This window comes from Micromonospora sp. NPDC050795 (assembly GCF_044456785.1).
Classification (GTDB): domain Bacteria; phylum Actinomycetota; class Actinomycetes; order Mycobacteriales; family Micromonosporaceae; genus Micromonospora.
On sequence record NZ_JBITGE010000042.1, the window covers coordinates 1 to 50,527 of the forward strand.

The 50,527-nt window shown below is 72.2% G+C and carries 44 protein-coding genes and 1 pseudogene; 33 read left to right on the forward strand and 12 right to left on the reverse strand.

The features are described 5' to 3' along the window. Positions 1-484 precede the first annotated feature (484 nt). Positions 485-724: a GntR family transcriptional regulator gene (locus tag ACIBEF_RS28055; RefSeq protein ID WP_007463473.1), complete on the reverse strand. Its 240-nt coding sequence runs from the start codon at positions 722-724 to the stop codon at positions 485-487. Between the two features lie 631 nt (positions 725-1,355). Between ACIBEF_RS28055 and ACIBEF_RS28060 the strand changes: the two genes are divergently transcribed. Further along, entirely contained in the window at positions 1,356-1,529 is a 174-nt protein-coding gene (locus tag ACIBEF_RS28060; protein WP_279520213.1) for a hypothetical protein, read from the forward strand. A gap of 287 nt (positions 1,530-1,816) precedes the next feature. On the opposite strand, the gene ACIBEF_RS28065 is transcribed toward ACIBEF_RS28060, so the two are convergent. After that, positions 1,817-5,491: a hypothetical protein gene (locus ACIBEF_RS28065; protein WP_396796283.1), complete on the reverse strand. Its 3,675-nt coding sequence runs from the start codon at positions 5,489-5,491 to the stop codon at positions 1,817-1,819. 12 nt (positions 5,492-5,503) lie between these two features. Beyond that, positions 5,504-6,660: pseudogene (locus tag ACIBEF_RS28070) on the reverse strand (collagen-binding domain-containing protein); the annotation flags it as partial. A gap of 199 nt (positions 6,661-6,859) precedes the next feature. Here ACIBEF_RS28070 and ACIBEF_RS28075 point away from each other — a divergent pair. The 11 genes from ACIBEF_RS28075 to ACIBEF_RS28125 all read left to right on the forward strand — a co-directional run bounded on the left by ACIBEF_RS28075 (position 6,860) and on the right by ACIBEF_RS28125 (position 17,088). Further along, a complete protein-coding gene (locus ACIBEF_RS28075; protein ID WP_396796230.1) occupies positions 6,860-7,843 on the forward strand; it encodes a zinc-binding alcohol dehydrogenase in 984 nt (327 codons plus the stop codon). 2 nt (positions 7,844-7,845) lie between these two features. Next, positions 7,846-8,244 (forward strand): 6-carboxytetrahydropterin synthase, encoded by a 399-nt coding sequence (locus ACIBEF_RS28080; protein WP_357202916.1) that lies wholly within the window; start codon positions 7,846-7,848, stop codon positions 8,242-8,244. Continuing rightward, positions 8,241-9,287 carry a glycosyltransferase family 4 protein gene (locus ACIBEF_RS28085; RefSeq protein ID WP_396796231.1) on the forward strand — a complete coding sequence of 349 codons (1,047 nt, stop codon included), beginning with the start codon at positions 8,241-8,243 and terminating at the stop codon, positions 9,285-9,287. The genes ACIBEF_RS28080 and ACIBEF_RS28085 overlap by 4 nt, the downstream gene beginning before the upstream one ends. After that, positions 9,284-10,102 (forward strand): class I SAM-dependent methyltransferase, encoded by an 819-nt coding sequence (locus ACIBEF_RS28090; RefSeq protein WP_396796233.1) that lies wholly within the window; start codon positions 9,284-9,286, stop codon positions 10,100-10,102. The genes ACIBEF_RS28085 and ACIBEF_RS28090 overlap by 4 nt, the downstream gene beginning before the upstream one ends. Positions 10,103-10,169: 67 nt before the next feature. Beyond that, complete coding sequence (locus tag ACIBEF_RS28095) at positions 10,170-11,108, forward strand: YbhN family protein (RefSeq protein ID WP_396796234.1); 939 nt, start codon at positions 10,170-10,172, stop codon at positions 11,106-11,108. A gap of 58 nt (positions 11,109-11,166) precedes the next feature. Continuing rightward, positions 11,167-11,859 (forward strand): GTP cyclohydrolase II, encoded by a 693-nt coding sequence (gene ribA, locus ACIBEF_RS28100; RefSeq protein WP_396796236.1) that lies wholly within the window; start codon positions 11,167-11,169, stop codon positions 11,857-11,859. Further along, on the forward strand, positions 11,856-12,581 hold the full coding sequence (locus tag ACIBEF_RS28105; RefSeq protein ID WP_396796238.1) for a RibD family protein: 726 nt from the start codon (positions 11,856-11,858) through the stop codon (positions 12,579-12,581). Before ribA ends, ACIBEF_RS28105 begins: the two co-directional genes overlap by 4 nt. Before the next feature lie 116 nt (positions 12,582-12,697). Further along, positions 12,698-13,510 (forward strand): TetR/AcrR family transcriptional regulator, encoded by an 813-nt coding sequence (locus ACIBEF_RS28110; protein ID WP_396796239.1) that lies wholly within the window; start codon positions 12,698-12,700, stop codon positions 13,508-13,510. A gap of 10 nt (positions 13,511-13,520) precedes the next feature. Beyond that, positions 13,521-13,649 carry a hypothetical protein gene (locus ACIBEF_RS28115; protein ID WP_396796240.1) on the forward strand — a complete coding sequence of 43 codons (129 nt, stop codon included), beginning with the start codon at positions 13,521-13,523 and terminating at the stop codon, positions 13,647-13,649. 102 nt (positions 13,650-13,751) lie between these two features. Next, on the forward strand, positions 13,752-16,478 hold the full coding sequence (locus tag ACIBEF_RS28120) for an Hsp70 family protein (protein ID WP_396796241.1): 2,727 nt from the start codon (positions 13,752-13,754) through the stop codon (positions 16,476-16,478). 37 nt (positions 16,479-16,515) lie between these two features. Then, positions 16,516-17,088, forward strand: coding sequence for a nucleosidase (locus ACIBEF_RS28125; RefSeq protein ID WP_387349534.1), 573 nt, complete (start codon positions 16,516-16,518; stop codon positions 17,086-17,088). 10 nt (positions 17,089-17,098) lie between these two features. Here the strand turns inward: ACIBEF_RS28125 and ACIBEF_RS28130 are convergent, their stop codons facing one another. After that, complete coding sequence (locus tag ACIBEF_RS28130; protein WP_396796242.1) at positions 17,099-18,277, reverse strand: low temperature requirement protein A; 1,179 nt, start codon at positions 18,275-18,277, stop codon at positions 17,099-17,101. A gap of 171 nt (positions 18,278-18,448) precedes the next feature. Here ACIBEF_RS28130 and ACIBEF_RS28135 point away from each other — a divergent pair, with 171 nt between their 5' ends. The 4 genes from ACIBEF_RS28135 to ACIBEF_RS28150 all read left to right on the forward strand — a co-directional run bounded on the left by ACIBEF_RS28135 (position 18,449) and on the right by ACIBEF_RS28150 (position 25,140). Continuing rightward, positions 18,449-19,312: a S1 family peptidase gene (locus ACIBEF_RS28135; RefSeq protein WP_396796243.1), complete on the forward strand. Its 864-nt coding sequence runs from the start codon at positions 18,449-18,451 to the stop codon at positions 19,310-19,312. An 84-nt stretch (positions 19,313-19,396) separates the two neighbouring features. After that, the gene (locus ACIBEF_RS28140; RefSeq protein WP_396796244.1) at positions 19,397-20,422 is read left to right on the forward strand and encodes a sugar kinase; all 1,026 of its coding nucleotides are present in this window, start codon (positions 19,397-19,399) and stop codon (positions 20,420-20,422) included. A 67-nt stretch (positions 20,423-20,489) separates the two neighbouring features. Further along, entirely contained in the window at positions 20,490-21,095 is a 606-nt protein-coding gene (locus tag ACIBEF_RS28145; protein WP_396796245.1) for a bifunctional 4-hydroxy-2-oxoglutarate aldolase/2-dehydro-3-deoxy-phosphogluconate aldolase, read from the forward strand. Between the two features lie 331 nt (positions 21,096-21,426). Further along, a complete protein-coding gene (locus ACIBEF_RS28150) occupies positions 21,427-25,140 on the forward strand; it encodes a S8 family serine peptidase (RefSeq protein ID WP_396796246.1) in 3,714 nt (1,237 codons plus the stop codon). A 61-nt stretch (positions 25,141-25,201) separates the two neighbouring features. On the opposite strand, the gene ACIBEF_RS28155 is transcribed toward ACIBEF_RS28150, so the two are convergent. Genes ACIBEF_RS28155 through ACIBEF_RS28170 form a run of 4 tightly spaced genes read right to left on the reverse strand, consistent with a single transcriptional unit; the run spans position 25,202 to position 30,235 of the window. Next, on the reverse strand, positions 25,202-27,250 hold the full coding sequence (locus ACIBEF_RS28155) for a penicillin acylase family protein (RefSeq protein WP_396796248.1): 2,049 nt from the start codon (positions 27,248-27,250) through the stop codon (positions 25,202-25,204). Continuing rightward, positions 27,247-28,071: an ABC transporter ATP-binding protein gene (locus ACIBEF_RS28160; RefSeq protein ID WP_396796249.1), complete on the reverse strand. Its 825-nt coding sequence runs from the start codon at positions 28,069-28,071 to the stop codon at positions 27,247-27,249. The genes ACIBEF_RS28155 and ACIBEF_RS28160 overlap by 4 nt, the downstream gene beginning before the upstream one ends. A 29-nt stretch (positions 28,072-28,100) precedes the next feature. Next, positions 28,101-29,126 carry a FecCD family ABC transporter permease gene (locus tag ACIBEF_RS28165; protein WP_396796251.1) on the reverse strand — a complete coding sequence of 342 codons (1,026 nt, stop codon included), beginning with the start codon at positions 29,124-29,126 and terminating at the stop codon, positions 28,101-28,103. Beyond that, on the reverse strand, positions 29,123-30,235 hold the full coding sequence (locus tag ACIBEF_RS28170; RefSeq protein ID WP_396796253.1) for a FecCD family ABC transporter permease: 1,113 nt from the start codon (positions 30,233-30,235) through the stop codon (positions 29,123-29,125). The genes ACIBEF_RS28165 and ACIBEF_RS28170 overlap by 4 nt, the downstream gene beginning before the upstream one ends. A gap of 73 nt (positions 30,236-30,308) precedes the next feature. Between ACIBEF_RS28170 and ACIBEF_RS28175 the strand changes: the two genes are divergently transcribed. From ACIBEF_RS28175 to ACIBEF_RS28200, 6 genes are all read left to right on the forward strand, one after another. Further along, on the forward strand, positions 30,309-31,340 hold the full coding sequence (locus ACIBEF_RS28175) for an ABC transporter substrate-binding protein (protein WP_396796254.1): 1,032 nt from the start codon (positions 30,309-30,311) through the stop codon (positions 31,338-31,340). A gap of 80 nt (positions 31,341-31,420) precedes the next feature. Beyond that, positions 31,421-32,959 carry a pyridoxal phosphate-dependent decarboxylase family protein gene (locus ACIBEF_RS28180; protein WP_396796256.1) on the forward strand — a complete coding sequence of 513 codons (1,539 nt, stop codon included), beginning with the start codon at positions 31,421-31,423 and terminating at the stop codon, positions 32,957-32,959. A gap of 62 nt (positions 32,960-33,021) precedes the next feature. Continuing rightward, the gene (locus ACIBEF_RS28185; protein WP_396796284.1) at positions 33,022-34,299 is read left to right on the forward strand and encodes a lysine N(6)-hydroxylase/L-ornithine N(5)-oxygenase family protein; all 1,278 of its coding nucleotides are present in this window, start codon (positions 33,022-33,024) and stop codon (positions 34,297-34,299) included. Continuing rightward, positions 34,296-34,889 (forward strand): GNAT family N-acetyltransferase, encoded by a 594-nt coding sequence (locus ACIBEF_RS28190; RefSeq protein WP_396796257.1) that lies wholly within the window; start codon positions 34,296-34,298, stop codon positions 34,887-34,889. The genes ACIBEF_RS28185 and ACIBEF_RS28190 overlap by 4 nt, the downstream gene beginning before the upstream one ends. Then, positions 34,886-36,733, forward strand: coding sequence for an IucA/IucC family protein (locus tag ACIBEF_RS28195; protein ID WP_396796259.1), 1,848 nt, complete (start codon positions 34,886-34,888; stop codon positions 36,731-36,733). Before ACIBEF_RS28190 ends, ACIBEF_RS28195 begins: the two co-directional genes overlap by 4 nt. A 48-nt stretch (positions 36,734-36,781) precedes the next feature. Then, complete coding sequence (locus tag ACIBEF_RS28200; protein ID WP_396796261.1) at positions 36,782-37,282, forward strand: DUF1772 domain-containing protein; 501 nt, start codon at positions 36,782-36,784, stop codon at positions 37,280-37,282. A 34-nt stretch (positions 37,283-37,316) separates the two neighbouring features. Here ACIBEF_RS28200 and ACIBEF_RS28205 read toward each other — a convergent pair whose 3' ends face one another. Beyond that, entirely contained in the window at positions 37,317-37,790 is a 474-nt protein-coding gene (locus ACIBEF_RS28205) for a MarR family winged helix-turn-helix transcriptional regulator (protein WP_396796262.1), read from the reverse strand. Positions 37,791-37,927: 137 nt separating this feature from the next. Here ACIBEF_RS28205 and ACIBEF_RS28210 point away from each other — a divergent pair, with 137 nt between their 5' ends. Continuing rightward, positions 37,928-38,488, forward strand: coding sequence for an NADPH-dependent FMN reductase (locus ACIBEF_RS28210; protein ID WP_112672976.1), 561 nt, complete (start codon positions 37,928-37,930; stop codon positions 38,486-38,488). A 103-nt stretch (positions 38,489-38,591) separates the two neighbouring features. Here the strand turns inward: ACIBEF_RS28210 and ACIBEF_RS28215 are convergent, their stop codons facing one another. Then, positions 38,592-39,047 (reverse strand): GNAT family N-acetyltransferase, encoded by a 456-nt coding sequence (locus ACIBEF_RS28215; protein ID WP_396796265.1) that lies wholly within the window; start codon positions 39,045-39,047, stop codon positions 38,592-38,594. Between the two features lie 134 nt (positions 39,048-39,181). Here ACIBEF_RS28215 and ACIBEF_RS28220 point away from each other — a divergent pair, with 134 nt between their 5' ends. Next, positions 39,182-39,844 carry a fasciclin domain-containing protein gene (locus tag ACIBEF_RS28220; protein WP_355006748.1) on the forward strand — a complete coding sequence of 221 codons (663 nt, stop codon included), beginning with the start codon at positions 39,182-39,184 and terminating at the stop codon, positions 39,842-39,844. Between the two features lie 52 nt (positions 39,845-39,896). Here the strand turns inward: ACIBEF_RS28220 and ACIBEF_RS28225 are convergent, their stop codons facing one another. Together ACIBEF_RS28225 and ACIBEF_RS28230 are read right to left on the reverse strand one after the other, a co-directional pair. After that, positions 39,897-40,754: a phosphotransferase family protein gene (locus tag ACIBEF_RS28225; protein WP_396796267.1), complete on the reverse strand. Its 858-nt coding sequence runs from the start codon at positions 40,752-40,754 to the stop codon at positions 39,897-39,899. A gap of 157 nt (positions 40,755-40,911) precedes the next feature. After that, positions 40,912-41,985 (reverse strand): LacI family DNA-binding transcriptional regulator, encoded by a 1,074-nt coding sequence (locus ACIBEF_RS28230; protein ID WP_396796269.1) that lies wholly within the window; start codon positions 41,983-41,985, stop codon positions 40,912-40,914. Positions 41,986-42,078: 93 nt separating this feature from the next. Between ACIBEF_RS28230 and ACIBEF_RS28235 the strand changes: the two genes are divergently transcribed. The 9 genes from ACIBEF_RS28235 (at position 42,079) to ACIBEF_RS28275 (ending at position 50,436) form a co-directional block, all read left to right on the forward strand. After that, on the forward strand, positions 42,079-42,423 hold the full coding sequence (locus ACIBEF_RS28235; protein ID WP_396796271.1) for a cupin domain-containing protein: 345 nt from the start codon (positions 42,079-42,081) through the stop codon (positions 42,421-42,423). Further along, positions 42,416-43,132, forward strand: coding sequence for a cupin domain-containing protein (locus tag ACIBEF_RS28240; RefSeq protein WP_396796272.1), 717 nt, complete (start codon positions 42,416-42,418; stop codon positions 43,130-43,132). Before ACIBEF_RS28235 ends, ACIBEF_RS28240 begins: the two co-directional genes overlap by 8 nt. Before the next feature lie 166 nt (positions 43,133-43,298). Continuing rightward, positions 43,299-44,270 (forward strand): ABC transporter permease, encoded by a 972-nt coding sequence (locus ACIBEF_RS28245; protein ID WP_396796273.1) that lies wholly within the window; start codon positions 43,299-43,301, stop codon positions 44,268-44,270. Between the two features lie 23 nt (positions 44,271-44,293). Next, the gene (locus tag ACIBEF_RS28250) at positions 44,294-45,298 is read left to right on the forward strand and encodes an ABC transporter substrate-binding protein (protein WP_396796275.1); all 1,005 of its coding nucleotides are present in this window, start codon (positions 44,294-44,296) and stop codon (positions 45,296-45,298) included. Positions 45,299-45,341: 43 nt separating this feature from the next. Further along, positions 45,342-46,097 (forward strand): ABC transporter ATP-binding protein, encoded by a 756-nt coding sequence (locus ACIBEF_RS28255; protein WP_387350869.1) that lies wholly within the window; start codon positions 45,342-45,344, stop codon positions 46,095-46,097. Between the two features lie 38 nt (positions 46,098-46,135). After that, positions 46,136-47,287, forward strand: coding sequence for a Gfo/Idh/MocA family protein (locus ACIBEF_RS28260; RefSeq protein ID WP_396796276.1), 1,152 nt, complete (start codon positions 46,136-46,138; stop codon positions 47,285-47,287). Beyond that, the gene (locus tag ACIBEF_RS28265) at positions 47,284-48,435 is read left to right on the forward strand and encodes a dihydrodipicolinate synthase family protein (RefSeq protein ID WP_396796278.1); all 1,152 of its coding nucleotides are present in this window, start codon (positions 47,284-47,286) and stop codon (positions 48,433-48,435) included. The genes ACIBEF_RS28260 and ACIBEF_RS28265 overlap by 4 nt, the downstream gene beginning before the upstream one ends. Then, positions 48,432-49,280, forward strand: coding sequence for a sugar phosphate isomerase/epimerase family protein (locus ACIBEF_RS28270; RefSeq protein WP_396796280.1), 849 nt, complete (start codon positions 48,432-48,434; stop codon positions 49,278-49,280). The genes ACIBEF_RS28265 and ACIBEF_RS28270 overlap by 4 nt, the downstream gene beginning before the upstream one ends. Beyond that, positions 49,273-50,436 (forward strand): hypothetical protein, encoded by a 1,164-nt coding sequence (locus ACIBEF_RS28275; protein ID WP_396796282.1) that lies wholly within the window; start codon positions 49,273-49,275, stop codon positions 50,434-50,436. The genes ACIBEF_RS28270 and ACIBEF_RS28275 overlap by 8 nt, the downstream gene beginning before the upstream one ends. Positions 50,437-50,527 lie beyond the last annotated feature (91 nt).

Below are 50,527 nucleotides of genomic sequence, written 5' to 3' on the forward strand. Positions count from 1 at the left end.
GTCGCTAACCCACTTACCGGAGACCTCTTCAGTTATCGATCACCGCCACGCCGTGACCTCACCCGGCCCACGCCCACTTACGAAACACGGCCTAGCCCGCCCGCGTCTGTGACGCCAGTCACCAGATTTGGACGCGATGGGGCCCCAGCTCGATGCTTAAATGCATCGGACTCATCCAGCGCGACAAGTTCTAATAACCCTTGCTCGCCCAGCTTGAGGTAGCCGCGCTCTGGCTCACGCTTAAGCGACCTCGCTCGCTGCGCCCCAGGCCAATACCAGCCAATCACTCCGGAATGCACCTTCGGTACTTTTTCGCCCAAGTTTTGCTCCTGGCGGCTCCGTTTGAATCACCAGCTTAGATAGATCGGCGGTAGTCCGAAGCTCGGCGCGCCTGGCCGACGCGACATATGAACTGCCGCCGTGCCCGCTGCGTGCTCTCGCAGCCGCGAGGTCGTGGCTGCGGCTGCTGGCTCTCCGGAGGGATTTACTCGGCGACGAAGACGCCAACGCCGGGAAGGGTTTCGGTCATTCCTTTGATCCGTAGTACCTGCATGGCGCGGTCGATCACCGGCTCGGTGACCCCGTAGTGCTCGATCAACTCTCGCCGACTGGGCAGCTTGGAGCCGGGCTGGAACTCACCTGACGCGATGCGCTCGGCGAGGTCGTCGGCAATCTGCTCGTAGCGGTAACGCGGCGGCACGTGGCTCTCCTCGGTTGGCAACACGAGTAGACCACCTACGTCAGCCCTTGACTACCCAACGGTACCTATGGGAGGTTGCCGAGGAGGTCGATTCCCTCGGTTGGCGCTGTGGGCCGTCCTCGCTGGCGTGGATGTTCGGCGCGTCCCCCGCGCTCGGGCATCCACGCCCCCAGATCGCTCCGGCAAAAGGAGACGGCAAATGCTCCCATCGACATGGGCTGGGCAAGCCTTGGCGCGAGAGGGCAAGGCGAGCCCGTGAAGCGAGTCTCGTACGACGAGTACGTGCTGGCGGTGGCGCTGACGATGGCCCGCCGTCACCAGCCGGTGTGGTCCTGGCGACACTGGCGGCGTATTTGCCGCTGCGGAAGCGATCTGCCATGCCGATGCCGCCACCGCATCCCGATCAACCGTGGCCACTGGCCCAGCCAGGACGGCCCGGGATGACTACTCACCACCCGATCAAGCCGGCCTGGACCTGCGGCGGCTGTGCGGGGCAGTGGCCATGCCAGACCCGGCGCCAAGAGCTGCGAGCCGAGTACGACAGAGCACCGGTGTCACTAGCCCTCTACCTGGCCGCCCATCTCGTCGACGCCGCACAGGACCTGGCCCACGTCCCCGCCGGACACCTGCACTACCGATTCCTCGGCTGGACCCGATGAGCATCCTGCGCTCAGGCGACGAGAAGTTCCACTACAGCGACGGCTCGCACAAGTGGATCCCACCGGACCCGGACTACGACCAAGAGGTCTGGGACGAACAGGTCCGCCAGCACAAGCACGGCCACCTCAGGAACGAGCGCCCGAAGGTCCGCATCCAGCGCCTCGTCTGACGCCAGCAGTGCAGCCGTGAAAGACAGCAACCCGGCCAGCCGAACCGAGCCGAGAAGCGCGCCAACAGGCCGTGCGGCCTCGCATCAAGCCCGGTCCAACCGGCTCGCCGAAAGTTCACTCGAAGAAATCGCTGGCTGTTGTCCAAGCAGTCATCGCCATCGACGTTCGCCATGCGGAGGCGTCGGGTCATCTCGTGTATGGAGCGGATCGCCTGCCACCGTGGGGTGACGTGCCGCGAGGGCCGGACCGGTTCCCCTCCGGTCCGACCTCCGCGATCAGGTCCGCGTCAGGCGCGGAGTCTGCGCTGCCGGACGACCAGCAGCAGGGCCGCGCCGAGGAGCACCGCCAGCACGCCGGCACCCATCCAGAGTCCGGCCGGGAACGAGGTTCCGGTAACCGGGAGCTTGCCCTTCACCGGAATGGTGATCGTGGACTCGGGTGAGATCGGCGCCGGTCCGTCCGGCGGAGTGCCGGTCGCCGTCGCGGTGTTGCGCAGCGACCCGTGGTGGTAGTCAGCCTTGCTGACCGTGTACGTCGCCGTGCAGGTCACGGCCGCGCCAGCGGCAAGGGTGACGGCGCCGTTCGGCGTCCGCTCCGGACCGCAGGTGATCGGGCCGAGGTCGGCCGCCGAGGCCGGTGCGGTCAGGGCGTCGGTGATCGTCACGCCGGTCAGCGGCACCTGACCGGTGTTGGTCACCACGAACTGGAACGGCACCTGCTGCCCCGGCCGGACGATCTTGTCGGTGCTGCTCGACTTCACCACCGTGATCGCTGCGCCCCGGGTGGCCGTGACCTCGGCTGAGGCTGGCGCGGAGCGTACCGGTGCGGGTGGCTCCTGACCGGGAATGGTCGGGGGCGTGCCGGCCGCGACCGCGGTGTTGGTGATTCGGCCGGTCTCGATGTCCGCGGCGGTGACCGCGTAGGTCGACGTGCAGGTGGTGCTTTCCCCGGCGGCCAGGGTGACCGTGCCGTTGGCGACCGGCGGCGTGCCGCAGGTGATGGCCCCGGGCGTCCCGGTGCCGGAGAAGTCCGTCTCGTCGACCGTCACCGCGCTGAGCGACGTGGTGCCGGTGTTGCTCACCACGAACCGGTACGTGACCACGTCCCCGGCCGCGGACACCACCGTGGGCGTCACCGACTTGGTGATGGCGATCGCCGGGTGGGGGATCGGGATGTCCACCGGCGACGGTGGGGAGACCGGCGGCGGCCCGAACGGCGGCGTACCGGTGGCAGTGGCGACGTTGCGCAGCGACGAGCCGGTGAAGTCCTCCGCGGTCACCGTGTAGGTCGTCCGGCACTGGATGGAGGCGCCCGGCGACAACGTCACCGCGCCGTTCGGGATGTTGTCTGGACCGCAGGTGATCGGCCCGAGCACACCGCGCACGGACGGCGGCAGCACCGTGTCGTTGACTGTCACGTCGGTGAGGGTGAGGCCGCCGGTGTTGACGACCAGGAAGGTGTACGGCACCTGCTGACCCGGCGCGGTGATCGCCACCGTGGTGGTCGACTTGATCACCTCGATGATGGCGACGAGCCCGGACTGCGGGATGGTCAGTGACGACGGCGGCGAGTCGACAGGCGTACCCCCGCCCGGCGGTGTGCCGTGCGCGGTGGCGACGTTCGTGACGCCGTCGTTGTCGAGGTCGGCCTGGGTGACCGTGTAGGTGGCGGTGCAGGTGGTGCTCGCCCCAGGGGCGAGGGTGGTGGCGGCGCAGGTGATCGGGCCGAGGTCGGCGTTCGACGACGGCGGGGTCTGCACGTCTGTCACGTTGACGTTGGTCAGCGTCAGCCCACCGTTGTTGACCACGTGGAACCGGTACGGGACCTGTTGTCCGACCGCGTTGATCAACACCGTGGTGGAGGACTTCACCACCTGGATGCTGGCGACGATCCCCGCGTCCGGAATGGTCAGCGTCGCCGGCGCCGAGTTGATGGGCGTCTCACTGCCGGGCGGTGTGCCGTGTGCGGTGGCGACGTCGGTGACCCCGTTGTTGTCGAGGTCGGCCTGGGTGACGGTGTAGGTGGCGGTGCAGGTGGTGTTCGCGCCCGGAGCGAGGGTGGTGGCGGCGCAGGTGATCGGCCCCAGGTCGGCGTTCGACGACGGCGGGGTCTGCACGTCTGTCACGTTCACGTTGGACAGCGTCACGGTGCCGGTGTTGGCCACCAGGAAGCGGTAGGGCACCTGCTGCCCGACCGTGGTGATCGAGACGGTGGTGGACGACTTCAGCAGCGAGATCGACTGGATCAGGTCAGCCGCCGGGATGGTCAGCGTCGATGGTGCCGAGTCGATCGGGTTGTCACTGCCGGCCGGTGTGCCGTGTGCGGTGGCGACGTTGGTGACCTCGTCGTTGTCGAGGTCGGCCTGGGTGACGGTGTAGGTGGCGGTGCAGGTGGTGTTCGCGCCCGGTGCCAGTGTGGTGGCGGCGCAGGTGATGGGGCCGAGGTTGGCGTTCGACGACGGCGGGGTCTGCACGTCTGTCACGTTCACGCCGTTGAGCGTCACGCCACCGGTGTTGGCGACCAGGAACCGGTAGGGCACCTGCTGGCCGACGCTGCTGATCTGCGTGGTGGTGGACGACTTGACCAGTGAGATGCCGGGGACGACCACGTCGCTCGGAATCGTCAGCGTCGCGGGCGGCGACTGCACGGGCGGCCGACCGCCGGGCGGTGTTCCCTGCGCTGTCGCGCTGTCCCGGACCGAGCCGAAGTCCAGGTCGGCCTGGGTGACGGTGTAGGTGGCGGTGCAGGTGGTGGTGGCGCCGGGCGCGAGGGTGGTGGCGGCGCAGGTGATGGGGCCGAGGTTGGCGTTCGACGATGGCGGGGTCTGCACGTCGGTCACGGTCACGCCGGTGAGGGTGAACCCGCCGGTGTTGACCACGTCGAACCGGTACGGGACCTGCTGCCCGACAGTGGTGATCGACGTGGTGGTGGACGACTTCAGGATCGCGATGGAGGCGACCAGACCGCTCTCCGGAATGGTGAGCGTCGCTGGCGTCGAGTCGACAGGGGCGCCGCTGGGCGGGGTGCCGTGCGCGGTGGCGACGTTGGTGACGCCGTCGTTGTCCAGGTCGGCCTGGGTGACGGTGTAGGTGGCCGTGCACAGGGTCTGCGCGCCCGGAGCGAGGGTGGCGGCGGCGCAGGTGATCGGGCCGAGGTTGACGTTCGACGACGGCGGTGTCTGCACGTCGGTCACGTTCACGCCGGTGAGGGTGAACCCACCGGTGTTCAGCACGTGGAACTGGTACGGCACCTGTTGGCCGACAGCAGTGATCGACGTGGTGGTCGAGGTCTTCATGATGGCGATCGACGCGAGCAGGCCGGCCTCGGGGATGGTCAGCGTCGAGGGCGGCGACGTGACCGGCGTACCGCCGCCGGGCGGGGTGCCCCGCGCGGTGGCGACGTTGGTGACCCCGTTGTTGTCGAGGTCGGCCTGGGTGACGGTGTAGGTGGCGGTGCAGGTGGTGCTCGCGCCGGGGGCGAGGGTGGTGACCGGGCAGGTGATGGGGCCGAGGTTGGCGTTCGACGACGGCGGGGTCTGCACGTCGGTGACGGCGACGTTGGTCAGGGTCAGGCCCCCGGCGTTGGCGACCAGGAACCGGTAGGGCACCTGCTGCCCGACCGTGGTGATCGACGTGGTGGTGGACGACTTCACCACGGTGACGGCGGCAGTGAGCGCCTGCGCCGGGATGGTCAGGGAGTTCGGGTCGGAGACGACCGGTGGACCGGTGGGTGGGCTGCCCTGTGCGGTGGCGACGTTGGTGACCCCGTTGTTGTCGAGGTCGGCCTGGGTGACGGTGTAGGTCGCCGTGCAGGCGGTCTGCGCTCCGGGCGCCAGGGTGGTGGCGGCGCAGGTGATCGGGCCGAGATTGGCGTTCGACGACGGTGGGGTCTGCACGTCGGTGACGGAGATGCTGGTCAGCGGGACGCCGCCGGTGTTGACCACGTGGAACGAGTACGGCACCTGCTGGCCGACGCTGGTGATCAGCGTGGTGGTCGACGACTTGATCAGGGCGATGTCGGCCGGGGTGGCGCCCTCGCAGGCGAGCGTGGTGCTGAACGGGAAGTAGTGGATCTCGCCGCCGCGGTGGTCCAGCGTACGGGTGATGACGCTGCCCTCGGTGTTGCTGGAGGAGAGGTCGGTGAGGCTGGCGTTGGGGGCGTAGATGGTGCCTTCGACAGTGGCGGCGTTCGGGTGAGGGTGAGCGCGGTGGCGGTCGGGAAGTTGAACAGGATGTAGCGCGCCTGCGAGCCGCCGATCCCGGCGAAGTTCGGGGCGGTCCAGGCGAACGTGTTGCCCACGCCGCTGGTGTCCACGTTGACCAGCAGTGGCGTATCGGCGGTCGGCTGGCTCGCGAAGGTCAGGACCTGGATGTTGGCCAGGTCGGCGGCGCTCAGGTTGAGCACGTTCGTCACGCCCGGGGTCAACGTGACGACGGCGTTGCTGCCCGGCGGGATCGGTCGGGGCAGCACGTCACCGTTCGGCGTCCGCAGCACCACCGTGTTGTCGCAGGTGGCGAGGCCGGCCGTGGTGTTCCGGAAGGCGGTGAACGCGCCGGCGAAGTTGATCGGCGAGGTCGGCCCGACGCTGGGGACCGGCTGCCGGGTGACCAGCTCCACCCGGGGCGAGGCGTCGTAGTCGTTCGTCGGCAGGATCCGGGTGTTGACCTGGGCGCCGTTGTTGTCGGTGTTGCGGACGAAGGTACCGGTCAGGTTACCGACCTTGGCGTAGCCGTTGGAGAGCACCTGGAGGCGGCTGCCGCCGACGCTGCCGGCGAAGTTGACCCGTCCACCCACGACCAGGGCGCTGGGGTTGGCGTCGCCGGGCACCACGAACGATCCGGCGGTTGCCCCGGCGAGCTGGTAGGTGCCGAAGGTGAGGTCACCGCCGACGGCGAGGGTTCCCTCGTTCTCGTCGTTGTTCACAGTGGCGTCGCCCTCGGTCATCACGCCGAAGCTCAGCGCCGCGGCGACCGGGTCCACCGGCCCGATGGCCTCGTCGACGGCAGCCAGCACCGGGTTGATCCGGTCAGGCCCAGCAGGCACCAGCGGGCCGTTGAGAGCCAGCACGCCCGCGACAGCGGTCAGCGCCGTCGCCCGTGACCTGCGGCTACCCCACCACGAAATCCTCATCACGCCCCCGTTGGTTCGATGTGCCAGCGGAGCTTATCGAGGCAAAAAGTATCTTATGTCGGTTTTGTCCGAATGAAGATCAGGCTGGTGGGCTTCGAACTGTGGGTACCGAACTTTCGTGTTTATGATCGACAACCCCGACCGGGGACCCGACACGGCCGATCGATTCGGCCCCGGAGAAGAGCTGAGGTGCGCGACGGTGATCCGCGAGGCGTCCGCCTGCTGGGTGCGCGAACCCGGCGTCGCCGAGATCCAGCCGGTGTCACTGACCGCCCCGGGCCCCGACGAGGTGCTGGTCCGGACCCGCTACTCCGGTGTCAGCCGGGGCACCGAGACGCTGGTCTTCGCCGGCCGGGTGCCCGCCGACCAGTACGCCACGATGCGCGCGCCGTTTCAGGAGGGCGAGTTCCCCGGCCCGGTCAAGTACGGCTACCTGAGCGTCGGCGTCGTCGAGCAGGGGCCGCCGGAGCTGCTCGGGCGAACGGTGTTCTGCCTGCACCCGCACCAGAGCGCGTACGTCGTGCCGGTGAGTGCCGTGGTGCCGGTGCCGGAGGGGGTGCCGGCCGCCCGAGCGGTGCTCGCCGGCACTGTGGAGACCGCCGTCAACGCGCTGTGGGACGCCGCGCCGCTGGTCGGCGACCGCGTCACCGTCATCGGCGCGGGCATGGTGGGCTGCTGCGTCGCGACGCTGTTGGCCCGGTTCCCCGGCGTGCACGTCGAGTTGGTCGACACCGACGCGAGCAGGGCCGGCGTGGCCGGAGCCCTCGGTGTCACCTTCGCCAGCCCGGCCGACGCCCGCGGTGACCGGGACCTGGTCGTGCACGCCAGCGCCACTGCCGCCGGCCTGCAACAGTCGCTGGACCTGCTCGCCCCGGAGGGCACGGTCATCGAGCTGAGCTGGTACGGCGACCGCCCGGTGCAGGTGTCACTCGGCGGTGCGTTCCACTCCCGTCGACTCAGCGTCCGCAGCAGCCAGGTCGGCATGGTGGCACCCGCCCGACGGGGACGGCGCAGTTACGCCGACCGACTGGCGCTCGCCCTGGACCTGCTCGACGACCCGGCCTTCGACGCGTTGATCACCGGCGCGTCGCGCTTCGCGGAGCTGCCCGACGTCCTCGCCAGACTGACCTCGGGCGACCTGCCCGCGCTCTGCCACCTCATCACCTACGAAGACGGAGAGTGACAGTGTTCAGCGTGACCGTTCGGGACCACATGATGATTGCCCACAGTTTCCGAGGCGAGGTGTTCGGGCCCGCCCAGCGCCTGCACGGCGCGACGTTCGTCGTGGACGCGACGTTCCGTCGGCCCGACCTGGACGCCGACGGGATCGTGGTGGACATCGGCCTGGCCACCGAGCAGCTGCGGGCCGTGCTGAGCGAGCTGACCTACCGCAACCTCGACGACGAGGCGGCCTTCGCCGGAGTGAACACCACCACGGAGGTGCTGGCCCGTACGGTCGCGGACCGGCTGGTCGAGCGGGTGCACGCCGGTGAGCTGGGCGCCGGGGCGCGTGACCTGAGCGGCATCACTGTCACCCTGCACGAGTCGCACATCGCCTGGGCGAGCTACGAGCGGTCGTTGTGACCGATGCGGGCCGGGCGGTGCACGTCGTCCTGCCCGGTGACATCGACGATCCGGCCACGCCCAGCGGCGGCAACTCCTACGACCGGCGGATCTGCGCGGGGCTGGGCGAGCGCGGGTGGTCGGTGCGCGAGCATCCGGTGCCCGGTGCGTGGCCGCACCCCGACCCGGCCGACCGGGCGACGCTGGGCGTGGTGCTCGCCGCCGCGCCCGACGACGCCGTGGTGCTGATCGACGGCCTCATCGCCTCGGCCGTGCCGGACCTGCTCGCCCCGCACGCCCGTCGGCTGCGCCTGGTGCTGCTGGTGCACCTGCCGTTGGACGACGAGCCGGAAGCCCGCGCCCTGGCCACCGCCCGGGCCGTCGTCACCACCAGCGAGTGGACCCGCAGCGCCCTGCTGGCCCGCCACCCGGCCCTCGCCGGCCGGGTCCGGGCCGCGCCGCCCGGGGTGCGACCCGCGCCGCCCGCGGTCGGCTCGGTCGCCGGCGACCGGTTGCTCTGCGTCGCGGCGGTCACCCACCACAAGGGGTACGACGTGCTGGTCGACGCGTTGGCCACGCTCGTCGGCAGGTCCTGGACGATGGTCTGCGCGGGCTCTCTGACCCGGGAACCGGATCTCGTGCACCGGCTGCGCGACAGGTTGACCGGGGCGGGCCTCACCGAGCGGGTGCGACTGGTCGGCCCGGTGACCGGCGCGGCGTTGGACGACGCCTACGCCGCCGCCGATCTGCTGGTGCTGCCGTCGAGAGGCGAGACGTACGGCATGGTCGTCACCGAGGCGCTGGCCCGTGGCCTGCCGGTGTTGACCACCCAGGTGGGCGGGCTGCCGGAGGCGCTCGGTCACGCGCCCGACGGTGAGCGCCCGGGACTGCTGGTCCCACCCGGTGACCCGGCGGCGCTGGCCGCCGCTCTGATCCGCTGGCTCGACGATGACCGGCTGCGCGCCCGGCTGCGTCATGCCGCTCTCGCCCGGCGCGACACCCTGACCGACTGGCCGGTGACCACCGCGTTGCTGGCCGGAGTGCTGAAGGAGGTGGCGGAATGACCGCCGAGGAGACCCTGCCGTTCGCCGACTGGCTGCGGTTGCGTGAACCGGCCGACGCGGCGGCGCGTGCCGAGGACCTGGTGGATGCCGTCCGGGCCCGGCTGACCGGGGACGCCCCGACGGTGATCCACGACCTGGGCAGCGGCACCGGGTCGATGAGTCGTTGGCTGGCCGCCCGGCTACCCGGACCTCAGCACTGGGTGCTGCACGACCGGGACGCCGACCTGCTGGCCCGGGCCGCCGAGGGCATGCGGGGGGTGACCGCCGCCGACGGCGCCCCGGTCACCGTCCACACCCGCTGTGGCGACCTCACCCGGCTGACCGCCGCCGACCTCGCCGATGCTTTCCTGGTCACCGCGTCCGCGCTGCTGGACATGCTCACCGCCGAGGAGGTCGAGCGGGTGGTGGCGGCGTGTGTCGGCCGGCCGGCCGTGTTCGCCATCTCGGTGACCGGGCGGGTCCGGTTCACCCCGGCCGACCCGCTCGACGAGGCGGTCGGGGCCGCGTTCAACGACCACCAGCGGCGTACCGTCGAGGGCCGGCGGCTGCTCGGCCCGGATGCCGCCGCCGCCACCGCCGCCGCGTTCGCCCGACGCGGCGTCGACGTGCGGGAACGGCCCAGCCCGTGGCGTCTCGGCCCGGAACAGGCCGACCTGACCGCCGAATGGTTCCGAGGATGGCTCGGGGCCGCCTGTGAGCAGCGCCCCGACCTGGCCGTACCCGCCCAGGCGTACGCCCGCCGTCGGCTGGCCGACGCGGCGGCCGGCCGACTCACGGTGCTCGTCGAACACACCGACATCCTCGCCGGTGGATGAACCATTCACGCCCTGGGTACGTGCACTAGGGCAAGTGGACGATCTTCAAAGGGGAGGGCCGGCGCCGATGTTCTGGGCCTGGGCACGAGTGGTCGGCGGGGTGGGTCTGCTCGCCGTCCTGCTGTGGCAGGTGGGCACCGGCCCGTTCCTCGCCGGAGTGCGACTGATCGACGCGCCGGCGTTGGCAGCGGCGCTGGTCATCGGTGTGCTCACCACGGTCTGCGCGGCGTGGCGGTGGAGCCTGGTCGCCGGTGGTCTCGGCGTCCGCCTGCCACTGGCGACCGCTGTGGCGCACTGCTACCGGGCCGTCTTCCTCAACGCCACACTGCCCGGCGGGGTGCTCGGCGACGTGCACCGCGCGGTACGCCACGGCCGCGACGCCGGTGACGTCAGCCGGGGCATCCGCGCGGTGGTCTGGGAACGCACCGCCGGACAGGTGGTCCTGGTCGGGGTCGCGCTGGTGGTGCTCGCCGCCTTCCCGTCCCCGGTCCGCCCGTACCTGCCGGTCGCCGCCGCGCTGCTCGTCGCCGGCGGGCTGGCCGTCGTGCTGGTGGCCCGGCTCCTCCCGAACGGTGGCGGGTCGCGCTGGGCGACGGCACTGCGCACCGCCGTGGCGGACGTACGGTCGGGGCTGCTGGCGCGGCGTACCTGGTTCGGAGTGCTGGTCGCCTCGGCCGTCATGGTCGCCGGTCACCTGGCCACCTTCCTGGTGGCGGCGCGCACCGCCGGGTCGGACGCCCCGCTGTCCCGCCTGCTGCCGTTGACGCTGCTCGCCCTGCTCGCGATGGGCCTACCGTTGAACGTGGCCGGTTTCGGACCCCGCGAGGGGGTCGCGGCATGGGTGTTCGGCGCGGCCGGTCTCAGCGCCGCCGAGGGCGTCGCCACCGCCACCGTCTACGGCGCGCTGATCCTGGTGGCCAGCCTGCCCGGGGCCGTCGTGTTGCTGGCCCGTCGACGTCGAAATCCGGTCGCCGCCCGGGAAGCCGCCTCCGGCGGCGGATGTTGAGTCGGTTGTGAGACGGTACGCGTCGCCGGACGACGGTGGCGCCGGACAGAGGAGTCCCATGCCCGAAGCATTACCCGTTGCCACGATCCGCACGCAGGTCACGGTGCCGTTGGCGTTTCCGGACGGCTACACCACGACGGCCCGGGTGTTCACCTTCAAGGGCCTGGTGGACGGTCGGGAGCACCTGGCCCTCGGCCTCGGCGACTGGGCGGGCGCCCTGGACCGGCTGACCGCCGGGGGAGCAGCCCCGCTGGTCCGCCCGCACAGCGAGTGCCTGACCGGCGACGTGTTCGGCAGCCAACGCTGCGACTGCGGGCCGCAACTGCGCGAGGCGGTGCAGCGGATCGCCGAGACCGGCGGTTTCCTGCTCTACCTCCGCCAGGAGGGCCGGGGCATCGGCCTGTACGCCAAACTCGACGCGTACGCGTTGCAGGACGCCGGGTTGGACACCTACCAGGCCAACGTCGCGCTGGGCCGGGGCGAGGACGAGCGGGACTACACCGTCGCCGCGCAGATGCTTGCCACGTTGGGTGTGCCGCGGGTCCGACTGCTCAGCAGCAATCCGGACAAGGCCGAGCAGTTGACCCGGTTGGGCGTGGACGTCGCCGAACGGGTGCTCACCAGCGTCTTCCTCTCGCCGGCCAACGCGGGCTACCTGGCGGCCAAGGCCGCCAAGGCGGCGGAGGTCGAGGCGGTCGAGGCAGCGGATGTGCTCGCGGGTCGTACTCCTGAGCGGCCCGTCTCCCGATGAGTTGGCGGCCGGGGCCCACGCGGCCGTACGTGCTGCTGAGTTGTGCCGCCTCCATCGACGGGTACATCGACGATGCCTCCGAGCAGCGGTTGCTGCTGTCCAACGAGGAGGACCTGGACCGCGTCGACGCGGTTCGGGCCAGCTGCGACGCCATTCTGGTCGGGGCCGGCACCGTCCGACGAGACGACCCTCGGCTGCTGGTGCGCTCGCCGAGCCGCCGCGACGAGCGGGTGGCGGCCGGTCGGCCCGCCTCACCCACCAAGGTCACCCTGACCGCACAGGGTGACCTCGACCCGACCGCCCGCTTCTTCACCGCCGGTGATTCGGCCCGGCTCGTCTACTGCGCCACGGGCGCGCTGGAGAAGACCGAGGAGCGGGTCGGCCGGCTGGCCACCGTGATCGACGCGGGGGAGCCTGTCGACCCGGGGTGGCTGCTGACCGACCTGGCCGCGCGGGGCGTACAGCGGTTGATGGTGGAGGGCGGCGGGACGGTGCACGCCCAGTTCCTCGCCGCCGGTCTCGCCGACGAACTGCACCTGGTGGTCGCCCCGTTCTTCGTCGGTGACGGTCGGGCGCCCCGGTTCGTGGGGGAGGGCAGCTTCCCCTGGCACCCGGGTCGACGTGCCCGCCTGGCCGAGGCCCGCCAGATCGGCGACGTGGTGCTGCTCCGCTACGCCCTCTCCGACCGCTGCCCCGCCGACCCACCCGCCCCTGCCGGTTGATCATGAGGTTGCCGGTTGATCCGATCTCCGCAGCACCCGCCAACCTCATGATCGACCCGGCGGGCCGCGCCGGCGAGCTAGCCTCGTAGCGCGTTCCGGGAGATGTGGGGGGCGGCGTGCTCGGTGACCGGTGTGTCGAGTGCGAGGCCGAACTGCCCGCCGGCCCCGGTCGGGGTCGCCCGCGCCGCTACTGCTCCCGGAGCTGTCAGGCCCGCGCGTACCGGAGACGTCGCGAGCACGGCCCCACCAGCGGCCCGCGTCGAATTCCGGACCTGCCCGCGCCGACCGGCGGCGACCCGCGCCACCGGTTGGTCGCCCTCGCGGTCGGGCTGGCGGACGTCGGTGGCCTGGACGCCGTCTCGCTGCGGGTCCTCGCCCAACGCGCCGGCCTGCCCGCCCACGGCGTGTACCGGCACGTCCGGAACCGGGCCGACCTCCTCGCCGCGATGGCCGAGCAGATCACCGCCACTCACCCGCCGGGCACCGCGCCACTGCCACGCGATCCGCGCCAACGGCTGGAACGGTTGGCCGGGGACGAGTGGGCGATGTACCGCCGCCATCCCTGGCTGCTGGCCATCCTCGCCACCGACCGGCCGCCGATCGGGCCGGCGGTACTCGCCATGGTCGACCGGGTGGTGGCGGCGTTCACCAGCGCCGGGTATGCACCGGCCGAGGCGTTCCGCGCCTACCTGGCGCTCAGCGGCTACGTCCAGGGCATGGCCCTGCTCATCCGGCGTGACCCCGGGGACACCACCTACCACGCCTGGTGGTCGGCGACCGGCGCCCGGCTGGAGCGGACCGGCCGTACCCGGGACCGACAGTGGCTGGCCGCGGCCGGGCAGACCAGACCCGACACCGACCTGGACACCTGGTTCCAGTTCGGTCTGCACGGTCTGCTCGACGGCCTGCTGCAGCGCCCCGCTCGGTAGGCTGGCCGGCGTGCCGCGACTGGAGACGACGTGGAAGCCGGGGCCGGACGGCCCGGAGCAGTTCTACCTGAAGCTCGGGTTCCAGCTGACCGGGGAGACCAGCGAGGACGAGGTGGTGGGCGTCCACGCCACCCACTGAGCGGACGCCCTCGACCGCCCCGGACCGAGTGATCAGCGGTGCGGCGGGGCCTGCGTACGATGCGGGGTCGAGTTCCCCTCGTCGCGGCGGAGGTATCGGGCAATGGCAGGCCAGCACGAGGGTTTCGCCCTCGGCATCGACCTCGGCACGTCCAACACCGTCGCGGTGCTGCGCTGGCCGGACGGGCGGACCCGTCCGCTGCTGATGGACGGTCAACCGCTCAGTCCGTCCGCCGTGTACGCCGACCCGGACGGCACCCTGCAGACCGGCTGGGACGCCCGCCGGTTGGCGCAGGCCGACCCGGCCCGGTTCGAGGCGAACCCCAAGCGTCGGGTGGACGAGCCGACAGTGCGGCTCGGCGACCGCGCGTACCCGCCGGCCGACCTGCTCGCCGCGGTGCTGGCGTCGGTCGGCCGGGCCGCGGTGAACGCTGTGGGTTTCCTGCCGCCGGCAGTGGTCACCTGCCCGGCCGCCTGGGACGCGACGCGGCGGCAGGTCCTCGCCGACGCGCTGCTGCGGGCGGGCTGGCCGCAGGCGGCCGAGCACACCCTCGCCGGGCCGACGCCGCCCGGCACCCGGCTGCTGCGGGAGCCGGTGGCCGCCGCCCGGTACTACACGCAGGTGCTGCACCGTCCGGTGCCGGTCGGCGGGGCGATCGCGGTGTTCGACTTCGGTGGCGGAACGCTCGACGTCGCTGTGCTGCGCAACGAGGGCGCGGACCCCTGGGGCGACTCAGGCTTCAGCGTGGTCGCCGACGGTGGCCTGCCCGACCTGGGCGGTCTGGACCTCGACGCCGCGCTGGTGCGTCGGGTCGGCGAACTGGTCGGTGAGCGGCACGCCGGGCAGTGGGACCGGCTCACGCGACCGGCGGATCCGGCGCAGCGCCGCGATCAGGTCCGGCTCTGGGACGAGGTACGTGGGGCGAAGGAAACCCTGTCCCGGTCTGCTGTCGCCCCGGTCGCGGTGCCGGGAGTGGCCGAGACGATCCAGCTGACCCGGGCGGACGTCGAGCGGGTGGCCACGCCGCTGCTGCACCGGGCGGTGCAGCGGGCCCGGGAGGTCATCGCCGCCGCCGGGCTGCGCCCCGATCAGCTCGACGGGCTGTTCCTCGTGGGAGGGTCGTCACGGATCCCGCTGGTGGCCCGCATGCTCCACGCCGAGCTGGGGATCGCGCCGACGGTGCTGGACCAACCCGAGTTGCCGGTGGCCGAGGGCGCCCTGACCGACCTGCCGCTGCGCAAGCCGCTCCCCGCCCCGGCGTACGCGGGACCGCCGCTCGTACCACCCTCGCCGGCTCCGGTGAGCCCGCCCGCGCCACGTCCCGTGAGCCCGCCCATGCCGAGCCCCGTCAGCCCGCCCGCCCCGGCCGGAGCCCCCGCGCCGGTCGTACCGACGCAGCCCTGGCCGGGATCCACCCCGCCCCCGGGGCCGGGCCTGGCCGGCGCCACCCCGACCCCGCCGACCGGCGCGACCCGCTGGCCCCGGGCGCGCTGGGTGGTGCTCGGCGCGGTGCTGGCCCTGGCCGGGGTGGCCACCGCGGCGACGCTCTACCTGACCCGGGACCGCTACCCGGATCTGGAGTTCGCCTCGCTGCGCGAGCTGTCCCGCCTGTCAGCCGGCACCGAACGGCCGCTCGACATGTGGACGGCGGTGCTCGACGACCGGGCCTACCTGGCGTTTGCGCTGCCGGACGACCGGCTGGAGGTGGTGGCCGTCGACGCGGGCAACGGCCGCGAGTTGTGGCGCGAGCAGACCGACGTGCGGGCCGACGACTGGGAGGCGATCATCGCCGTTCCCGGGGCGGTCGCGGTCCTCGCCGACGCGCCGGGCGACAGCACCCCCCGACCGCTGGCCGTCCTCGACGGCCGCACCGGCGAGCAGCGCTGGCAACGCGTTCTGCGTGGTGACGACGACGTCTACTTCGCCGACGACACGGCGGTGCTGGTGGACCGGGCCGCTGAAGAACTGGTCGGTCTGCGCCTGACCAACGGCTCGGCGAAGTGGACCGAGCCCAACCCCCGCGGCCAGTACGCCGGTGGCCGTACCGTGGTCCGCCCGGTCGGCACCGACGCGGCGGCGGGCGGGCCGGCCTTCCTCGACGGCACGCCCCGCAACCCGTGGACGAGCAAGGGGCGGCGACTCGTCCAGGTGGGTGCGGACCGGTCGGTGCGGCTGCTCGACATGGCCTCCGGCGCCGTGCTGCGCCAGTGGGGCAGCGTCGCCGACCTCGACGACCTGGTGGTCGCCCACGAGGACCGCCTGTACGTGGCCGCCAACGAGGGTGGCTACCAGCTGCTCGCGTACGACCTGAACTCCGACGCCGAGCCGGTGGTGCTGCACCGCTCCGGCAACGACGAGTACCGCCCGAAGGAACTGGTGGCCTGCGGTGAGCGGCGGGCCTGCCTGTTGCAGGTGCCGAACAACGACGTCGCGCGCACCGAGGTGGTGGCGGTCACCGAGGGTGAGCGCATGATCAGTTGGTCGGTGCCGGGCGTGACCGGTCTGGTCGCGTTGGGTGAGCAGGTGCTCGCCCAACGAGAGCTGCCGGAGCCGACCGTCACCGTCTTCGACGCCGCCGGCAAGCCGGTGCTGCGGGACCGGGGCGGGGTCGCCGTCCGCCTGGACGCGGGCAACCTGCTGGTCTTCGCCAAGGCGCCCAGCGTGGTCGCGGACAACCGGGTGCTGGCCGGGGTGTGGGCCGAGTCCGGGGAGGTCGACGAGTTGGGTGAGCTGAAGAACGTGCGCAGCTCCTCCTGCTCGTGGAACACCCGCGTGATCGCCTGTGGCGCGGAGAAGGACTTCGTGCTGTACCGCTTCACCGACGACTGACGTCGACGGCCCACCGTTCGGCTCGTACGATGCTCCGGTGAATCTTCGAGGTACGGTCCGCGCCGATCGTCCGCTGGTGGTTCTTGCCGTGGGGGAGGAGGCCCGCTACCTGCCGCCCGAGCTGCCGGTCCTGCTCACCGGCATGGGCAAGGTGAACGCCGCCAGCGCGGTTGCCGCGGTGCTGGCTGCCGGGCCGCGCCCCGCCCTGGTGCTCAACCTGGGTACGGCGGGCGCGTTGCGCCCCGGGTTGGCCGGCATCCACGAGGTCGCCACGGTGCTCCAGCACGACCTGGACACCGACCTGCTGCGCACGCTCACCGGCGAGACCTACGGGGCGCCGCTGTCGTTGGCCGCCGAGGGTGCGGTGCTCGCGACCGGTGACACCTTCGTGGCCGACGACGCGGAGCGGGACCGGTTGGCGCAGCGCGCCGACCTGGTCGACATGGAGGGGTACGCGGTGGCGTGGGCCGCGGCGCAGGCCGGCGTGCCGTGCCGGCTGGTCAAGCAGGTCAGCGACGAGGCGGGCGACGGCGCGGCCCGGAGCTGGCAGGAGTCGGTGGACGCGTGCGCCCGGGACCTCGCCGAGTGGGCCGCCCGACACGTCGCCTGAGTGAGCAGGGTCAGTCGCCGGATTGTCGGAACCGCAGGCCCGGCGTGGTCTCCCGGGCCGCCCCGGGGAGCAGGACGTGAGCCGCCAGCCCCAGCGCCACGAACACGGTGACCAGCACCGGCGGCCAGTGGCCGGCCCAGGGCAGCACCAGCAGCGGCAGGATCAGGCAGCTCAACCGCCACCACGGCATCTCCGTCGACACGAGCAGGGTGAACAGCGCGCGGCCGACCACGAACAGGATCGGACCTCCGATGATCAGCAGGAGCCACCGCGCCGGTGTCGTCCCGGTCGGCCGCGAGACGACCAGGTCGAACGCCGCCGCCGTGCCGACCACGCCGGCCAGCATCACCAGATGGGTGTACGGGGCCACCCGCGTCGGCCGGCCCGCCCTCGCCCCGGCTTCCAGCAACTCGCCGGCCCGGAAGACGTAGACCTGCCACATCAGCAGCATGAGGCCGAAGGCGCAGAACAACGCGGTGACCCGGATGCCGTCGAGATCGGTACGGCTGACCCGCATGGTGGGCACCAGGATGATGTCGCCGAGGGCCAGGATCACGAACTGCTGGTACCGCTCGCCCAGGTGCCCGGTGGTCCGCTCGTACTGGTCGATGGGCACCCGGCCCAGCCTCGGTGTCGGGTAGCGGGCTGCCGAGGACAGCAGGTCGATCGTGATGGCGATGGTCCAGAGCGGCCAGTTCACGTCGCCGGTCGCCCCGCCGGTGATCCAGAAGACGCCGGACACCACGAACCAGAACAGGAACCGGGTGGCCCGGATCGTGGCCGCCCGGTGGTGCTGCCGGAGCAACGTCGTGATCAGGATGATCCCGCGAGAAACGTGCGTACCGACGTACGAGACCGCGAAGATCATCGCGTGCCCGTCAATGACCATGGGCAGGGACGCCGCCATCCCCACCGAGCCGACCATGGCGATCATCAGGATGGCCTGGATGGGGCGTTGCTGCGGGTCGTAGAACTCGGTGGTGGTGGAGGTGACCGACCAGGTCCACCAGATGGCCGTCAACATCAGCAGCACCTTCGCGCCGCCGGAAATGGAAAGGTGCTCGGTCAACAGCGTCGAGGTCAGCGCGAGGGCCGCCACGAAGACCACGTCGAAGAGCAACTCCAGCAACGTGGCCCGGGTCGACCCGTCCGGCCGGCGTACCAGTGCCGCGGTGCCTCCGGTGCTCATGCCCGGCCTCCCACCGTGTCTTAAGAGGATTATCGGCGGTGCCGGCGCGGCCCGTCCCCGGATCGGCGATTCCCGCCGGTCGGGGAAGCGGACGGCCGGAGGTTGCCAGGGCGTCGGAGGCCGGGCGATGCTTGACCGCATCCAATAATCTCGATCTATTCGGAGGTTCGGATGCGCCGCTCCCCGCTGGTCGCCCTCGTCCTGACCGCCCTGCTGCTCGTCGCTCCTGGCGCGGCGCAGGCCGCCGTCCCCGACCGGGCCGCCGCGCCCGCCGCCGACCCGACGGCCACGCTGACCGGGGTACGCACCGCGGGCACCGCCTGGGGTCTCGACCCCGCCACCGGTCGGATGACCCTCACCGTCGACGACACAGTGGCCCCCAGCGAGGTGGCCGCGCTGCGGCTGGTGACCGACCGGGCCGGCGTGCTGCTGCGCCGCGAACCCGGAACCCTGCGGCCGCTGATCGCCGGTGGGCAGGGCATCTACGGCGGCGGTGGCGCGCGCTGCTCGCTCGGCGCGAACGCGCGCAGCGGCAGCACCTACTACGTGATCACCGCCGGGCACTGCACCACCGCCGCCGCCACCTGGTACACCGACAGCGCCCAGACCACGGTGCTCGGCACCCGCACCGCAACCAGCTACCCCACCAACGACTACGGGCTGATCCGCTACACCGGCCGGATCGCCCACCCGAGCGCGGTCTACACCTACCCCGGCCTGCTGACCATCAATGGCCCCGGCAGCGCGTACGTCGGTCAGGCGGTGTGCCGCAGCGGCAGCACCACCGGCGTGCGCTGCGGCACCGTCACCGGTCTCAACCAGACCGTCAACTACGCCACCGGCGTGATCTACGGCCTGATCCGCACCAACATCTGCGCCGAACCGGGGGACAGCGGCGGACCGCTCTACGTGGCCTCCACCGGCAGGATCCTCGGCATCCTCTCCGGCGGCACCGGCAACTGCACGGCCGGTGGCACCACCTACTACCAGCCGATCGCGGAGGTGCTGGCCGCGTACGGGTTGACGTTGCCCTGACCGGCGGGACACCGCTTGCCCGCCCCGCGCGGGACACCTAGGCTCGGCGACGCCCAGCACCCCCGCCGCGAGGACGTGTGCCTGATGCCGACCGCCCCCCGACCTGACCAGCCGAGTGTCCCGGCCGGCCTTCCGTCGATCGAGGTGGCAGCGGTAGGGGAGACGATGGTGGTGCTCTGCCCCGCCCCGGGTGAGCCGCTGGAGCGCGCCGAGCGGGTCGACGTCTCGGTCGGTGGGGCCGAGTCCAACGTGGCCGGTTACCTGGCCCGCCTGGGACACGTGACGACCTGGGTGAGCCGGGTCGGCGACGACCCTTTCGGTCGGGCCGTCGTCCGGCATGTCGCCGCCGCCGGCGTCCGCGTCGACCAGGTCTGCGTGGACCCGACCGCCCCCACCGGCCTGTACGTCAAGGACCCTGGCCCGGAGGGGACCGCCGTGCACTACTACCGGGCCGGTTCGGCGGCCGCCCGGATGGACCCCGCCACGCTGGCCGGCCCGGCGCTGAGCGGTGCCCGGGTGCTGCACCTGTCCGGAATCACCCCGGCGCTCTCCGCGTCCTGCCGGGCGCTTGTCGAGCACGCGGTGACCGACCGGCCGCTGGCGCAGGCGTTGGTCAGCTTCGACGTCAACCACCGGGCCCGACTGTGGTCCTCCGGGCAGGCCGCACCGGTGCTGCGCGACCTCGCCAACCGCTGCGACCTCGTCTTCGTCGGGCAGGACGAGGCGGAGACCCTCTGGGGCACCACCGACCCGACCGCCGTACGCGAGGTGTTGCCCGATCCGCAGACGGTGGTGGTCAAGGACGGCGCGGTGGGCGCCACCGCACTGGTCCGCGACGCCGAACCGGTCTTCGTGCCCGCGCCCCGGGTGACCGTGGTGGAGCCGGTCGGCGCCGGAGACGCGTTCGCCGCCGGTTACCTGGCCGGGCTGCTACGCGGGCTCGACCCGGTGCGGCGGCTGCGTCTCGGCCACCTCGTCGCGGCCCAGGCGTTGACGAGCAGCGGCGACAACGCCCCCGTACCGCCGTGGACCTGGTTCGAGAAACTCATCGACGCCCCCGCCGACGCCTGGTCGCCGCTCGACCTGACCCACCCGGGGGCGACGACCTGAGCCGGGCCGCCGGGTTGCGACCCGACCAGCAGCAACAGTCCCACCGCGACATCGGATGGAGTGCACCATGACCACACCGGACTTCGATCACATCTTCGGCGGCGCCCGGGTGATGGCGATCCTGCGCGGCCTGCCGGTCGCCGAGACCGTTCGGCTCGCCGAGCGCGCCTGGGACCTCGGCATCGACGTGGTGGAGGTTCCGGTGGCCACCGCTGACGCGGTGCCGGCGCTGCGTGCCGCCGTCGAGGCGGGGGCCGAGCGTGACCGGATCGTCGGTGCCGGCACCGTGCTCGACGTCGAACAGGTCGCCGCGGCGGCCGACGCGGGCGCCCAGTTCACCGTCGCGCCCGGCCTGGACCTCGCGGTCGCCGACGCCGCCGCCGCGCGTGGCCTGCCGCACCTGCCCGGCGTGGCCACCCCGACCGAGGCCCAGCAGGCACTGCGGCACGGCCTGACCTGGCTCAAGGCGTTCCCCGCGATCGCTCTCGGGCCGGCCTGGTTCAAGGCCGTCGCCGGCCCGCTGCCGCAGTTGCGCTTCGTCGCCACCGGCGGCCTGGACGCCAGCAACGCCGACGCGTTCCTGCAAGCGGGCGTACGCGTGGTGGCCGTCGGCTCCGCCCTCTCCGACCCCACCCAGCTAGACGCCCTAGCCAAGCTGACCCGCCCCTCCTAACCACCCCAACCCCAACCCCAACCCTCCCGCGCTCCCTCCCTCCCGCCGCCTCCCGCAACCCTCCCGGCGTCGATCTTGCAGTTGCTGTCGTCGATGCGTCCCGATTCGCGCCTTTGGTCGCGACAGAAAGTGCAAGATCGACGCGGCGGGGTGGGGCCGGGGCGCGTGTGGGGGCGGGGAGGGGGGAGGGCGGGGGAGGGGGGAGGGCGGGGGAGTCGGGGGGTGGCGGGGTTGCGCCATGGCGTAGGTGCGTCGGGGTGCGGGGCGTGTTCGGGGTGGGCGTTGCGTCGATGCTGTGGTGCGTACCACTTCTCGACACAAAGAGGTCATCGTGGCTCTGTCTCACCGGCGCCGCCGATCCGGGCTGATCGCCCTCGGCGCCGCACTCACCCTGGCGGCCGGGCTCACCCCACCCGGCGCGGGAGCGGCCGCCGCCCCGCCGAACAACCCCGACCGCCCGGCGGGCATACCCCCGGCCGCCGCCGGACGCGCGTCCACCGTCACCCTGATCACCGGTGACACGGTCACCGTCACCACCGCGGCGGACGGCAGCACGGTGTCGACGGTGCGCCGGCCGGACGGCAGCACCCCGAGCTTCCACCGCACCGTGCGCGACGGCGACACCTACGTCTACCCGGACGCCGCGCTGTCCTATGTGACGAGCGGCGTGCTGGACCGGCAACTGTTCAACGTCACCGACCTCATCGCCGACGGTTACGACGACGCGCACACCGACGCGCTTCCGTTGATCGTGACGATGACCGACGCGGCGGCCCGCAACCGCACCCGCCCCACAGTCGACGGCGCCACCCTGGTCCGACAGTTGGACAGCGTGCAGGGTGCGGCGCTGACCCGCCAGCGCGCCACCGCCGACCGGTTCTGGACCGCGCTGACCACCGGTTCGACCCGGCGTACCGGTGACGAGCCGACCCTGGCGAACGGCATCGCCAAGGTCTGGTTGGACGGTCGGGTGCGCGCGGACCTGGCCGAGTCCACCGCGCAGATCGGCGCGCCCGAGCTGTGGGCCGAGGGCAACACCGCGACCGGTGTCGACGTCGCGGTGCTCGACTCGGGTGCGGACGCCGAACACCCGGACCTCGTCGGGCAGATCGCCGAGTCCAGCAGCTTCGTCCCCGAGGAGCCGGACATCCTTGACTACAAGGGCCACGGCACGCACGTCGCCTCGACGATCGCCGGAACCGGCGCGGCGTCCGGTGGCGCCGAGCGGGGCGTCGCCCCGGGTGCCCGGCTGCACATCGGCAAGGTGCTCAACAGCGAGGGCAGCGGACAGGACTCGTGGATCATCGCCGGCATGGAGTGGGCGGCCCGTGAGCAGAAGGCCCGCGTGGTCAGCATGAGCCTGGGCGGTGAGGCCACCGACGGCAGCGACCCGATGAGCCAGGCGGTCGACCGGCTCAGTGCCGAGACCGGCGCCCTCTTCGTGATCGCCGCCGGCAACAGCGGCCCGGCCAGCATCGGCAGCCCGGGTGCCGCCAACTCCGCGCTCACAGTGGGCGCTGTGGACAACACCGATCACCTCGCCGACTTCTCCAGCCAGGGGCCACGCGCCGGCGACGGCGGGCTCAAGCCCGAGATCACCGCCCCCGGCGTGGACATTCTGGCGGCCCGCTCGCACCTCGTGCGGGGCGGCTCCGGCGACTACACACTGATGAGCGGCACGTCGATGGCCACCCCGCACGTGGCCGGCACGGCCGCGCTGGTCGCTGCCGCGCACCCGGACTGGACCGGTCAGCGGATCAAGGAAGCACTGGTCAGCACGGTGAAGGCCACCCCCGAGTACACCCCGTACCAGGCGGGTGCCGGCCGGGTCGACGCGGTCGCCGCCGCGCACGCCACCGTCTTCGCCACCCCGAGCGCGTACTCCGGTTTCCAGGCGTGGCCGCAGCAGGCGGGCGCGACCGTCGACCGTACGGTCACCTACACCAACCTCGGCGGCGCGTCGGTCGACCTGCGGCTGGCCCTCGACGCGGCCACCGCGCCGGCCGGGCTGTTCGCGCTCTCCGCCGACCGGGTGACAGTGCCCGCGGGCGGCACCGCCACCGTGACGGTGACTGCCGCGTACGACAAGCTGCCGGTGGAGAAGCAGGTCAGCGGCATGATCGTCGCCACCGACGGGACCGGTGCGGTGCGTGGGCGCACCCTGATCGGCGCCGGCAAGGAGGGTCAGCGGCAGAACCTGACGCTGGTTGCCAAGGACCGCGACGGCAAGCCGCTCGTCGGCAAGGTCATCCTCACCGCCGACACCCTCTTCACCGCCGTGGACCTGCCCGAGAGCGGCACCGCCACGCTGCGGCTGCCGGTGGGAAGCTGGAACGGTTGGATCTCCGCGGACGTGCGGGGTGTGCACGGGCCGCACTCCAAGGGCATGGCGATGCTCAGCTTCACCGACGTGAACCTGGACCGTGACCGCACCGTCACCCTGGACGCGCGCGCCGCCCGACAGGTGCAGGCCCGGGTGCCGCAGGAGGCCGTCGCCAGCGCGCTGCGGATGGACATCCACCGGTCCACGAAGAACGGTCTCACCGAGAGCCAGGTGCTGCCCGACGACTCGTACGACAGCATGTGGGCGTTGCCGACGAGCCGTCCGGTGACCGACGGCGAGTTCGAGTTCGGTGCCCGGTGGCGGCTGGAGCAGCCGGCCCTGACCATTTCGGCCGGCGGTCGCTCGTACGACGATCTGCTGGTGAAGCGGGCGACCCCGGCGCTGCCGGCCGGCCGCCGTCAGTTGGACGCGGTCTACGTCGCCGACGCGTCGGCGGCGGGGCTGGCCAAGCGGCCGGTCCGGGACCGGGCCGTGGTGGTGCGCCGCAGTGACAGTGTGGACATCGCCACCCAGGCGCAGGCCGCCGCTGTGGCCGGGGCGAAGCTGCTGCTCGTGGTGAACGACGGCATCGGTCGGCTCCAGCCGTGGGACGAGGCGCCGTGGAGCCCGGAGAGCCCGGCCCCGGTGACCGTGGCGACCCTCGGCGCGGACGAGGGTGGGCAGCTCATCGCCGCGCTGGAGCGGGGCGCGGTGCGGCTCACCGTCGAGTCGCACCCGGAGACCACCTACCTGTACGACGTGGCGCACCACTGGACCGGTAACGTGCCGGCCGACCTCACCTACCGGCCCACGCAGCGGCAGTTGGCCCGGGTCGACGTGGAGTTTCGCAACTACCGGCAGGGCAAGGCGCTGGAGTTCCGCACCGACATCTGGCGCGGCTGGGCGTCGAGCAACCAGGAGCCGGCACCGGCGCAGGGCCGCCGCACCGACTGGGTGAGCGCCGACCAGCGGTGGGTCGACGACGCGTTCATCGCCGGCGAGACCGGTCAGCACCTGATGGCGGCGACCACGTACCCGGCCGGCAAGCCGAGCGCCGTCACCTGGTTCGGGCCGATCCAGCGACCCCGGCAGGGCGGCAGCTACGTGCCGGTCCGCTACCTGGACACCGTCTACCTGCCCGCGCCCGGGTGGGGCGACGGGGGCGGCCACATCGGTGAGGCGTACGCCAACTACAAGATGGTTAACCGGACCACCCTCTACCAGGGGGACAAGGAGCTGGACTGGGGGAACGCCGAGTACCTCCAGGTTTCCGGGCTGGCCGAGCAGCGACTGCCGTACCGGCTCGTGGTGGAGAACGACAGGGCCGCGTGGACCAACCCGTACTCCCGGCAGACCCGCACCGAGTGGGGCTTCCACTCGGCGGTCACGGGGGAGGAGTCGGCCGAGGTGCTGCCGATGATCCAGCTGGACTACCAGGTGGCCATCGACTCCGCCGGCAGGGCGTCACGCCGGGCACCGCTGACCGTTGTCGCCTCCCACCTGCCCGACGTCACCGCCACGATCGGCGCGGTGACCGTCGAGGTGTCCTACGACGACGGGGCGACCTGGCAGAAGCAGCGGCTGACCCGGCACGGCGACGGCTGGCGCACCTCGCTGGCCGCACCGGCGAAGGCCGGCTTCGTGAGCCTGCGCACCACGGCGCGGGACAGCGCCGGCAACACCGTGAGCCAGAGCATCAGCCGGGCGTTCGGCCTGCGCTGACACGATGGTGACCGGCCGCCGGTCGGGGTGCGCGAAACACCCCGAGCGGCGGCCGGTGCCGTCAGTGGAGTTCCTCGACGAGCTGGTCCCAGTCCGTGCTGACCGGCAGCAGGTCGCCGGCCAGCCAGGCGGCGCTCTGGTCGTCGTGGTGCGGGTCGCCCGGCACCCCGCAGGCGCCCAGGGGGACCACCCAGCGGCTGTCCGAGCGGCGGGCCAGGTCCCAGACGAAGCGCGCCGCCGGCCCCCGGAAGCACCAGTGGGTGACCCCGGGCACGCTGGAGGTGGCCAACACGCAGTCGTGGTCACCGTCGAGCCGGGGGCCGGGCCCGGTGTCCGGACCGGGCAGGGCCCGCCACGCCGCCAGCCGGTGCAGGTCCCCCCAGAGCACCGGCTCGGCCGCCGCGTCGGCGACCTCCTCGGCCGCCGCGCCCACGAGCGCGGCGATGTCCACACCGGGCAACGGGTTCGCGCCGAGCAGGTGCTCCAGCGCGTGACCGACCCGCGGCGTCAGCGCCAACCAGGGCGCGAACACCTCGGGGTACGCGGGCAGCTCGGCCAACGCGGCCAGCGCCGGGTGGGCGGCGATCCGGCGTACGACAGCCGCCCGCAGCATGGCGTACGCCGCCGCGTCGGTGCTGTCGGCGGCCATCCGGCGGTCCCAGCGCAGCAGTCGTTCCCGCAGCGCGGCGGCGGCCGGACCGAGCCCCCTCGACTCCGCGAGGACCGCCAGCAACGGCCCGGCCGCGCCAAGGTACGTGTCGGTGTGCACCATCGCCATCTCGTCGGCCGTCCACGCCGGACGGGCGTCGAGCAACTCGGCGATGCGACGCGCCCGGTGCGGTGGGGCGAACTCCACCCCGAGCGGTGCCGCCAGCCCGTGTTCGTTGGCCATCACCGCCCGACCGTGCACCTCGGCACGGGGCATCGGCGCGTGCCAGCCCTGCCAGGCGTACGCGGCGTCCCATCCGGGGACCACCCGCCGGCCGTTTTCCGGGTGCCGTACCGGCACCACCCCGGCGACCCGGTGCAACAGCCCTCCGGCGGTGTCCGCGGCCTGCACCACGTTGACCGGCTCCACCCAGTGCCGCAGCGCGTGGTCGACGTCGGCCACGGTGCGGGCGCGCAGCAGCTCCGGCAGCGTCGCGAATCCGAGGTCACCCCGGACCCGGGGCGGGTAGCGCAGGCTGACGGCGGACTCGTCGTCCGGTCCACCGGCGATCACCGGACCACGATCGGTCTCCACCACCTCGACCTCGACCGGGTCGGCCCCGGCCACCTCGATCATCTCGACGTGGCGGTGCGCCGTGCGCCAGCCGTCCGGGCCGAGCGCCTGGACCCGGGGGCCGTCGCGGCGCAGCCGCTCCGCGTACACGTCCTGGTAGTCGGCCATCGCGTTGGTGATCGCCCAGGCCACGCCGCCGGTGTGCCCGAAGTGCGCGATGCCCGGCACGCCCGGCACCGCCAACCCGACCACGTCGTACTCCGGGCAGGCCAGCCGGATCTGCTGGTAGACACCGGGATCCTGGATGAACCGGTGCGGATCGCCGGCGAGCAGCGCGCCCCCGGTGCCGGTGCGCTCCGCGGCGAGAAGCCACCCGTTGCTGCCGGCCACGGCTGGCCCGTCGGTGGCGAAGCTGTCGACCGCGTCCGGCCCGAGCCGCTGCGCCACGTGCTCGCGCCAGAGCTTGCCGGGGAACCCGGCGAACAGGATGTGGTGGCCCAGCCAGACCGCGAGCGGCGTCCACGGCTCCCACCGCCCCGGGCTCAGCCCGGTGGCGGCGAACTCCGGTGACCGGGCCGACCCGGCGGCGAGATCGGCGTTGACGCCGTCCACGTACGCGCCCACCCACTCGGCGGTCGCCGGGTCCAACGAGGCGTGGCATCGCCGTGCGGTGTCGTCGAGCCGGACCTGCCGGACGAACCGGTCCCAGCCCAGCGCGTCAGGCCCGAGGATCGCCGCGCTGGTGCCCTGGGCTCGGTGCCGCTCCACCTCGATCTGCCAGGCCCGGTCGTACGCTGTCACCCGGCCCTGCGCCACCGCCAGCGCGAGCGGGTCGGCGGCCCGCAGGTGCGGCACTCCCCAGGGGTTGCGGAACCGTTGCGTCCTCATGCCGGCTCCGGGGCCAGGGTGGTGGCGCGGCGTCGGGCCGCGGGCACGACCAGCGGGGTGCCGGTCTCCGGGTCGTCGATCACCCGGCAGGGGAGCCCGAACACCTCCTCGACCAGCTCAGCGGTGACCACCGACGCCGGCTCCCCGGCGGCCACCACGCGTCCGTCGCGCATGGCGATCAGGTGGGTGGCGTAGCGGGCCGCGTGGTTCAGGTCGTGCAGCACCGCGACAAGGGTGCGGCCCTGCTCCTCGTGCAAACGGGCGCAGAGGTCCAGGATCTCGATCTGGTGGGCGATGTCGAGGTACGTGGTCGGCTCGTCGAGCAGCAGCAGGGGTGTCTGCTGGGCCAGCGCCATGGCGATCCAGACCCTCTGCCGCTGCCCGCCGGACAACTCGTCCACGGCCCGGTCGGCGAGGTCGTCGACCCCGGTCGCGGCCATCGACTCCTCGACCACCCGCTCGTCCTCGCGGGACCACTGCCGCAGCAGCCCCTGATGGGGGTAGCGACCCCGGGCGACCAGTTCGGCGACGCTGATGCCGTCCGGTGCGATCGACGACTGCGGCAGCAGGCCGAGCGTACGGGCCACCTTGCGGGCCGGCAGGTCGTGAATGTCCCGTCCGTCCAGCAGCACCGCGCCCGCGCTGGGGCGCAGCATCCGGGACAGGGCGCGCAGCAGCGTCGACTTGCCGCACGCGTTCGGGCCGATGATCACGGTGAAGGACCGGTCGGGCACCGCCACGGTCAGGTTCTTGGCAATGGTGCGCTGATCGTAGGCGAGGGTCAGCGAGGTGCCCCCGAGTCGGGAATCGCCGGGTCGCATGGGTGCTCCTTCAAGGGCGTCACTGGTGTTCACAGCCGGCCCGCCCGACGTTCCATCGCCAGCAGCCAGACCAGGTAACCGCCGCCGATCACGCCGGTCACCACGCCGACCGGGAGTTGGTGCCCGGCGAACGCGCGTTGCGCCACCAGGTCGGCCCCGACCAGCAGCGCCGCGCCGACGGCCATCGACGGCAGCAGGTTCGGACCCGGGGCCCGGGTCAGCCGTTTCGCCACGTGCGGGGCGACGAGCGCCACGAAGGACACCGGCCCGGCGGCGGCCGCCGCGAACGAGACCAGCAGCACGGCGGCGGCGAGCAGCACCAGGCGCAGCCGGCGTACCGGCACGCCCAGGGCGCTGGCGGCGTCGTCGCCCAACTCCATCATCCGCAGCGCCGGGGCGCAGCCGACGAGCACCAGCGGCGCCAGCACCACCAGCACGGCAAGGAGCGGCCCGGCGTTGGCCCAGCCTCGCCCGTCCAGGCTGCCGGTGAGCCAGAGGACCGCGCGGGCGGCTTCCATCAGGGGCGCCCGGGTCAGCAGGTAGCCGTTGACGCCGGTCAGGATCGCGGACACGCCGATGCCCACCAGGATGAGTCGGTAGCCGTGCACCCCGCGCCGCCAGGCGAGCGCGTAGATCACCAGGCCGGTGCCGAGACCACCGACGACCGCCGCGCCGGCCAACGCCAGGCTGCTGCCACCGAGGACGACCACCACCAGCGCCCCGGTCGACGCGCCCTGGGTGAAGCCCAGGATGTCCGGGCTGCCCAACGGGTTGCGGACCAGCGACTGGAACACCGTGCCGGCGAGAGCCAGCGCCGCACCGACCAACAGGGCGGTGACCAGCCGGGGCAGGCGCAGCTCAAGCACGATGAACTGCTCCGCCACAGTTCCACCGCCGGTCAGCGTGCGCAGCACGTCCGCCGGCCCCATCGGGTAGTCACCACTGCCCAGGGCCACCAGACCGAACCCGGCCGCGAGCACGGCCGCGCCCGCCCCGACACCCAACGCGCGCGGCCGGAACCGCAACGACAAGCCCTCGCTACGCAGAACCGTCACGGCTGGGCCACCGGTCGGCGGGTGACCAGCCACAGGAAGAGCGGGCCGCCCAGTACGGCGGTCACCATGCCGACCTGGAGTTCTCCGGGGCGGCCCAGCACCCGGCCGAGCACGTCGGCGCCGAGCAGCAACGCGGGTGCGAGCACCGCGCAGTACGGCAGCAGCCAGCGCAGGTCCGGGCCGGTCAGGGCGCGGACCAGGTGTGGCACGAGAAGCCCGACGAAGACGATCGGTCCGCACGCGGCGGTCGCCGCGCCGCAGAGCAGGGTGACGGCGACGATCACGGCGGCGCGGATCAGCGCGGGTCGAGCGCCGAGGGCTCGCGCCGCGTCGTCGCCGAGCGCCAGCGCGTTCAGCGGACGGGCGGAACCGAGCGCGACCAGCAGCCCGACGATGATGAACGGCAGCACCCGGGTCACGGTCGCGGAGTCCGCGCTGGCCAGTGAGCCGACCGTCCAGAAACGCAGCCGCTCCAGCGACGCGGTGTCCAGCAGCATCACCGCGCTCACGTAGGAGTAGAGAGTGGCGTTGAGCGCCGCCCCGGCCAGCGCGAGTCGGGCCGGGGTTGCGCCGCGTCCGCCGCCGACGGTGTAGACGAGCGCGGTCACCGCCGCCGCGCCGAGCAGCGCGAACCAGACGTACCCGCCGACTGCGGTGACGCCCAGGAACGCGGCGGCGGTGGCGACGGCCGCGGACGCGCCGGCGTTGATGCCGAGCAGTCCGGGGTCGGCGAGTGGGTTGCGGGTGAGGGCCTGCATGACAGCGCCCGCCACACCGAGAGCGGTGCCGGCGAGCAGCCCGAGCAGGGTGCGGGGCAGGCGCATCCGGTGCACCACCGCGTACTCGGTGGCGTCGCGGTGCAGCAATCCGGACCAGACGTCGGCGAGCGGCATGGCCTTCGCGCCGACCGCGATGCTGAGCACCACGATCACCGCGAGCAGTGCCACGGCGGTGACCAGGCCGGCGGCGCGGGCTGCCCGACGGCCACGCCGGCTCGGGGGTGCGGCCGTCGCCCTGGCTGGCACGGGCGGTGCCGGTCGTGTGACGGTGGGTGTGGCGTCCAGTGTGGGCTCCGGGGTGGTGGCGACACGGCGTACCGCTGTTGACAATGACCGAGGTTAGGCTAACCTAACCCCGCTGCCCTGGTCGACCCCGGCCAACCCTTGATCGAAAGACAACACCATGCCCGATGCCCTGTCCGCCCGCCGCCTCTCCCGCCGTGGCCTGCTGGCCGCCGGTGGCGCCGCCACGCTGGCCACCCTGCTCGCCGCCTGTGGCACTGACGACGCCGCGAAACCCGCCGCCGGCAACGGAAGTGACCCCTGGTCGTTCACCGACGACCGCGGCGCGAAGGTGGAGGCAGCGGCCCGTCCGGCCCGTGTGGTGGCCTTCACCGGGGTGGCGGCGGCCCTGATCGATTTCGGTCTCGACAAGCAGCTCGTGGGCGTCTTCGGGGAGACCAAGCGCGCCGACGGTACGGCCGAGCCGCAGGCCGGTGACCTTGACGTCGAGGGCGTCGAGATCCTCGGCAACGTGTGGGGCGAGTTCAGCCTGGAGAAGTACGCCGCGCTGCGCCCCGAACTGCTGGTCACCCACATGTACGACCCGGACGCGCTCTGGTACGTGCCGGACGAGAGCAAGGCCAAGATCCTCCCGCTGGCGCCCAGCGTGGCGATCACCACCGCCCGGGTGCCGATGACCAAGCCCATCGAGCGGTACGCGGCGCTGGCCGAGTCGCTCGGCGCGGACCTGTCCGCGAAGAAGGTCACCGACGGAAAGGCCCGCTTCGACGCCGCCGCCGAGGCGGTCCGACAGGCGGTGAAGGCCAACCCCGGGATCAAGGTGATGGCCTGCTCCGGGAGCCCCGACCTCTTCTACGTCTCCAACCCGAAGGTCAGCACCGACCTGATGTACTTCGCCGAGTTGGGCGTCGACATCGTGGTCCCCACCAAGCTCGAAGCCGGCGACTACTTCGAGGCGCTGAGCTGGGAGAGCGCCGGCAAGTTCCCGGCCGACCTGATCCTGCTGGACAACCGCGGCACCGCGCTGCAGGCCAAGGACCTCACGGCCAAGCCGACCTGGCAGCAACTGCCGGCGGTCAAGGCCAACCAGGTGAGCCCGTGGGACGCGGTGCCCCGCTTCTCGTACGCCGGCTCCGCGCCGCTGCTGGAGAACCTCGCCACCGCCATCCGGAACGCGAAGAAGGTCAGCTGACGAACACCACATCCCCGGGCGCACCGCCGCGCCCGGGGTGGGTTCCGGCTGCCCTCGTCCAAGACGTGGAAGGACCACCAGTGACCGTGCCGACGTACCCCGTCGAGACCACCACGCCGCCACCGGCGTCAACCGCCGCGCGGGCCCAGCTGCTGCACGGCGGCTCGGTCGAGCAGTACCGCCGGACGATCGCCGACGGCGTCGACCGGGTCGCCCGTCGGGTGGCCACAGTGGACCGTCCCGGCACCGGAATCACGCCGGCCGAGCTGGCCCCCCTGGTCGACCGGGTGGACCTGGACCGGCCACTGGGCGACGCCGGCGCCGCCCTCGACGAGCTGGAGAACGTCTACCTGCGCGACGCCGTCTGGTTCCACCACCCCCGCTACCTGGCCCACCTCAACTGCCCGGTGGCCATCCCGGCACTGCTCGGTGAGGCGGTGCTCACCGCCGTGAACTCGTCGCTGGACACCTGGGACCAGAGCGCCGGGGCCACCCTCATCGAGCGCCGGCTGATCGACTGGACGGCCGAGCGGATCGGCCTCGGTCCCCGCGCCGACGGCATCTTCACCAGCGGCGGCAGCCAGTCCAACCTCCAGGCGCTGCTGCTGGCCCGGGAGGAGGCGTGCGCCGACGCCATCGGCCCCGCGGCGCGCGCCGACCTGCTGCCCCGACTGCGCGTGCTCACCTCCGCCGCCGGTCACTTCAGCGTGCAGAAGTCGGCAAAACTGCTCGGCCTCGCCCCGGACGCGGTGATCGCGGTGCCCACCGACGCCCGGCGACGGATCCGGCCGGCCGCCGTCCGCGAGGAGCTCGCCCGGTGCCGCGAGGCCGGGCTGGTGGTGATGGCCGTCGTCGGCACCGCCGGCACCACCGACTTCGGCTCGATCGACCCGCTCACCGACCTGGCTGGGATCTGCGCGGCAGCCGGCGTGTGGCTGCACGTGGATGCCGCGTACGGCTGCGGTCTGCTCGTCTCGCCGACGCGCCGGCACCTGCTCGACGGCATCGAGCGGGCCGACTCGGTGACCGTGGACTTCCACAAGTCGTTCTTCCAGCCGGTCAGCTCCAGCGCGCTGCTGGTCCGCGACCGGCGGACGCTGCGGCACGTCACCTACCACGCCGACTACCTCAACCCGGCCCGGATGGTGGAGCAGCGCATCCCCAACCAGGTCGACAAGAGCTTGCAGACCACCCGCCGTTTCGACGCGCTGAAGCTCTGGCTCACCCTGCGGGTGATGGGCCCGGACGCGCTCGGTGGGCTCTTCGACGAGGTCGTCGACCGGGCCGCCGACGCCTGGCGACTGGTCAGCGAGGATCCGCGCTTCGAGGTGGTGACCCGCTCGGAGCTGAGCACCGTGGTGTTCCGCTACCTGCCCACCGGCCCCGGCCGCGAGTTGGCCGACGCCGCCAATCTGCACGCCCGGGAGGCCCTCGCGGCGTCCGGTCTCGCCGTGGTCGCCGGGACCCGGGTGGACGGCCGGCACTTCCTGAAGTTCACACTGCTCAACCCGGAAACCACAGTCGACGACGTCGGGTACGTGCTCGACCTGATCGCGACCCACGCCGGCCAGTACGTGCACGACCACGTCGACGCCGGCCTGACCTGCCACGTCGGCTGACGCCGATGAACCTGCCCCGTCGGCTGACGCCGGTGACCTCGAACCCGCGCCTGGAGACCCCGATGTCCACCCACGACTTCATCGCCATCGGGTTGGGCCCGTACAACCTGGGCCTGGCCTGTCTCACCGCGCCGATCGACGAGCTCGACGGGGTGTTCCTGGAGGCCCGACCGAGCCTCGCCTGGCACCCCGGCATGCTGCTGGAGTCGGCCCGGTTGCAGACCCCGTTCATCGCCGACCTGGTCAGCCTCGCCGACCCGACGTCGCCGTACTCCTTCCTCAACTACCTCAAGGAGATCGGCCGGCTCTACCCGTTCTACATCCGGGAGAGCTTCTACCCGCTGCGCAGCGAGTACGACGCGTACTGCCGGTGGGCGGCGGCGAAGCTGCCGAACCTGCGCTTCGGTCAGAGCGTGACAACCGTGGAGTACGACCCCGCCGACGAGCGGTACGTGGTGCGGGCCAGCACGGGCACGGGTGAGACCGTGCAGTACCGGGCCCGGCACCTGGTGCTCGGCACCGGCACCCCGCCGCACCTGCCCCCGGCCGTGGCCGACCTGCCGGGCGATGCCGTGCACAACTCCCACTACCTGGAGCACCGCTCGGCGCTGCGCACGAAGCGCAGCATCACGGTGGTGGGCAGCGGGCAGAGCGCCGCCGAGATCTACCACGACCTGCTCGGCGACATCGACCGGTACGGCTACCAGCTCAACTGGGTGACCCGGTCGCCGCGGTTCTTCCCGCTCGAATACACCAAGCTGACGCTGGAGATGACCTCACCGGACTACGTGGACTACTTCCACGCGCTGCCCGAGGCGACCCGCTACCGGCTGGAGTCCGAGCAGAAGGGCCTGTTCAAGGGGATCAACGCCGACCTGATCAACGACATCTTCGACCTGCTCTACGCGCACAGCGTCGACGGGCCGGTGAACACCCGCCTGCTCACCAACACCGAGCTGGTCAGCGCCGACCACCAGGACGGGCAGTACACGCTGGGGTTGCGTCAGGTGGAGCAGGAACGCGACTTCGCCCTGCGTACCGAGGGTCTGGTGCTGGCCACCGGCTACCACTACCGGGTGCCGGAGTTCCTCACGCCGGTGCGGGACCGGATCCGCTGGGACGCGCACGGCCGCTTCGACGTGGCCCGCAACTACAGCATCGACCACGCCGGGCGGGGCATCTTCCTGCAGAACGCGGGCACCCACACGCACAGCATCACCTCACCGGACCTGGGCATGGGCGCCTACCGCAACTCCTGGATCATCCGCGAGCTGCTCGGCCGGGAGCACTACCCGATCGAGAAGAGCATCACCTTCCAGGAGTTCGGGGTGTCGTCGTGACCACCGTCTTCACCCGGGTCGACGACGGGCTCGGTGAGTTCGCGCTGCGGCCACTCGATCCGGACGCCGACGCGGCGCTGCTGCACACCTGGGTGACCCACCCGAAGGCGGCGTTCTGGATGATGCAGGACGCCGACCTGGCCAAGGTCACCGAGGAGTACCAGCGGATCGCCGCGCACCGGCACCACGACGCGTACCTCGGGCTGTGGCGGGGGAGTCCCGCCTTCCTCGCGGAGCGCTACGACCCGGCCCACGTCGAGCTGGTCGGCCTCTACGACCACCAGCCCGGTGACGTGGGCATGCACTTCCTCTGCGCGCCGGTCGACGCGCCCGTGCACGGCTTCACCCGGGCGGTGATCGGCACCGTCATGGCGTGGCTCTTCGACGACCCGACGACCCGGCGGGTGGTGGTCGAACCGGACGTGCGCAACACCGCCGTGCACGCGCTGAACGCCGCCGTCGGCTTCACTGTCGTCGGCCCGATCGCCAAGCCGGAGAAGGCCGCGCTGCTCAGCGTGTGCACCCGAGCCCAGTTCCAGGCCGCCGCCGACCGCGCCGCCGCCGACCGAACCGAAGGAGCCCCGGCGTGACCACCACCGCCGTCCCCACCCACCCGCCCGTCGCCACCGCGCACCACGCCTCCGGCGACCCGGTCGGGCACCTCACCCCGCAGCGCTGGGCCCGGGCCAACCGACTGCTGGTCCGCAAGGCGCTCGCCGAGTTCACCCACGAGCGGCTGCTCACCCCGCAGGCCGTGGCCGGTCCCGACGACCGTCAGTGGTACGAGATCGCCAGCGACGACGGCACCGTCACCTACCGGTTCGCGGCGCGGGTGCTCGCCCTGGCGCACTGGCAGATCGACGCGGACAGCATCACCCGACACCGCGACGGCACCTCGCTGACCCTGGACGCGGTGGACTTCATCGTCGAACTGCGCGACACGCTCGGGCTTTCCGCGCGGGTGCTCCCGGTCTACCTGGAGGAGATCACCTCGACGCTGGCGGGTACGGCGTACAAGCTGGCCCAGGCCGCGCCGAGCGCCGCCGAGCTGGCCGAGGCGGACTTCCAGACCATCGAGACCTCGATGACCGAGGGGCACCCCTGCTTCGTGGCGAACAACGGCCGGCTCGGCTTCGGCGTCGACGAGTACCACCGGTACGCCCCGGAGGCCGCCGCGCCGGTGCGGCTGGAGTGGCTGGCCGCGCACCGGGACCACTCGACGTTCAGCAGCGCCGCCGACCTCGACTACGACACGCTCATCGAGAGCGAGTTGGACGCCGCGACCCGGGCCCGGTTCGCGGCCACGATGGCCGATCTCGGGCTGGACCTCGCCGACTACCACCTGATCCCGGCGCACCCGTGGCAGTGGTGGAACAAGCTGGCGGTCACCTTCGCCGGTGAGCTGGCCGAGCGGCGGCTGGTGCACCTCGGCCCCGGGCCGGACGTGTACCTGGCCCAGCAGTCCATCCGCACCTTCTTCAACGTCAGCGAGCCGGGTCGGCACTACGTCAAGACCGCGCTGTCGGTGCTGAACATGGGCTTCATGCGCGGGTTGTCGGCGGCGTACATGGAGGCCACCCCGGCGATCAACGACTGGCTGGCCGACCTGATCGCCGCCGACGAGGTGCTGACCGGCACCGGCCTGACCGTCATCCGGGAGCGGGCCGCTGTGGGTTACCGGCACCGGCAGTACGAGGCGGCGACCGAGCGCACCTCCCCGTACCGCAAGATGCTGGCCGCCCTGTGGCGGGAGAGCCCGGTGCCCGAGCTGGCGCCGGGGCAGCGACTGTCCACGATGGCCGCGCTGCTGCACGTCGACGACGAGGGCGGCTCACTGGCGGCCGCGCTGATCGCCCGGTCCGGCCTGGCGCCCGAGGTGTGGCTGCGCCGCTACCTGGACGCCTACCTGACCCCGCTGCTGCACAGCTTCTACGCCCACGACCTGGCCTTCATGCCGCACGGCGAGAACGTCATCCTGGTCCTCGACGAGCAGGACACCGTCCAGCGGGTGATTTTCAAGGACATCGCCGAGGAGATCGCGGTGATGAGCGAACGGGTCGAGCTGCCGGCGGCGGTGGAGCGGATCCGCGTCGAGGTGCCCGACGACACCAAGCTGCTGAGCATCTTCACCGACGTGGTGGACTGCTTCCTGCGGCACCTCAACGCGGTCCTGGTCGAGGCCGGTGTTCTCGCCGAGGACGACTTCTGGCGCACTGTCGCGGCCTGCGCCGCCGACTACTTCGACCGGGTGCCGCACCTGGCCGAGCGGGTCCGCCACTACGACCTGTTCGCCCCGGAGTTCACGCTGTCCTGCCTCAACCGGCTGCAACTGCGCGACAACCAGCAGATGATCGACCTGGCCGACCCGTCGGCGGCGCTCCAGTTCGTCGGCACCCTGACCAACCCGCTCGCCGCCCACGCTCCGGCCCGGTGACCGCAATCGCGTTTGATCAGCGCGCACGGCAACGGGTGCAATAGGCGGATGGGAGTTCTGAGTACCGCGAGCCTGTTCGCCGCCACCCTCACCACCGGCCTGACCGCCGGGCTGTTCGCCGCCTTCGCGTACGCGGTCATGCCGGGTCTTGCCCGTGCCGACGACCGGACGTTGGTGCTCGCCATGCGGCGGATCAACGAGTCGATCCTCAACGGGTGGTTCGCCGTGTGCTTCGGCGGCGCGCTGCTGTTCACGCTGGTGGCGGCGGCGCTGCACCTGGGGGCCGAGCGTCGGGCGGTGCTGCCGTGGATCGTCGCCGGGCTGCTGCTGTACCTGGTGGTGCTCGGCGTCACCGCCGCTGTCAACGTGCCGCTCAACAACGTGCTGGCCCGCGCCGGCGACGTCGACGACGCCACCGACCTCGCGGCGCTGCGGGCGCGCTTCGAGGTCACCTGGGTACGCGGCAACGTGGTTCGTGCCGTCGCGTCGACCGGCGCTTTCGGCTTGCTGGCGTGGGCCCTGGTCGCCGAGGGCCGGCTGCTCGGCTGAGGCCGGGCGGGCGACCGGCCGGGTCGCGGTTGCCTCAGTCGGTCGGCTCTGCCGTGCCGGCCTGCTGGAACGCGCGGGCCAACTGGGCGAGGTCGAACCCCTCGAAGTGCTGGAGGAACCGGCGGCGTACGGCGGCCAGGTGACTGGGCCAGGATTCCTCCAGGCGGGCGTAGCCCTCGTCGGTGAGGACGGCGTTCCAGCCGCGCGCGTCCTCCTCGCAGCGTTCCCGTCGGACCAGGCCCTGCGTCTCCAGCCGGATGATCGTGCGGGTCATGCCGCTGAGGGAGAGGTAGCAGAGCGCCGCGAGTTCGTTCATGCGCATCCGCCGGTCGGGTGTCTCGGAGAGGTTCATCAGCGCGGTGTACTCGGTGAGCGGCAGCTGACGGTCACCGACCATGTCCGCGTCGATAGCCCGGGGCAGGACGTGCATCACCTGGCCCAGGGCGCGGACCAGGGATTCCTCATCAGGGGTGAGGGGTTGCGGAGTTGCTGCGGAGGGGTTGGACATCCTCTTATCATACTTGCTTGACTCAGCAAGTGCTTACCCTCTGTGTGACCACGCCCATACGCGAAGTATTTGCTTGACCAATCAAGCAGCGATAGCGTTCCCCGTCGTCAGGCAAGAACCTCTGAAAGGCGCCACACATGACCAGGATCGGGATCATCCTCGGAAGCACCCGTCCGGGGCGTAACGGCGAGGCCGTCGCCCGCTGGGTGCTCGAGATCGCCAAGCAGCGCTCCGACGCGGAGTACGAGCTGATCGACCTGCTGGACTACCAGCTGCCGCACCTCGACGAGGCGTACCCGCCCTCGATGGGCCAGTACACCCAGCCGCACACCAAGCGGTGGGCCGAGACGATCGCGTCGTTCGACGGGTTCGTCATCGTCACCCCCGAGTACAACCACTCGACCTCGGGTGCCCTGAAGAACGCGATCGACTTCCTCTACGCCGAGTGGAACAACAAGGCCGTCGGCTTCGTCAGCTACGGCTCGGTCGGCGGGACGCGCGCCGTGGAGCACCTGCGTCTGATCTCCGGTGAGCTCCAGATGGCCGATGTGCGCTCGCAGGTCGCGTTGTCGCTCTTCACCGACTTCGAGAACTTCAGCGTCTTCAAGCCCAACCAGTTCCACCAGGACTCACTGACCGCCACGCTCGACCAGGTGGTCGCCTGGAGCACGGCGCTCGCTCCGCTGCGCAAGGGCTGAGCACGTCGCACCTTTCGGAAACGGCCGTGGGGGATCCCACGGCCGTTTCCGGCGTTCAGTGTCGCGCCCATGCCCGGCGGCCAGCGTCGGAGCGGTGCTTTCACTACCCTTGGCGCTGACCGTCCTGTTGTCGGCCTTCATCTTCCTCACCTACGGCTTCGTCGACGTGTTGATCTACCACGTCACACACGACCTCGGCGGCTCCGAGGGCACCGTCGGCACGGTGCTCGGCTTGGCGGCGCTGGGCACGTCCCGGCACGTCGCGGCACAGTGCGGTGCCGACGCCCCGGCCCCGCGCGTCAGCGGCGACCATGAAGCTGGCGGTGGACACACGAGCGCCCGGCCCGGGCCGGTTGGCACCCATCTTCGCGGTGCCGAGAACCCGCTCGCCGTCGACCGCCACGACGGTCCGCGCCGGCGCCGCCTCGACCCACATGCCGTACGACTGCTCGGCGGTCAGCGCCGGGTCGTAGGGGAACGTCTCCTGTGCCCGGATCACCTCCTCGATGATCGGCCACACCTGCGACCAGTCCCGGTCGACGAAATCCCGAATCAGCACCCGGGGAGGTCAGGCCCCGGCAGGAGCCGCGAACAATCCGTTTATCCGCAGGTGCATCCACCCGGCCTACCCGGTGCGGGGCATGGGTCGTGACGAGACGTCACGGATCCGTCGCTTCGACGAAAGGCCCGCTGATGAAGATCGCACGACTCGCCGCCCGGATGGCGGTGGGCGCCATGGCCACCGCGCTGGCCACCACGGCCATCGCTGTGCCGGCCGCTCAGGCGACCGGCAAGGCCAAGCCGCTCGGTACGAAATCACTCGCCGCGGTGCTCACGAAGGACACCAGCGGTTTCGACCGCAACTCGCGGGACTTCGACGTGCTGACGGCCGCCGTGCTGGCCGTGCTGGAGGCCAAGCCGAACTCTCCGGTCAAGGTGCTCACCGACGGCACCGTGGCGCTGACCGCGTTCATCCCCACCGACGCGGCCTTCCAGCAGTTGGTCCGCGAGATCACGCAGGCCCAGAAGTTGCCGAGTGAGAGCGCCGCCTTCACCGCCGTGGCCGGACTGGGCATCGACACCGTCGAGTCGGTGCTGCTCTACCACGTCGTCCCGGGCGCCACCATCGATCGCAAGACGGCGGTCCGGGCCGACGGCACGGACCTGACCACCGCGCTCGGCTCGACCGTCGAGGTCGACGTGCGCACCTACCTGTACTTCTTCCGCCAGGTGCGGCTGGTCGATGCCGACACCGACGACCGTGACGCCCGGGTCGTCTCCTACGACGTCAACAAGGGCAACCGGCAGATCGCGCACGCCGTGGACCGGGTGCTGCGCCCGATCGACCTGCCCTGACCGAGGGCGGGTGGCGTCCGACCATGCGCCGGACGCCACCCGCGCCGGGAGGTCAGCCCGAGGCGAGCGCGGCCAGCTCCTCGTCGAGCAGGGTCGCCAGCCGGGCGGACCGCCCGGGATGGCTGTGCACGGTCATCCCGCGGCTGGGCATCTCCACTGTCATCAGCAGGTACAGGTGCAACCGGTAGAGACCGAGCCGGCGGCGTGCCGAAGCGTCCAGCACCAACGGTTCGGACGCACCGGCCTGGTAGCCGCGCATCAGGGGGTGCTCCGGCTCGTCCTCCACGCGTCGGAAGAGCAGCGGCGAGACCAGGTCCAGCAGTGGGTCGCCGTAGAGGAACCTCTCGCCGTCCACCAGGCCGCGCAGCCGCAACCGGCCGTCCGCGTCGGGTGCCGCCAGCACGTTGCCGTCCCAGCAATCGAAGTGCAGCAGCGCCGGTCGGCGTACCTCGTCGAGCACGTCGGCGTGCCGGCCCACCAGCGCGTGCAGCTGCTCCGGGGTCACCGGCAGTCGGACGTCCCAGTCGGCCGCGTCGGCCAGGAGCGCGTCGAGCATCGCCGTGAACGCCGCCCGCCAGGTCGGTCCGCCGGCCCGGCCGTCGTCGTATCCGAACCGCTCACCGGTCACCCCGTGCAACGCGGCGAGGGCCACCCCGAGGTCGTGGCGCGCCGGGCCGTCGTCGAGGGCGACACCGGCCTCGGCCAGGTCGGACAGCGACCGGCCGGGAAGCATCGCGGTGACCAACCACTCGCCGTACGCCGGGTCGGCGCCGCACCAGAGCACCGGGGGGACGGGCACCTGAGGCGCCCGCTGCGCGACGAGTCGAAAGTATCGCTCCTCGGCAGCGCAGAGCCCCCGCTCGTAGCGCAGCAGCGGCGTTCCGGCCGGCGGAGCCAGCTTCACCACCACCCGACGCTCGTCGTCAAGCAGCGCCCCCAGACCGTCGCGTACCCGCCGCCGGCCAGCGGACCAGCGTCGCGGACCCGGGTGTGTGGGCCGAACGACGCAGCGATCAGGTCTGCCATGTCGGCGCGCGTGAGGGACCGCTGGGTCGGGCTGACACCGGTCACGACGTGCTGTCACCCCGGCGGGCGCGTGGCGCGGAACCCGCGGTGGCGCGGGTGGACCGGGGGACGGGACCGGCGGTGTCGCGGCGGACCAACTCGGCGGGGAGCACCTCGACCCGGGGCGTCGGGGCTTCGACGCCGAGCACCAGGGACATCGCCCGCACACCCATGTCGACAAGAGGGAGTCGCACTGTGGTCAGTGCCGGGGTCACGTCCCGGGCGATCGGCATGTCGTCGAAACCCAGCACCGAGATCTGCTGTGGCACCGCCATCCCACGCGCGCGCAGGGTGGCGAGCGCGCCGATGGCCATCGAGTCGTTGAGCGCCACGACGGCGGTCAGCTCCGGGTCGGCGTCGAGCAGTCGGGCGGTGGCCTCCGCACCACCGTCGCGGTCGAACTCCGCGTACCGGATGCGCCCTTCGGGCAGCTCGCGACCCTGCTCGGTGAGGGCCTGCCGGAGGCCGGCGAGCCGGTCGGTGGTGGTGGTCAGGATGCGCGGGCCGGCGACCACGCCGATCGCCCGGTGTCCCAACCCGCACAGCTCCCGCCCGGCGAGGTAGCCGCCGGTCCGGTTGTCCGGCATCACCGCGTCGCCGGAGTGCTCGTGCCGGCCGATCACCGCCACCCGCCCGCCGGTGGCCTCGTACGCGGCGAGCTTCTCGTTGAGCTGCCGGGTGAACGCCTCGTCGTGGTAGCCCGAGCCGGCCAGGATCAGCGCCGCGACCTGGTGGCCGCGCAGCAGCTCCACGTACTCCAACTCGCGGTCCGGGTCCCGGTAGCTGTTGCAGATCATCAGCAGCCGGCCCTGGTCGGTGGCGACCCGTTGCAGCCCCCGGGTGATCTCCGCGAAGTACGGGTCGGAGACGTCGTGCACGATCACACCGACCGCGCTGCGGTGCGAGCGGGCCAGCAGTTGGGCGTGCGCGTTCGGCACGTACTGCAACTCGGCGACGGCGGCGAGCACCCGCTCCCGCAGCTCGTCGGTGACCGGCTTGCTGCTGCCGTTGATGACCCGGGAGGCGGTGGCGGGTGAGACGCCCGCTCGGCGGGCCACATCGGACAGGGTCGCCATGGCCCGCCCCCTCGATCTGTTGACGGCGTTTCGTCGTGCCGGCTAGCGTCACCGTACCGCAGAGAAAGCCCTTTCCCGCAGGGAGGCCCGGCCGTGTCCGATCGCTTCGCGGTACTTCAACTCGACGAACTTCCCGCCCGACGCTGCTCGTGTGGGACCACCCGCCGGGGCTTCATCGCCGAGAGCGAGGGCCAGGCCAGCGTGCATCTGCTCCAGGTACAGGACGCGGTGACCCACCACCACCGGGTCGCCACCGAGTACTACGTCGTGCTCGCCGGTGAGGGCGAGGTCGAGCTGGACGGCGTCCGTCACCCCGCTCGGCCGATGTCCGCGTTCCTGATCAAGCCGGGCTGCCGGCACCGGGCCATCGGCGACCTCACCGTGCTGCTGGTGTCACTGCCGGCAGCGGACGACACGGACGAGTACTTCGATGCGTGATCGGCCGGTGCCGCTGCCCGGCGGAGTCGGGGTGTCCCGCCTGCGCGTCTACGACACGGCGGCCCCGGACGGCCTGGTCGGCGGCACCCCGCACGTGCACCTGTGCTGCACCGAGGGGTACGTGGTGACCGACGGCGAGGGTGTGGTGCAGACCCTGACCACGGCCGGCTATCGGGAGACGCCGCTGCGGCCGGGGGTGGTGGTCTGGTTCGAGCCGGGCACCGTGCACCGCCTGGTGAACGACGGCGGGCTGAGCATCGTGGTCCTGATGCAGAACAGCGGCCTGCCCGAGGCGGGCGACGCGGTGTTGACGTTCCCACCCGAGGTGCTGGCCGATCCGGCCGCGTACGCCGTGGCGGCGGCGTTGCCCGACGGGGGAGCGCCGGGGGCGGACGTGCGCGTCGCGTACCGCCGTCGGGATCTTGCGGTGACCGGCTTCCAGGCGCTGCGGTCTGGTGGTCCGGCGGCGTTGGCCGCGTTCCACGCCGCCGCGACAGCCCTGCGCCAGCCGTTGCTGGCGCGGTGGCGGCAGCGGTGGGAGGCCGGCGCGGGCCGCGCCGCCGCCGACACCGCCGCTCAGCTCGACGCCCTGGAGCGAGGGGATCCGGGACACCTGGGCGACGCCGGGGTGTACGCGGTGGACGCGCCGGTCGAGCGGGGCCGGTTGGGCATGTGCGGCCTCCTGGACACCTACCCGGCGGCTGGTTGACCGTCCCATCGGGACGGCTGTCGAAGGCTCCAGGCATCGGCGGAAACAGATCGAGGAAAGGCCTTGCCCGGCGTGAGGGGGCCGCCTACGCTCCAGGAAAGCGTTTGCCTGATCCGTCGACCGGCCCGTTCCGTGGGCGTCGTGCCGGGCCCCGAGGAGGTTCCGCGTGACCGAGAACTCTTTGGACACGGTGGGTCGGCAGGCCGCCGCCGACCCGGCCGGCGGTGCGCGAGCAGCCGCTGCCGGGCCCGGCGGCACCGATGCGCCGCAGGCCCATGACGGCGCGGTTCTGTCCTCTGTGGTGACACCACCACCCGGCGGCGGCCGACCACCGCGTCCCACGCTCGCTCGTCGGGCGGTGACCTTCGCCGACTCGCTCTGGCGCCCGGCGCTGGTGCTCGCGGTCTTCTTCGCCGCCTGGTGGTTCGTGGCGGCCCGCGAGTACGTCCCGAACTACCTGGTGCCCACCCCCGGCCAGGTCTGGGAGACGATGACCACCCAGTGGTCCGAGCTGGCCCGGCATACCCTGGTCACCCTCTACGAGACAGTGCTCGGCTTCGTGCTCGCCGCCGCGCTGGGTCTGGTCACCGCTGTCGCCATCGCCTACTCCCGCACCCTGGACAAGGCGCTCTACCCGATCGTCCTGTTCGCACAGGTCATCCCGAAGATCGCCATCGCGCCGCTGCTGGTGGTCTGGTTCGGCCTCGGCCTCACCCCGAAGATCATCCTGGCGGTGCTCATCGCGTTCTTCCCGGTGGTCATCTCCGGCGTGGCCGGGCTGCGCTCCACCGACCCGGAGCTGCTCGACCTCGCCGCCACGATGGGCGCCGGGCCGTGGCGCACCTTCCGCAAGATCCGCTTCCCGAACGCGTTGCCGCACCTGATGGCCGGCCTGAAGGTGGCCGTCACCCTCGCCGTGGTCGGTGCCGTGGTCGGTGAGTTCGTCGGCGCCAGCGAAGGGCTCGGCTACGTCCTGTTGCTGGCCAACGGCAACCTCGACGCCCCACTGCTGTTCGCCGACCTGATCCTGATGTCCGCCATCGGCATCGTCCTGTTCGTCCTGGTCGAGATCGCCGAGGCACTGCTCATTCCGTGGCACGCCAGCCGCCGGGCCGGCGTGTCCCTCACCACCTCCTGACCGACCCCATCACGGAGGCACCGATGAAACGCACCGCCACCACCATCCTGGCCACCGCCGCCCTGCTGTTCGCCGCCACCGGCTGCGGTGGGGACGACCCCGCCGGCAAGACCGGCGCGGACGGCAAGAAGCAGGTCACCCTCACCCTCAACTGGGTGCCCTACGGCGAGCACGCGCCCTTCTACTACGGCCTGCAGAAGGGTTACTACTCCGCCGAGGGCATCGACCTGAAGATCCTGCCCGGCAACGGCTCCGGCAACACCGTCAAGCAGGTCGCCCAGAAGCAGACCGACTTCGGGTGGGCCGACAGCCCGGTGCTGCTGAAATCGGTGGCCAGCGGCATGCCGGTGCGCAGCCTCGGCGCGTACCTGGAGAAGGGACCCTCCTCGGTGGAGTTCTTCACCGAGGAGAACATCAAGACCCCGGCCGACCTCAAGGGCAAGACCGTCGGCGGCACCCCCGGCGACGCCCTCTACGCGACCTTCCCGGCCTGGCTGGAGAAGAACGGCCTCAAGAAGGACGACGTCAAGGTGGTCAACGTCGACGCCGCCGGCAAGATCGCCGCTCTGGCCGAGGGCAAGGTCGACGCCATCATGGGCTTCTTCCACGACCAGACGCCCACGATCGAGAGCAAGACCGGCAAGAAGGTCGACGTGCTGCTCTTCGCCGACTACGGGATGAACCTGCTCGGCACCGGCCTGATCGCCAACACCCAGACCCTGCAGAAGGACCCGGAGCTGGTCCGCAAGTTCGTCAAGGCCACCCAGAAGTCGTGGGCCGACGCCGCCCGGGACCCGGCTGGCGCGGTGAGCGCGATGGCGGCCCTGGCCGAGAACGAGCCGGCGCCCGAGGTGCTGACCAAGCAGCTCACGCTCAACATGCCGCTGATCGGCGCGGACGGCCCGCCCGGGGTGAACACCGAGGCCCAGTGGAGCGAGACCATCGACCTGATGTCCCGCTATGCCGAGTTGAAGGACCCGGGAGCGCCCAACGCGTACTGGGACTCCTCGTACGCGGCGCAGGGGTGACCCGGTGACCGCCGCGCCGGCAGCCACCGGCACCGCCATCGGGATGTCCGGGCTGACCGTCCGGTTCACCACCCGGCGGACGCAGACCACCGCGTTGGACGACGTGTCGCTGGACATCGAGCCGGGCGAGTTCGTTACCATCGTCGGCCCGTCCGGCTGTGGCAAGTCCACCCTCCTCAAGATCGTCGCGGGGTTGGTCAAGCCGACCAGCGGTGACGTGTCCCTGCTGGAGCGCCCGGTGCGCGGCCCGCAGAAGGAGATCGGCTTCGTCTTCCAGAAGGCCGCGTTGCTGGAGTGGCGCGGCGCCCGAGCCAACATCCTGCTCCAGGCCGAGATGCGCGGCATGGACCGGGCGCAGGCGGCCCGCCGCGCCGACGAGCTGATCGAGATGACCGGCCTCACCGGTTTCGAGAAGGCGTTGCCACACGAGCTGTCCGGCGGCATGCAGCAGCGCGTGGCGCTCTGCCGCGCACTGCTGCACTCCCCGCCGGTGCTGCTCATGGACGAACCGTTCGGCGCCCTGGACGCGCTGACCCGGGAGCAGATGAACGCCGAACTGCACCGGATCTGGCGCGAGACCGGGACCACTGTGGTGCTGGTCACCCACTCCATCGCCGAGGCGGTCTTCCTCGGCACCCGGGTCGTGGTGATGAGTCCCCGGCCCGGCCGGATCATCCGCACCTTTCCGGTCGAGCTGCCGGCGCACCGCGACTACGCGCAGGTGATGTCGGATCCCCGCTTCGACCGGCTCGCCACCGACCTGCGTGGGTTGCTCGGCAGCGCGGCCGCCAACCACTGAGCGCGGATCGGCACGACCAGCACGACGGAAGGAACACCATGACCCGCAGGTCGATCGGCATCATCGTCAACGGCGTGACCGGACGGATGGGCTACCGGCAGCACCTCGTCCGGTCGCTGCTGGCCATCCGCGAATCCGGTGGTGTGGCGTTGGCCGACGGCACGACCATCTGGCCGGAACCGGTCCTGGTCGGGCGTAACGAGACGAAGCTCCGGGAACTCGCCGAGCGGCACGGGCTGACCGACTGGACCACGGACCTGACCTCGGCGCTGGCCCGCGACGACGTCGAGATCTACTTCGACGCGCAGGTCACCCAGCAGCGGGAGAAGGCGATCCGGCAGGCCATCGAGGCCGGCAAGCACATCTACACGGAGAAGCCTCTCGCCGAGGACACCGCCGCCGCGCTCGACCTGGCCCGGGCGGCGGACGCGGCCGGCGTCCGCACCGGTGTGGTGCAGGACAAGCTCTTCCTGCCCGGTCTGCGCAAGCTCAAGCGCCTCATCGACGGCGGCTTCTTCGGTCGGATCCTCTCGGTGCGCGGCGAGTTCGGGTACTGGGTCTTCGAGGGCGACTGGCAGCCCGCTCAGCGGCCGTCGTGGAACTACCGGACCGAGGACGGCGGCGGCATCGTCGTCGACATGTTCCCGCACTGGCACTACGTGCTGGAGGAGCTGTTCGGTCGGGTCACGGCCGTCTCCTGCGTGACCGCCACCCACGTGCCCGAACGGGTCGACGAGGCCGGTCACCCGTACGCGGCCACCGCCGACGACGCCGCGTACGGCATCTTCGAACTCGACGGCGGGGTGATCGCGCAGATCAACTCCTCCTGGGCGGTGCGGGTGTACCGCGACGAGCTGGTGGAGTTCCAGGTCGACGGCACCGAGGGCAGCGCGATCGCCGGCCTGCGCAACTGCCGGGTGCAGCACCGGGCCCTCACCCCGAAGCCGGTGTGGAACCCGGACCTGCCGGCCACCGAGGACTTCCGCGCCCAGTGGGCCGAGGTGCCCGACAACGAGGAGTTCGACAACGGCTTCAAGGCGCAGTGGGAGGCGTACCTGCGGCACGTGGTGGCCGGCGAGCCGTTCCGGTGGGACTTCCTGGCCGGCGCGCGCGGCGTGCAGCTCGCCGAGCTGGGGCTGCGCTCGGCCCGCGAGGGCGCGCGTGTCGAGGTGCCGGAGCTGCGCTCATGACCGCCGAGGTGGTGCTGCCCGGTGGACGCCGGCACCGGCTGGCCGGGGGTGGCGGCTTCGCCCGACCGGACGCGCCGGCGACCAGCCGGATCGCGTACGCCGCCGCGCACGTGGTCGCCGACCCGGGCGCGGAGAACGTGCCGGGGGCCCCGGCAACGGTGGACTGGGACACCACCCTCGCCTTCCGGCGGCATCTCTGGTCGTACGGGCTCGGGGTCGCCGAGGCGATGGACACGGCCCAGCGGGGGATGGGGCTGGACTATCCGGCCACCCGGGAGCTGATCCGACGCAGCGCCGCCGAGGCCCGCGCGGTCGGCGGGCGGATCGTCGCCGGGGTCAACACCGACCAGCTGCCCGCCGGCCCGGCCACCCTGGCGGCGGTCACCGCCGCGTACGCCGAGCAGCTCGACGACGTCCGCGCCGCCGGGGCCCGACCGGTGCTGATGTGCAGCCGGCACCTGGCCGCCGCCGCACGCGGCCCGCAGGACTACCTGCGGGTGTACGACGAGCTGCTCGGCGCCGTCGACGAACCGGTGGTGCTGCACTGGCTGGGTCCGATGTTCGACCCGGCGTTGACCGGCTACTGGGGTGCGGTCGACCTGGACCTGGCCGCCGACACGGTGATCGAGCTGATCAAAGCGCACCAGTCCACGGTGGACGGCATCAAGGTGTCGCTCCTGGACGCCGACCGGGAGATCGCGCTGCGCCGCCGCCTGCCGGCCGGGGTACGCCTTTACACCGGTGACGACTTCCACTACCCGGAGCTGATCCGGGGCGACGAGGTGGGGCACTCCGACGCGCTGCTCGGGGTGTTCGCGGCCATCGCGCCGGCCGCCGCCGCCGCGTTGGCCGCCCTGGACCGGGGGGACCTGTCGGCGTACGACGAGATCTTCGGGCCCACAGTGCCCCTGGCCCGGCACCTGTTCGCGGCACCGACCTGGCACTACAAGACGGGGATCGTGTTCCTGGCCTGGCTGGCCGGGCACCAGGACCATTTCACGATGGTCGGTGGCGCGCAGTCCGGCCGGTCCCCGGCACACCTGGCCACCCTGCTCACCCTGGCCGACGCGGCCGGGCTACTGCCCGACGCCGACCTGGCCGCCGCCCGCGCCCGAGCGCTGTTCACCGTGGCGGGGGTGGCGCAGTGAGCGCCGGGTTCGCGGGTGCGGCAGCGCCGCGGGCTGGCGACGAGGGGCTGCGGCGGTTCTCGTTCAACCAGGCGACCGCCCAGCGCTGGCCGTTGCCCGAGGTGGTGGCCGGGTGCGTGGCGGCCGGCGTGCCGGGCATCGGCCTGTGGCGGGAGCCGGTGGCCGAGTACGGGTTGGCCCGATCGGCGAAGCTGGTCCGCGACGCCGGCCTCGCTGTCACGTCGCTGTGCCGGGGCGGGTTCTTCTCCGCCGACGGCTGGCGGGCGGAGAACCTGCGGGCCATCGAGGAGGCCGCCGCCCTGGGTGCCCCGGAGCTGGTGCTGGTCTCCGGTGGGCTGCCGGTCGGCAGCCGGGACGTCGACGGCGCACGGCGTCGGGTCGCCGACGCGATCGGCGAGCTGGCGCCGCACGCCGAGGCCGCCGGGGTACGGCTGGCCATCGAGCCGCTGCACCCGATGTTCGTCGCCGACCGGTGCGTGATCGCCACCCTCGGCCAGGCGTTGGACATCGCCGAGCGGTTCGACCCGGCGGTGGTCGGCGTGGTGGTCGACGCCTACCACGTCTGGTGGGACGACACGGTGTACGCGCAGATCGCGCGCGCGGGCGAGTGGATCGCCGCGTTCCAGGTGTGCGACTGGGTGACCCCGCTGCCGGAGGGGGTGCTGCTCGGCCGGGCGTTGCCCGGCGACGGCTGCATCGAACTGCGTCGGCTCCGCGAGGCGGTGGACGCGGCCGGCTACGTCGGCCCGATCGAGGTGGAGGTCTTCTCCGCCGAGGTGTGGGCACGTCCGGGCGCGGAGGTGCTCGACGCCGCGATCGCCGGCTACCTGCGCCACGTTGCCTGACAGCCCCGAACGGCGGTGGCCGGCGGCGGTCGGCGCGTGGCTGGGCATCGGCACCGCACCCGCCACGCTGGTCCTCGGCGCGGCGATGGCCGCCCGACACGGTGGCGCGGTGCCGGTTGCCGGGCTGCTGGTCGGCGGGGCGCTGATGGCGGCCCTGCTCTGGGGGCAGGGCCGGATCGGGCTGCGCCGGCCGCTCGGCGACGGCGGGACGTTGACCGCGGTGCTGCCCGCGTACCTGGGGGACACCTCGCGGTTGCTGCTGGCGGCGGTGCTGGCCGTGTCGATGGTCGGGTGGAACGGGTTCAACGTGGGGCTCGGTGGGGCCTCGCTGGCCGCGCTGACCCACCTGCCCGGCTGGGCCGGGCCGGCGCTGCTGGAGGTGGCGGTCCTCGCCGTCTCCTGGGCGCCGGCCCGGCTCGGTAACCGGGTCGCGGTGGTCACCACGCTCAGCGCGGTGGTGCTGGTCGGCTGGTGCCTGACGGTGCTTCCACCACCCGGTGCGCCGGTCCGCCTCGCCGGCGGCGGGCTCGCCGACGCCGCCGCGTTGATCGGGTACGCGGCCGTGTTCGCGCTGCGTGCACCGGACTTCAGCGTGGGCCTTTCCCGAAGGCGGGACCTGGCCTGGTGCGTGGGGCTGCTGGTCGGGCCGGCGCTGCTCGGGGTGCTGGCCGGGGCCGGCCTGTGGCTGCGGACCGGCTCGGCCGACGTGGTCGCGCTGCTCGCCGCCGGCTCGGGGCTGGCCGCGTACGCGAATCTGTTCGTCGCGGTGGCGGTCTTCGCGGCGGCGCTGACCACCACGTACTCCGGTTCCCTGGCGTTGCGTGGCCTGGCTCCCCGCGTGCCGGCGCGGGCGGCGATGCTGCTCGTCGCGGTGCTCGGGGGAATGCTGGCGGTGGCGCGGTTCGACCGTCTGGTGCTGCCCTGGCTGACGCTGCTGGCCGCCGCGTTGCCGGTGCTGGTGGTGCCGATGGCGGTGGAAGCAGCGGCCCGTCGTGGCGGTCGTGTTCCGCGTACCGTGCCCGCCTGGTGCTGGATGCCGCCGGCGCTGCTCGCGGTGGCCTGCACGCTCGCCGGGGTGGGTGTCGCCCCGCTGCTCGGGCTGGCCCTGGCCGCGGCGTGCACGGTGCTCTGGCGCTCCCAGGCAGGCGTCGCCTAAGGCGTGTTTCATAAGTCGTGGTGGCCGGTGAAGGTCCCGGCGTGGCGGTGATCGACAACTGAAGAGGTCTCCGGTAGATGGTTCTGCGACC

Excerpts from the sequence above, each read along its gene's own strand:
- ACIBEF_RS28060 (WP_279520213.1), top strand. The coding sequence starts at position 1,356 with ATGAGCATCCTGCGCTCAGGCGACGAGAAGTTCCACTACAGCGACGGC.
- ACIBEF_RS28090 (WP_396796233.1), top strand. The coding sequence starts at position 9,284 with ATGACCGCCGAGGAGACCCTGCCGTTCGCCGACTGGCTGCGGTTGCGT.
- ACIBEF_RS28095 (WP_396796234.1), top strand. The coding sequence starts at position 10,170 with ATGTTCTGGGCCTGGGCACGAGTGGTCGGCGGGGTGGGTCTGCTCGCC.
- ribA (WP_396796236.1), top strand. The coding sequence starts at position 11,167 with ATGCCCGAAGCATTACCCGTTGCCACGATCCGCACGCAGGTCACGGTG.
- ACIBEF_RS28105 (WP_396796238.1), top strand. The coding sequence starts at position 11,856 with ATGAGTTGGCGGCCGGGGCCCACGCGGCCGTACGTGCTGCTGAGTTGT.
- ACIBEF_RS28120 (WP_396796241.1), top strand. The coding sequence starts at position 13,752 with ATGGCAGGCCAGCACGAGGGTTTCGCCCTCGGCATCGACCTCGGCACG.
- ACIBEF_RS28130 (WP_396796242.1), bottom strand. The coding sequence starts at position 18,277 with ATGAGCACCGGAGGCACCGCGGCACTGGTACGCCGGCCGGACGGGTCG.
- ACIBEF_RS28135 (WP_396796243.1), top strand. The coding sequence starts at position 18,449 with ATGCGCCGCTCCCCGCTGGTCGCCCTCGTCCTGACCGCCCTGCTGCTC.
- ACIBEF_RS28140 (WP_396796244.1), top strand. The coding sequence starts at position 19,397 with ATGCCGACCGCCCCCCGACCTGACCAGCCGAGTGTCCCGGCCGGCCTT.
- ACIBEF_RS28145 (WP_396796245.1), top strand. The coding sequence starts at position 20,490 with ATGACCACACCGGACTTCGATCACATCTTCGGCGGCGCCCGGGTGATG.
- ACIBEF_RS28155 (WP_396796248.1), bottom strand. The coding sequence starts at position 27,250 with ATGAGGACGCAACGGTTCCGCAACCCCTGGGGAGTGCCGCACCTGCGG.
- ACIBEF_RS28160 (WP_396796249.1), bottom strand. The coding sequence starts at position 28,071 with ATGCGACCCGGCGATTCCCGACTCGGGGGCACCTCGCTGACCCTCGCC.
- ACIBEF_RS28175 (WP_396796254.1), top strand. The coding sequence starts at position 30,309 with ATGCCCGATGCCCTGTCCGCCCGCCGCCTCTCCCGCCGTGGCCTGCTG.
- ACIBEF_RS28185 (WP_396796284.1), top strand. The coding sequence starts at position 33,022 with ATGTCCACCCACGACTTCATCGCCATCGGGTTGGGCCCGTACAACCTG.
- ACIBEF_RS28200 (WP_396796261.1), top strand. The coding sequence starts at position 36,782 with ATGGGAGTTCTGAGTACCGCGAGCCTGTTCGCCGCCACCCTCACCACC.
- ACIBEF_RS28205 (WP_396796262.1), bottom strand. The coding sequence starts at position 37,790 with ATGTCCAACCCCTCCGCAGCAACTCCGCAACCCCTCACCCCTGATGAG.
- ACIBEF_RS28210 (WP_112672976.1), top strand. The coding sequence starts at position 37,928 with ATGACCAGGATCGGGATCATCCTCGGAAGCACCCGTCCGGGGCGTAAC.
- ACIBEF_RS28220 (WP_355006748.1), top strand. The coding sequence starts at position 39,182 with ATGAAGATCGCACGACTCGCCGCCCGGATGGCGGTGGGCGCCATGGCC.
- ACIBEF_RS28230 (WP_396796269.1), bottom strand. The coding sequence starts at position 41,985 with ATGGCGACCCTGTCCGATGTGGCCCGCCGAGCGGGCGTCTCACCCGCC.
- ACIBEF_RS28240 (WP_396796272.1), top strand. The coding sequence starts at position 42,416 with ATGCGTGATCGGCCGGTGCCGCTGCCCGGCGGAGTCGGGGTGTCCCGC.
- ACIBEF_RS28250 (WP_396796275.1), top strand. The coding sequence starts at position 44,294 with ATGAAACGCACCGCCACCACCATCCTGGCCACCGCCGCCCTGCTGTTC.
- ACIBEF_RS28255 (WP_387350869.1), top strand. The coding sequence starts at position 45,342 with ATGTCCGGGCTGACCGTCCGGTTCACCACCCGGCGGACGCAGACCACC.
- ACIBEF_RS28260 (WP_396796276.1), top strand. The coding sequence starts at position 46,136 with ATGACCCGCAGGTCGATCGGCATCATCGTCAACGGCGTGACCGGACGG.
- ACIBEF_RS28265 (WP_396796278.1), top strand. The coding sequence starts at position 47,284 with ATGACCGCCGAGGTGGTGCTGCCCGGTGGACGCCGGCACCGGCTGGCC.